This is a genomic window from Microbacterium paulum (assembly GCF_015707995.1).
In the GTDB taxonomy this organism is placed as follows: domain Bacteria; phylum Actinomycetota; class Actinomycetes; order Actinomycetales; family Microbacteriaceae; genus Microbacterium; species Microbacterium paulum.
In genome coordinates this window covers 1-42,122 of the sequence record NZ_JAAGRY010000024.1, presented here as the reverse complement: position 1 = coordinate 42,122, position 42,122 = coordinate 1, and the positions used below count along the sequence as shown (strand labels likewise).

At 70.1% G+C, this 42,122-nt stretch carries 37 protein-coding genes and 1 tRNA gene; 18 read left to right on the top strand and 20 right to left on the bottom strand.

Annotation, left to right across the window (positions count from 1 at the left end; all coding sequences use genetic code 11):
• Positions 1-35: 35 nt before the first annotated feature.
• Positions 36-1,097, bottom strand: a complete 1,062-nt coding sequence (locus tag G3N18_RS07590; protein WP_196383693.1) for a cell division protein PerM — start codon at positions 1,095-1,097, stop codon at positions 36-38.
• A 101-nt stretch (positions 1,098-1,198) separates the two neighbouring features.
• Between G3N18_RS07590 and G3N18_RS07585 the strand changes: the two genes are divergently transcribed.
• Positions 1,199-2,656: an NCS2 family permease gene (locus G3N18_RS07585; protein ID WP_196383692.1), complete on the top strand. Its 1,458-nt coding sequence runs from the start codon at positions 1,199-1,201 to the stop codon at positions 2,654-2,656.
• A 3-nt stretch (positions 2,657-2,659) separates the two neighbouring features.
• Here G3N18_RS07585 and G3N18_RS07580 read toward each other — a convergent pair whose 3' ends face one another.
• Genes G3N18_RS07580 through G3N18_RS07565 form a run of 4 tightly spaced genes read right to left on the bottom strand, consistent with a single transcriptional unit; the run spans position 2,660 to position 6,729 of the window.
• A complete protein-coding gene (locus G3N18_RS07580) occupies positions 2,660-3,634 on the bottom strand; it encodes a glycoside hydrolase family 43 protein (protein WP_196383691.1) in 975 nt (324 codons plus the stop codon).
• Complete coding sequence (locus G3N18_RS07575; protein ID WP_196383690.1) at positions 3,631-4,464, bottom strand: carbohydrate ABC transporter permease; 834 nt, start codon at positions 4,462-4,464, stop codon at positions 3,631-3,633. Before G3N18_RS07575 ends, G3N18_RS07580 begins: the two co-directional genes overlap by 4 nt.
• On the bottom strand, positions 4,461-5,438 hold the full coding sequence (locus G3N18_RS07570; RefSeq protein WP_196383689.1) for a carbohydrate ABC transporter permease: 978 nt from the start codon (positions 5,436-5,438) through the stop codon (positions 4,461-4,463). Before G3N18_RS07570 ends, G3N18_RS07575 begins: the two co-directional genes overlap by 4 nt.
• Positions 5,428-6,729, bottom strand: a complete 1,302-nt coding sequence (locus G3N18_RS07565; RefSeq protein WP_196383688.1) for an ABC transporter substrate-binding protein — start codon at positions 6,727-6,729, stop codon at positions 5,428-5,430. Before G3N18_RS07565 ends, G3N18_RS07570 begins: the two co-directional genes overlap by 11 nt.
• Before the next feature lie 170 nt (positions 6,730-6,899).
• Between G3N18_RS07565 and G3N18_RS07560 the strand changes: the two genes are divergently transcribed.
• Positions 6,900-7,907, top strand: coding sequence for a LacI family DNA-binding transcriptional regulator (locus G3N18_RS07560; protein WP_196383687.1), 1,008 nt, complete (start codon positions 6,900-6,902; stop codon positions 7,905-7,907).
• A gap of 49 nt (positions 7,908-7,956) precedes the next feature.
• Here the strand turns inward: G3N18_RS07560 and G3N18_RS07555 are convergent, their stop codons facing one another.
• Positions 7,957-9,933, bottom strand: a complete 1,977-nt coding sequence (locus G3N18_RS07555) for a family 43 glycosylhydrolase (RefSeq protein ID WP_196383686.1) — start codon at positions 9,931-9,933, stop codon at positions 7,957-7,959.
• A 429-nt stretch (positions 9,934-10,362) separates the two neighbouring features.
• Here G3N18_RS07555 and G3N18_RS07550 point away from each other — a divergent pair, with 429 nt between their 5' ends.
• Positions 10,363-11,946: a glycoside hydrolase family 2 protein gene (locus tag G3N18_RS07550; RefSeq protein WP_476703406.1), complete on the top strand. Its 1,584-nt coding sequence runs from the start codon at positions 10,363-10,365 to the stop codon at positions 11,944-11,946.
• 81 nt (positions 11,947-12,027) lie between these two features.
• Here G3N18_RS07550 and sucD read toward each other — a convergent pair whose 3' ends face one another.
• A complete protein-coding gene (gene sucD / locus G3N18_RS07545) occupies positions 12,028-12,930 on the bottom strand; it encodes a succinate--CoA ligase subunit alpha (protein ID WP_196383685.1) in 903 nt (300 codons plus the stop codon).
• 33 nt (positions 12,931-12,963) lie between these two features.
• Entirely contained in the window at positions 12,964-14,130 is a 1,167-nt protein-coding gene (gene sucC, locus G3N18_RS07540) for an ADP-forming succinate--CoA ligase subunit beta (protein ID WP_196383684.1), read from the bottom strand.
• Positions 14,131-14,293: 163 nt separating this feature from the next.
• On the opposite strand from sucC, the gene G3N18_RS07535 reads away from it, so the two are divergent.
• The 3 genes from G3N18_RS07535 (at position 14,294) to G3N18_RS07525 (ending at position 17,487) form a co-directional block, all read left to right on the top strand.
• Positions 14,294-14,968 (top strand): TetR/AcrR family transcriptional regulator, encoded by a 675-nt coding sequence (locus G3N18_RS07535; protein ID WP_196383683.1) that lies wholly within the window; start codon positions 14,294-14,296, stop codon positions 14,966-14,968.
• 135 nt (positions 14,969-15,103) lie between these two features.
• A complete protein-coding gene (locus tag G3N18_RS07530; protein WP_196383682.1) occupies positions 15,104-16,273 on the top strand; it encodes a phosphotransferase family protein in 1,170 nt (389 codons plus the stop codon).
• Positions 16,273-17,487 carry an acyl-CoA dehydrogenase family protein gene (locus G3N18_RS07525; protein ID WP_196383681.1) on the top strand — a complete coding sequence of 405 codons (1,215 nt, stop codon included), beginning with the start codon at positions 16,273-16,275 and terminating at the stop codon, positions 17,485-17,487. The genes G3N18_RS07530 and G3N18_RS07525 overlap by 1 nt, the downstream gene beginning before the upstream one ends.
• A 31-nt stretch (positions 17,488-17,518) precedes the next feature.
• Here the strand turns inward: G3N18_RS07525 and G3N18_RS07520 are convergent, their stop codons facing one another.
• The 3 genes from G3N18_RS07520 to G3N18_RS07510 form a co-directional block, all read right to left on the bottom strand.
• Positions 17,519-18,106, bottom strand: a complete 588-nt coding sequence (locus G3N18_RS07520) for a TetR/AcrR family transcriptional regulator (RefSeq protein ID WP_196383680.1) — start codon at positions 18,104-18,106, stop codon at positions 17,519-17,521.
• A gap of 38 nt (positions 18,107-18,144) precedes the next feature.
• Entirely contained in the window at positions 18,145-18,900 is a 756-nt protein-coding gene (locus G3N18_RS07515; RefSeq protein WP_196383679.1) for an SDR family oxidoreductase, read from the bottom strand.
• A 160-nt stretch (positions 18,901-19,060) separates the two neighbouring features.
• On the bottom strand, positions 19,061-20,788 hold the full coding sequence (locus G3N18_RS07510; RefSeq protein WP_196383678.1) for an acyl-CoA dehydrogenase family protein: 1,728 nt from the start codon (positions 20,786-20,788) through the stop codon (positions 19,061-19,063).
• 163 nt (positions 20,789-20,951) lie between these two features.
• Here G3N18_RS07510 and G3N18_RS07505 point away from each other — a divergent pair, with 163 nt between their 5' ends.
• The 3 genes from G3N18_RS07505 to G3N18_RS07495 all read left to right on the top strand — a co-directional run bounded on the left by G3N18_RS07505 (position 20,952) and on the right by G3N18_RS07495 (position 25,018).
• Positions 20,952-22,022, top strand: a complete 1,071-nt coding sequence (locus G3N18_RS07505) for an ATP-dependent DNA ligase (protein WP_196383677.1) — start codon at positions 20,952-20,954, stop codon at positions 22,020-22,022.
• A 361-nt stretch (positions 22,023-22,383) separates the two neighbouring features.
• A complete protein-coding gene (locus G3N18_RS07500; RefSeq protein WP_230403982.1) occupies positions 22,384-23,733 on the top strand; it encodes a threonine/serine exporter family protein in 1,350 nt (449 codons plus the stop codon).
• A gap of 70 nt (positions 23,734-23,803) precedes the next feature.
• On the top strand, positions 23,804-25,018 hold the full coding sequence (locus G3N18_RS07495) for an AI-2E family transporter (protein WP_196383676.1): 1,215 nt from the start codon (positions 23,804-23,806) through the stop codon (positions 25,016-25,018).
• Positions 25,019-25,032: 14 nt separating this feature from the next.
• Here G3N18_RS07495 and ligD read toward each other — a convergent pair whose 3' ends face one another.
• From ligD to G3N18_RS07480, 3 genes are all read right to left on the bottom strand, one after another.
• Positions 25,033-26,064, bottom strand: coding sequence for a non-homologous end-joining DNA ligase (gene ligD / locus G3N18_RS07490; RefSeq protein ID WP_196383675.1), 1,032 nt, complete (start codon positions 26,062-26,064; stop codon positions 25,033-25,035).
• Between the two features lie 235 nt (positions 26,065-26,299).
• Positions 26,300-27,451 (bottom strand): SseB family protein, encoded by a 1,152-nt coding sequence (locus G3N18_RS07485; RefSeq protein WP_196383674.1) that lies wholly within the window; start codon positions 27,449-27,451, stop codon positions 26,300-26,302.
• Between the two features lie 29 nt (positions 27,452-27,480).
• Positions 27,481-29,940, bottom strand: coding sequence for an ATP-dependent helicase (locus G3N18_RS07480; protein WP_196383673.1), 2,460 nt, complete (start codon positions 29,938-29,940; stop codon positions 27,481-27,483).
• Between the two features lie 87 nt (positions 29,941-30,027).
• On the opposite strand from G3N18_RS07480, the gene G3N18_RS07475 reads away from it, so the two are divergent.
• A complete protein-coding gene (locus G3N18_RS07475; RefSeq protein WP_196383672.1) occupies positions 30,028-30,426 on the top strand; it encodes a YccF domain-containing protein in 399 nt (132 codons plus the stop codon).
• Positions 30,427-30,584: 158 nt separating this feature from the next.
• Positions 30,585-30,660: transfer RNA gene (locus G3N18_RS07470), tRNA-Met, on the top strand.
• Between the two features lie 124 nt (positions 30,661-30,784).
• Here G3N18_RS07470 and G3N18_RS07465 read toward each other — a convergent pair.
• Positions 30,785-31,897: a glucodextranase DOMON-like domain-containing protein gene (locus G3N18_RS07465; protein WP_196383671.1), complete on the bottom strand. Its 1,113-nt coding sequence runs from the start codon at positions 31,895-31,897 to the stop codon at positions 30,785-30,787.
• On the opposite strand from G3N18_RS07465, the gene G3N18_RS07460 reads away from it, so the two are divergent.
• Positions 31,841-32,005 carry a hypothetical protein gene (locus G3N18_RS07460; RefSeq protein WP_196383695.1) on the top strand — a complete coding sequence of 55 codons (165 nt, stop codon included), beginning with the start codon at positions 31,841-31,843 and terminating at the stop codon, positions 32,003-32,005. The genes G3N18_RS07465 and G3N18_RS07460 overlap by 57 nt on opposite strands.
• Positions 32,006-32,046: 41 nt before the next feature.
• On the opposite strand, the gene G3N18_RS07455 is transcribed toward G3N18_RS07460, so the two are convergent.
• From G3N18_RS07455 to G3N18_RS07445, 3 genes are all read right to left on the bottom strand, one after another.
• Positions 32,047-33,282, bottom strand: coding sequence for an MFS transporter (locus tag G3N18_RS07455; protein ID WP_196383670.1), 1,236 nt, complete (start codon positions 33,280-33,282; stop codon positions 32,047-32,049).
• Positions 33,279-33,962 carry a GntR family transcriptional regulator gene (locus tag G3N18_RS07450; RefSeq protein WP_147049667.1) on the bottom strand — a complete coding sequence of 228 codons (684 nt, stop codon included), beginning with the start codon at positions 33,960-33,962 and terminating at the stop codon, positions 33,279-33,281. Before G3N18_RS07450 ends, G3N18_RS07455 begins: the two co-directional genes overlap by 4 nt.
• Positions 33,963-34,106: 144 nt before the next feature.
• A complete protein-coding gene (locus G3N18_RS07445) occupies positions 34,107-34,307 on the bottom strand; it encodes a hypothetical protein (RefSeq protein WP_196383669.1) in 201 nt (66 codons plus the stop codon).
• A 246-nt stretch (positions 34,308-34,553) separates the two neighbouring features.
• Here G3N18_RS07445 and G3N18_RS07440 point away from each other — a divergent pair, with 246 nt between their 5' ends.
• The gene (locus G3N18_RS07440; protein ID WP_196383668.1) at positions 34,554-35,162 is read left to right on the top strand and encodes a hypothetical protein; all 609 of its coding nucleotides are present in this window, start codon (positions 34,554-34,556) and stop codon (positions 35,160-35,162) included.
• On the top strand, positions 35,159-35,377 hold the full coding sequence (locus tag G3N18_RS07435) for a hypothetical protein (protein ID WP_230403981.1): 219 nt from the start codon (positions 35,159-35,161) through the stop codon (positions 35,375-35,377). Before G3N18_RS07440 ends, G3N18_RS07435 begins: the two co-directional genes overlap by 4 nt.
• A gap of 148 nt (positions 35,378-35,525) precedes the next feature.
• Here the strand turns inward: G3N18_RS07435 and G3N18_RS07430 are convergent, their stop codons facing one another.
• Positions 35,526-35,837, bottom strand: a complete 312-nt coding sequence (locus G3N18_RS07430; protein ID WP_196383667.1) for a DUF2316 family protein — start codon at positions 35,835-35,837, stop codon at positions 35,526-35,528.
• A gap of 74 nt (positions 35,838-35,911) precedes the next feature.
• Between G3N18_RS07430 and G3N18_RS07425 the strand changes: the two genes are divergently transcribed.
• Positions 35,912-36,688, top strand: coding sequence for an alpha/beta fold hydrolase (locus G3N18_RS07425; RefSeq protein ID WP_196383666.1), 777 nt, complete (start codon positions 35,912-35,914; stop codon positions 36,686-36,688).
• 42 nt (positions 36,689-36,730) lie between these two features.
• Here the strand turns inward: G3N18_RS07425 and G3N18_RS07420 are convergent, their stop codons facing one another.
• Positions 36,731-37,621 carry a helix-turn-helix transcriptional regulator gene (locus G3N18_RS07420; protein ID WP_196383665.1) on the bottom strand — a complete coding sequence of 297 codons (891 nt, stop codon included), beginning with the start codon at positions 37,619-37,621 and terminating at the stop codon, positions 36,731-36,733.
• A 180-nt stretch (positions 37,622-37,801) separates the two neighbouring features.
• Between G3N18_RS07420 and G3N18_RS07415 the strand changes: the two genes are divergently transcribed.
• The 3 genes from G3N18_RS07415 to G3N18_RS07405 form a co-directional block, all read left to right on the top strand.
• Positions 37,802-38,806 (top strand): aldo/keto reductase, encoded by a 1,005-nt coding sequence (locus G3N18_RS07415; RefSeq protein WP_196383664.1) that lies wholly within the window; start codon positions 37,802-37,804, stop codon positions 38,804-38,806.
• Positions 38,807-39,031: 225 nt separating this feature from the next.
• The gene (locus G3N18_RS07410; protein WP_196383663.1) at positions 39,032-40,606 is read left to right on the top strand and encodes a carboxyl transferase domain-containing protein; all 1,575 of its coding nucleotides are present in this window, start codon (positions 39,032-39,034) and stop codon (positions 40,604-40,606) included.
• 5 nt (positions 40,607-40,611) lie between these two features.
• Positions 40,612-42,122: acetyl-CoA carboxylase biotin carboxylase subunit (locus tag G3N18_RS07405; RefSeq protein ID WP_196383662.1), on the top strand; the 1,511-nt coding region annotated here is incomplete at its 3' end.

Genomic DNA, 42,122 nt, shown 5'->3' with positions numbered 1-42,122 from the left:
ACGCTCTTCCGATCTCCCACCATCGATCCCGCCCTCTACCGCGACCGCGACCTCGTGCCGATCCGGCGCGCGCTGATCTCGGTCAGCGACAAGACCGACGTGCTGCCGCTCGCGCAGGCGCGGTGCAGGCGGCCGCGCGCGGCGGCGCCGGCGACGAAGCCGACCGCGACGATGAGCAGCACGCTCACGAGCATCCACGGTGTCGCGGTCTCGGGCACGATGCCGAGTGCGGGCACGCCGGGGAGGACCCCGACGTTCGTGCCCGCCGGCGAGACGGCGGTGCCGGTGCCGAGCGCGAAGCCGGGACCGGCCACGAACGCCCCGCCCCAGACAATCAGTGTCGGGAGGTATGCGAGCTGTGCGAGGGCGAGCAGCGCGCCGCCGGCGACGTCGACGTGGGATGCCTCGAACAGCGCGATCACCTGGCCGCCGCGCAGCACCGTCGCCACAGCGACGATCAGCGCGCCCGCGCCCACGAAGCCCGCGACGGCGATGCCGATGCCGCGCGCGGCGGCCTCGGGCACACCGGCCCATCGCGGGTCGCGCTCGGCGCGCAGACGCACCGCGTCGACGAGACCGTCGTCGCCGTTCCGCCACGCCCCGACGAGCGCCCCGGCGAGGGCGGGCACCGCGAACACGGCGGTCGGGAGGAGGAGTGCCTGCCAGCCGTAGACCGCCGCGACGGGGTTGCCCGAGCTGCGCCACAGCAGCCACGCGATCACCGCCATGACGACCGCGCCCGTCACCACCCCGACGACCCACGCGCCGGCGCGCGCCGCGCGCGCCCCCGAACGGGCGGCGAACACGGCGGTGAAGACGGTGAAGGCGAGCGGCGCCAGCGACAGCCAGAAGGTCGCCGCGTCGGCGGGGATGCCGACTGCGTTCAGGTACTCCGGCGGGAGGGTGATGCGCAGCGGCACCAGCTGGCCGAGCTGCCACAGCCGCACCGACGTCGGCCAGAGCGACGCCCAATCGGCCCCGCCGCCGAGCCCGAACACCCACAGCACGGTGAGCGGGGCGAGGGTGGCCGCGACACCGACAGCCGCCGCGACCAGGGCGTCGACGGCGGCCAGGAGAGAGACGAGAAGGCGATTCATGCGCGTTCGACCCTACCCAGCCGAGCAGAGCGCGCCGTGCGGGCGCGCGGCGGGGGACGGAGAGCGCCCCGGCATCCACTAGCGTTTTCGCTGGAGGAATCATGTCTGAATCGCGCCCGCAGGCGACCCGCACCACCGAACCGGCGCCGGTGGGCGCCCTCGACCGCTTCTTCGAGATCACGAGGCGCGGCTCGACCGTGGGCACCGAGGTGCGCGGCGGCCTCGTCACCTTCGTGACGATGGCCTACATCGTGGTGCTGAACCCGATCATCCTGTCGGGCAAGGAGGACATCGCCGGCAACACCCTCGCGTTCGGCGCCGTCGGCGCGGTGACCGCGCTGACCGCGGGCGTCATGACGATCCTGTTCGGACTCGTCACGCGGCTGCCGTTCGGCTTCGCTGCGGGCCTCGGCATCAACGCGTTCCTCGCGTTCAGCGTCATCCACGAGGTCACCTGGCCCGAGGCGATGGCCCTCGTCGTCATCAACGGTGTGATCATCGTGCTGCTCGCGGCGACCGGTCTGCGCAAGATGATCTTCGACGCGGTGCCCGTGCAGCTGAAGCTCGCGATCACCGTCGGCATCGGCCTGTTCATCGCGTTCATCGGGTTCATCAACTCCGGATTCGTCACCGCGACGGGCTCGAACTCGCCGCCCGTCGGCCTCGGCATCGGCGGCTCCGTGGCATCCGTGCCCACCCTGCTGTTCGTCATCACGCTGATCCTCACCTCGGTGCTCGTCGCGCTGAAGGTCAAGGGCGGGATGCTCATCGGCCTGATCGTCGGCACCGTGCTCGCCGTGATCGCCGAGGCGATCTGGCACCTCGGCTCGGCCGTCGACCACCCGGGCGGGTGGGGACTCACGATCCCGGCGCTCACCGGATCGCCGGTGAGCGTGCCCGACCTCAGCCTCGTCGGCGCCGTCGACTTCTCGTTCGATTTCGCCAAGGTCGGCTTCGTCACGCTGCTCATGCTCGTGTTCACCCTCGTCTTCTCGAACTTCTTCGACGCGATGGGCACGATGACCGGTCTCGCCAAGGAGGCGGGGCTCGCCGACGAGAAGGGCGACTTCCCGCGCATCAAGTCCGCGCTGATCGTCGAGGGTGTCGGCGCGATCGCCGGTGGCGCGACCTCGTCGTCGTCGAACACGGTGTTCATCGAGTCGGGCGCCGGCATCGGCGAGGGTGCGCGCACGGGCCTCGCGAACGTCGTCACGGGTCTCGTGTTCCTCCTCGCGATGTTCTTCACCCCGCTCACCTCGATCGTGCCGACCGAGGTCGCCGCGGCGGCGCTCGTGATCGTCGGAGCGATGATGATGGCGCAGATCAAGAACATCGACCTCACCGACTTCCGCGTGCTCATGCCGGTGTTCCTCACGATCACCGTCATGCCCATGACCTACTCGATCGCGAACGGCATCGGCGCGGGCTTCGTCAGCTGGGTGCTGCTGCACGCGTTCTCCGGCCGCGCGAAGACCATCAGCCCGCTGCTGTGGATCGTCGCCGCCGGGTTCGTGATCTTCTTCGCCCGCGGCCCCATCGAAGCGCTGCTGGGCGCCTGAGCGTCACTCCCCCACACGGGGGATGCCGTCGACCCATTCGATCGGACGCGTGACGAGACCCCGGTACATGTACAGCTCGTCCCACGAGTGGAAAACGAGCGTGTCGGCGTCACCGCGGCTCACGACGTCCTGCCCGCCGGGCCCGCGCAGCTCGCCCGCGCTGCGGAGGATCGGTTCGTCGAGCTTCTCGTAGGGTCCCTCGATGCTCTCGGCCGTGGCGGCTCCCACCGCGTAGAAGTCGCCGCCGTAGTCGTTGGCGGAGTAAAGCAGAACGTAGCGGCCGTCGCGGTGCACGAGCGTCGGGGCTTCCACGAGCGCGCCCTCCCAGTCGAGGGTCTGCCGGAGGAGGCGGATCGGCGCGCCGGTCAGTGACAGGCCGTCCGCAGACAGTGCGGCCATCTCGATCCAGGTGTCCTGCGCACAGCAGTTCCCGTCGGTCTTCCAGAGCAGGTAGCGCGTGCCGTCGAGGTCATCGAACGTCGACGCGTCGATCGCGCCGCCCTCCTCGACGGGACAGACGAGTGGCTCGTCGGACGCGGGAACGAAGTCGTCGTCGATCGTGGCGGCCGTTGCGACCCCGATGCACTGCCGGCCCGACGCGGTGTCCTGCGCCGTCACGTACATGACGTACCCCGACCCGGGCTCTGAGGCGGCGACTACCTCCGGTGCCCACGTACGGCCGGGTGAGGCCCAGCCGGGAAGTCGTGGCAGGACATCGCGGTTCTCGACCGTCCACTCCACGAGGTCCGCCGAGTGCGCGACCCGGAGGTTGAGACCGGGTCCGCCCGTCGCGAATGCGGCGAAGCCCTCTCCGTCGAGGGCGACGACATCGGGATCAGGGAAGTCGGCGTCGATCGCGAACACCGACGGTGCGACGGGGGTCGACGGTGCCGGAGGCTCGTCTCCCCCGTCAGCCGCACAGCCGACCAGGAGCAGGACGGCGACGGTCGACGCGAGGGCCGATAGCCGGCGGGTCATCCCTTGACCGCCGCTCCGGCGACGGAGTCGACGATCTGCCGCTGCGCGAACGCGAAGAGCACCAGCACCGGGACCGAGGCGATCACAGCTCCCGCCATCACGATGCCGAAGTGCGTCCGGTAGGCGCCCTGCAGCATGGCGAGGCCCGGCTGGAGGGTCATGTTCTCGGGCGAGAGCAGCACGTACACGGGCCAGAGGAAGTCGTTCCAGTTCCCGAGGAACGACAGCACCGCCAGCGTCGCCAGCGCCGGCTTCGCCAGCGGCAGGGCGACTTGGAGGAAGATCCGGAACTCGCCCGCTCCGTCGATCCGGGCCGCTTCCTCGACTTCCACGGGGAGACCCACGAAGAACTGCCGGAGGAAGAAGACACCGAACGCGCTGGCCGCCCCGGGCACGGTGATCGCAAGGATGCTGTCGAGCCAGCCGAAGTTCTCGACGATGAGGTAGTTGGGAATGAGGAAGACGACGGGCGGCACAAGCAGAGTGGCGATGATCAGACCAAAGATGATGCGCTTGCCGGCGAAGTCGAGACGGGCGAGCGCGTAGGCGGCCATCGAGGCGGTGACGAGGATCAGGACCGTCTGCAGTGTCGCCGCCGCGAAGCTGTTCCACAGCCAGAGGAAGATCGGCTGCTGACCGCTGAGAAGCAGTTGCTGGTATGCCTCGAGGGAGAACGGGTCGGGAAGCGCGTACGGATTGCGCACGGCATCGGCATCCGTCTTGAACGACGTCAACAGCATCCACGCGAGCGGGAAGATGACCACGAGCGCGAGAGCGCCGAGGATGGCGTAGAGCACCGCACGGGATGCCACACGGCGGGAGGCGGTCATGAGGAGACCCTCTCTGCGCGCTCGCGCTGCAGACGGAAGTTGATGACACTCACGATGGCCAGGATGGCGAAGAGGATGTAGCTCATCGCGGCCGCCGGAGCCATGTTGTTCTGCGACAGACCCTGGTCGGCGATGTACATGATGGCGGTGCGGGTGGCCGTGCCGGGCCCGCCGTTGGTGAGCAGGTAGGACTGGCCGAACATGTTCGCGGAGGCCAACACTGTGGTCGTCGTGATGAAGAGCATGACCGGGCGCAGACCCGGCAGGGTGACGCTGAAGAACGCACGGACCGGTCCTGCGCCGTCGAGGGCGGCCGCTTCGTACAGGTCTCCGTTGATCCCCTTCAGACCCGCCAGGAAGATGACCGTGTTCAGGCCCGCGGTCCACCACACGGTGACGCCGACGAGCGAGACCCACACCCACGGCGTGTCGACGACCCAGGGGATGTCGTCGGGCAGGCCGACCAGGCCCAGCAGATGGTTGAGGATGCCGGACTGCGTGTCGAAGATGTACATCCACACCACACCGACGATGGCGACGCCCAGAACGTACGGGGCGAAGAACAGCGTGCGGAAGAAGGTCGCACCACCCAGCTTCTGGTTCAGCAGCAGCGCGATCAGCAGCGGCAGCACCACCAGGAGCGGCACGCTGGCGACGACAAAGATTCCGGTGGCCCTCATCGACTCCCAGAAATCCGCGGAGGTCGTGCTGCCAGGTGTGAACAGGTTGAGGTAGTTCTGCACCCCCACGAAGTTCTGCTCGTCGCGGAAGGGGCTCCAGTCGGTGAGGCTGATCCACGCGCCGAAGATCGCCGGGGCGATGACGAAGGTGCCGAACAGGGCGAGGAACGGCGCGAGGAACACGTAGGCGATGAGAGTGCGGCGCGTGCGACCGGACACACCCCGGCCGCCCGGCCGGGCGCCGCGGGGGCGCTCGACCGGGACGGCCGTCGTGAGAGCGATGTCAGCCGCCATACTTCGACGTGTTCTGCTCGATGATGGCGTCGGCCTTGGCCTTGGCGTCGTCGAGGGCGGCCTGCGGCGACTTCTTGCCGGTCAGCGCCTCGTTGATCGCTGTCGTGATGAGCGCGTTCGCCTCGTTGATGCCGGGCGAGACCGTCTCGTAGCGGGCGTACTCGAGCTCTTCCATGAACGGCTCCAGGTTCGGGTAGCTCGACAGCAGCTCGGGGTCTTCGCGCACCGTGTTGGCGGCGGGTAGTTCGCCCGTCTCCGCCCAGCCGAGCGAGTTGTCGTTCATCCACTTCACGAAAGTCGCCGCGGCGGCGGTCTTGTCGGCATCCTGACCCTTGTTGGACGGGAACACCCAGTGGGTCGAGCTCGACCAGACGGCCTTCTCGGTTCCGATCTGCGGCACCGGTGCCGCCGCCCAATCGAGGTCGCCGAACGCGGAGTTGGTGGTCTGCCACACGCCGTTCCAGTTGAACGCCGTGTCGCCGGCCAGGAGAGCCTTGATGTTGCCATCCTGCGCGACGTTGGCGGGGCTGTAGCCCTTGTCGACGAGGTCGGTCATCCAGGTGAGCGCCTGGACGCCGGCCTCGGAGTTGAACGTGGCTTCGGAGACGTCGTCGTTGTAGAGCTCGCCACCGAATTGCCAGAGCAGGCTCTGGAACTCGAAGGTGCCGGTGAAGACATAGCCGTCGACCCACTCGCCCTTCACGCCCGCGCCTTTGAGCGCCTCGAGGGCGGCGAGGTACCCGTCTTTGTCGGTGGGGATCTCGGTGATGTCCGCCTTGGCGAGCACCTCTTTGTTCACGAACAGTCCGAGTGGGGTGACACTCCACGGGACGGCATACTGCGCGTCGTCGTAGTTGCCCTTGTCGAACACCCCTGCGGGGAAGTCGTCGGCGCTGTAGCCCAGATTGGACACGATGTCGTCGGCGGGGATCAGGAGCTTCTGCGCTGCATAGGTGGCCAGGTCGTCACCGTGGAGCACGGCAACGTCGGGACCCTTACCCGCCTTGATCGCGAGCGGCATCTTGGCGTTGATGTCGGCCCACTCCTGCGGGACGTTCTTCACCGCGATGTTGTCGTGCTCGGCGTTGAACTGGTCGATGAGCTTGGGCACGATCGTCGGCGCCGCGCCACCGGTCCAGCCGTGCCAGAAGGTGATCTCGACCTTCGGCCCGTTGTACTCCCCGCCGGATACCCCCTGCTCGGCCGGGCCCGATCCGGCGCAGCCGGCGAGCGCGAGGGCGACCGAGGCGGCAAGACCCGCCGCGAGTCCGCGCGCGATTGCCTTCTTCATGTGATTGCTCTCCTTTGAGTTGGTGCCCAGTTCGACCAGGGCGCTGTGGATCACGTGAGCCCGAATGTACAGCGCTAGAAAATCGGTGTCAAGGGCCCGAAGCGTCGAAGTCGGACGCTGTACGACCCAGGCGGTAGGGTGGGGGCGCCGGATCGACGGAGGAGCCAAGGATGCGCGGACCCCGATTGCAGGATGTCGCCGAGCGGGCGGGCGTGTCGATGAAGACCGTTTCGAACGTCGTACGCGACTACCCCCACGTCTCGCCGCAGATGCGTGCACGCGTGCAGCAGGCGATCGACGAGCTGGGCTACCGCCCCAACGTCGTCGCCCGGCGACTGGCCACAGGTCGCACGGGGTTCATCGCCCTCGCCTTCGCCGACGTCGCCATCCCCTACTTCGCCGAGCTGTCGCGCGCGACCTCCCGAGCCGCAGCGGTCTTCGAGTATCGGGTTCTGCTGGAGGAGACCGACGCCACGCTCGAGGGCGAGCGCGCACTCATGGCCAGTTCGGAGGCGGGTCTGATCGACGGGATGATCTTCCAGCCGAGCGCGATGTCGTCAGCCGAGATCGCCCGGCATCGCATCGACATCCCGATCGTCTTGCTGGGCGAGACGCCCGCGCCGCTGACGATCGACCGCGTCATGATCGACAACGTCGCCGCAGCGCGAGAGATCACGCAGCATCTGATCGCCAGCGGTCGGCGTCGCATCGGCTTCGTCGGGCATGAGGCGTCGTCTCTCACCGAGACCTCCCGTCAGCGTCTCCTCGGCTATCAGGAGGCCCTGCAGGAAGCCGGAATCGCCGCCGACCCGGCGCGGCTCGTGGCCTCCGGCGCGGTCGCGGCAGCCGAGGCGGTGGATGCCGTCCGCGAGGCCCTGGACGGCGGCCTCGATGTCGACGCACTCGTCTGCCGCGACGACCTCGCCGCGATCGGCACACTGCGCGCTCTCCAAGAGCGCGGCATCCGCGTGCCCGAGGACGTCGCCGTCACCGGATGGGACGACACGCGCCTGAGCGCCGTGACCTTCCCGTCGCTGACGACGGTGAGCCCCGACATCGACACCATCGTCTCGCGGGCGCTCGCGCTGCTTGACGAGCGCATCAGGGGGTACGACGGTGTGGGGCGACACGAGATCGCCCCCCACCGGATCGTCGTCCGCGAGAGCGCCCCCGCCTGACGCGCGCTTTACAGCGCTGCATCCGACGGGGGCGCCCCGCCGTCGGCGCTCAGCGGCTCACCGTGACCTCCACTGGGCGGCTCACCGTGGCCCCTGCCGCGTTGCGGAACTCGACCTCGTAGCGGTGCACCCCGGGCGCGACACCCTCGACCGTCAGCCTCGCGCGTTGCGCCGACTGTGTCGCCGCAGTCAGCGTGCCCTCGCCGAGAACGACTTCTCCTTCGCGGAAGACGTATGACGTCGCGTTCGTCCCCCACCACAGGTCGGCGGTCAGCGTGAACGCGCCGTCGCGATCGTGGTTGTCGTGGCTCAGCACAGGACGGGCGGGAGCGGCATCAGTCACCGACACCCGCAACGGAGAGACGGCGGTGACCCCGCGAGAGTTCACGAGCTCGCCGGTGTACACATACTCACCGTCGACGCGGCCCCGGATGTCGACCGTAGCCCGCTGCGCGGCGGGGCTCGCCGGATCGAGGCGCGTCGACGCAACCAGCACACCGTCCTCGTACAGGCGGAACACGCTCGCATTCTGCCCCCACCACAGGTCCATCGTGATCGTGTAGTCCCCGTCTCGCAGCCCCGTGTCCCATCCGTTGTCAGAGGACAGCACGCCCGTGGCCGGAGCCGCCGTCGCGCCGTCGTCGATCGGGCGCGCGTCGACCCGGATCAGGTCGAGCTCGGCATACCCGACGCCCTTCGACAGACGCACGGTGTTCTCTCCGGCGCGCAGGTCGAGATCGAGACCGGCGAAGATCCAGTTGTCCCAGCCGTTGCTCGGCAGTTCTACGGACCCGGCGGAGGCTCCGTTGACGGACACGCGATGCGTACTCGTCGATCCAGTGCCGCTGGAGTACCGCACGTCGACGCCGTAGAGGCCGTCAGCGGGTGCCGTGACCGTGAACTCCACCCAGCTGTCATCGAAGTCGATGTAGCCCACCTTCCTGTGCCCGGACGCTCCAGGCACCGACACGTCGACGACGCGCGCGCGGTGCACCTCGGCATCCTCCGCCTCGTATGTTCGCTGGGGAACGGTCGTGTCACCCGAGGGCATCGGGACCGTCTCATAGGTGGACACCGGTGACCCGAAAACGGGCGAGCCGCCATCCCAGGTGAAGCGCTGGGCACGGATGGTCCGCCCGTCCCACCCTCGGTCCTTCACGGTGCTCGCGTGGTAGACGATCCAGTCCTCCGTTCCGTCGGGCGACGTCGTGAAGGTGTGATGGCCGGGCCCCCATGCCGTGTCGCGCTTGGCGAACACGCACCCGTCGGACTTCTCCCACGACGCTGGGTCGAGCACGTCGCCGCCGCGCGCCGTCAGCGTGCCGAGGCAGTAGTCCTCGGTCCAGCTGCCGCTGGCCGAGTAGACGAGCGTCGTCACCCCGCCGCGCTCGAGTACCTCGGGACCTTCCTGGATCGGCAGAGCCACCCGCTCCCAGGGCTCGGTGGGCTCGGACAAGCGCACCCGCTCGCCGCTGATCGTGAGGGGGTCGCTCATGGGGGCGATGTAGAGGCTCTGGCCCTCGTCGACCATCCCCTCCCATCCCGACCAGAGGAAGTATAGAGAGCCGTCGTGCTGCATGACGGTCGCGTCGATCGCCCACCGATCGGTGGGAGCTGCGATCTTCACCGGGTCCGACCACTCCCCCTGCGGATCGTCGGTGAGGGCCCGAATGCCGTACATGCGGTGGTTCGCGTTCGCGCCGTCATCGGCGGCGAAGTAGATGTACCACTCGCCGTCGATCAGCAGGATCTCGGGCGCCCAGACGTTGCAGCACAACGGGCCCTCGGCGTCCGGTTCCCACACGCGGGTCACGACGCCGTCGGTCATCGCGGCGAGACTCGTCGACTCTCGTACCCAGACGCCGTCGGCGTCGGAGCTCACGGAGTAGTAGCGGTCGCCCTGACGCACGATCGACGGATCCGCGCCCTTCAGGACCGGATTGTAGAAGTCGGCAGGCGGGACATCGGCGGCGGACGCGACGGTCATTCCGGCCGATGCCGCGCCGACGGCGAGGAGCAGCGCCACCAGGGCTGCTCCGAGTCGAGATCGTAGGGGAGAACGGTTCATGGGTTCCTCTCGTGCCCGCATCGTCGCGGGTCCGCCGAATCTACAGCGCAGCAAAGCAAGCGTCAACGGCTTTCGAACGCTCGTTCCACTCGGTTTACAGCGCTGGACTTTTGGGGCATGCTGGACGACATGATCGACGACGACCGTGAAGCGACGGCGAGCCCGCCGTCCCCCGACGGGACCCACCCTCGCCCTCAGTTGACCCGCCCGCAGTGGACAGACCTCTCGGGATCGTGGCGCTTCACGTTCGATGACGCGGACGAAGGACTCGCCGCCGGCTGGCATCGCCCTCATCCCAATGCGGAATCACCCTTCGACCGCGAGATCCGTGTACCGTTTCCGCCCGAGTCCCCCGCGTCGGGCATCGGGGATACGGCGCATCACCGTGTGAGCTGGTACTCGCGGTCTTTCGGCGGCGCCGACCTCGATGCCGCCGGTTTCGGCACCGGGTGGGGCACCGGGTGGGGCACCGGGCGGCGCTTGCACCTCCACTTCGGTGCCGTCGACTACCGCTGCCACGTGTGGGTCGACGGACAGCAGGTGGGAGACCACGAGGGCGGCCACACTCCGTTCGGCTTCGACATCACTGATGCGCTGGCCGACACCGAACGGCACACGATCGTCGTCCGAGTGGAGGACGATCCGCATGACATCGGACAACCCCGCGGCAAGCAGGACTGGCGCGAGCAGCCCCACGTGATCTGGTACCACCGCACGAGCGGCATCTGGCAGCCCGTCTGGCTCGAGGCCACTCCGACGGTGGCCACGACGGCGGTGCGGTGGAACCCCGACCCGCGCCGCGGTGTCGTGGCCGTCGACCTCGAGCTCTCGCGAGCCCCGGAGAGCCCCACCCGGGTTCGGATCGACCTGTCGTTCGACGGGCGTCCGCTCGGAAGCGTGGAGACCGACGTGGTCCACGACGAGGTCGCCCTGGCCGTGCCCGTCGCCGACCTTCTCAACGGCCAGGCATACGAAGAGCTCCTGTGGTCACCCGAGCATCCGCGTCTGGTCGACGCGACCATCACGGTGGGCGAGGACGTCGCCCGCTCCTACCTCGGCATCCGCACCGCGCACGTCGAGCGGCGACGCTTCTTCCTCAACGACCGGCCGTACTACGTGCGCTCGGTGCTCAATCAGGGGTACTGGCCGGAGACCCACCTTGCGGCGCCGTCGCCGGATGCGCTCCGAGACGAGGTGCAGCTCATCAAGGATCTCGGCTTCAATGCCGCACGGGTGCACCAGAAGTTCGAGGATCCGCGTTTCCTGTACTGGGCCGACCGCCTCGGGCTGCTCGTGTGGGGCGAGGCGCCGGCGAGCTTCACCTTCTCGCCCACCACGGTCGCGCGCACAGTGCGCGAGTGGCTCGATATCGTCCGACGCGACTATTCGCATCCATCGATCGTCACCTGGGTGCCGCTGAACGAGAGCTGGGGCGTGCAGCATATCGCGCATGACTCCCGCATGCGCGCGTTCGCGCGCGCGCTCGTCGCCCTCACGAAAGCGTTGGATGCGACCCGTCCCGTCGTATCCAACGATGGCTGGGAGCAGGTCGACACCGACATCGTCGCCATTCACGACTACGACGCCGATCCCGCGCGCGTCGCCGCGCGGTACGAGACCCACGACGACATCGCGCGACTGCTCGAGGGGGTCGGACCGGCCGGTCGGGTGCTGATCCTCGAGGGCGACGTGTCGCAGGCACCGGTGATGCTCACCGAGTTCGGCGGCATTTCCTTCGACGGCGAGGCAGAGCCGGATGCCTGGGGATACTCGTCGGCCGCGTCCGCTGACGACTTCGACGAGCGGCTGCACGGTCTCATGCGAGCCGTGCACGCCAGCCGGGCTCTTGCAGGGTTCTGCTACACGCAGCTGACCGACACACTGCAGGAGACCAACGGTCTCCTGCGCCCCGATCGCACCCCGAAGCTTCCGTTGGAGCGTCTGCGGGCAATCATGACCGGCACCGCCTGACACCGCCACCGAACGCGAAACCGCCCGTATGTCACGCTGTGGAGGCCCACAGCGTGCATACGGGCGGTTTCGCGTTGTCGGCTAGAGCGCTTCGACGATCTCGCGCATGAGGGCCGCGGTCTCGGACGGCGTCTTGCCGACCTTCACACCGGCCGCCTCGAGCGCTTCCTTCTTGGCCTGCGCGGTGCCCGCAGAGCCCGAGACGATCGCACCGGCGTGGCCCATCGTCTTGCCCTCGGGGGCGGTGAAGCCGGCGACGTAGCCGACGACGGGCTTCGTCACGTGCGCCTTGATGTACTCGGCCGCGCGCTCCTCGGCGTCGCCGCCGATCTCGCCGATCATGACGATCGCCTTCGTGTCGGGGTCGGCCTCGAACGCCTCGAGCGCGTCGATGTGCGTCGTGCCGATGATCGGGTCGCCGCCGATGCCGATCGCGGTCGAGAAGCCGAGGTCGCGCAGCTCGAACATCATCTGGTAGGTCAGCGTGCCCGACTTCGAGACGAGACCGATCGGGCCCTTGCCGGTGATGTTCGCGGGCGTGATGCCCACGAGCGCCTCGCCGGGGGTGATGATGCCGGGGCAGTTCGGGCCGATGATGCGGGTCTTGTTGCCCTTCGAGGTCGCATACGCCCACGCCTCCGCCGTGTCGCCGACGGGAACGCCCTCGGTGATGACGACGAGGAGCGGAATGTCCGTGTCGATGGCCTCGATCATCGCGTCCTTCGTGAACGCCGGCGGCACGAAGGCGATCGACACGTCGGCGCCGGTCGCCTCGATCGCCTCGGCGACCGAGGCGAAGACGGGCAGGTCGACGGCGTTGCCGTCCTTATCGGTGTGCGAGACGGTGGTGCCCGCCTTGCGCGCGTTGACGCCGCCGACGACGTTCGTGCCCGCCTTCAGCATGAGCGCCGTGTGCTTGGTGCCCTCGCCGCCGGTGATGCCCTGGACGATGACCTTGGAGTCCTTGTTGAGATAGATCGACATAGTCCTAGTTCCTTGAAATCCGGATGCCGCAGATCAGGCGTTCGCCAGCTCGGCGGCCTTGTCGGCGCCGGCGTCCATCGTGTCGGCGAGGGTGACGAGGGGGTTGTTCGCCGCGGCGAGGATCGCGCGGCCCTCCTCGACCTGGTTGCCGTCGAGGCGCACGACGAGGGGCTTCGTGGCGGTGTCGCCGAGGATCTCGAGGGCCTTGACGATGCCCTCCGCGACCGCGACGCACGAGGTGATGCCGCCGAAGACGTTGACGAACACGCTCTTGACCTGCTCGTCCCCGAGGATGACGTCGAGGCCCGCGGCCATGACCGTGGCCGAGGCGCCGCCGCCGATGTCGAGGAAGTTGGCGGGCTTGACGCCGCCGTGGTTCTCGCCGGCGTAGGCGACGACATCGAGGGTCGACATGACCAGGCCCGCGCCGTTGCCGATGATGCCGACCTGGCCGTCGAGCTTGACGTAGTTGAGGCCGGATGCCTTCGCCTTCGCCTCGAGCGGGTCGGCGGCGTCCTTGTCATCGAGCAGCTCGTGCTCGGGGTGACGCACCTCGGTGGCGTTGTCGTCGAGGGTGACCTTGCCGTCGAGGGCGATGATGTTGCCCGAGGCATCCTGGATCAGCGGGTTCACCTCGACGAGGGTCGCCCCCTCGCCGGTGTAGACGTTGTAGAGCTTGACGAACACGTCGGCGACCTTGGGCGCCAGCTCGTCGTCGAAGCCACCGGCCTTGGCGATCTCGAGCGCCTTGGCGGCGTCGATGCCGGTGAGCGGGTTCACCTCGATCTTGGCGAGGGCCTCGGGGCGCTCGTCGGCGAGCTCTTCGATCTCCATGCCGCCCTCGACGCTCGCGAGCGAGAGGTACGAGCGGTTCGACCGGTCGAGCAGCACCGAGAAGTAGAACTCCTTCTCGATCTGCGCACCGGCGGCGACCATGACGCGCTTGACGACGTGGCCCTTGATGTCGAGACCGAGGATCGCCTTGGCCGCCTCGTAAGCGTCTTCGGGGGTCTTCGCGACCTTGACGCCGCCGGCCTTGCCGCGGCCACCGGTCTTGACCTGGGCCTTCACGACGACGACACCGCCGAGCTTCTCGGCTGCCGCCTTCGCCTCCTCAGGGGTGTCGGCGATGATGCCGGCGAGCACCGGCACCTCGTACTTCTCGAACAGGTCACGTGCCTGGTATTCGTAGAGATCCACGCGCAATCCTCCGCTGGGCGTCTGTGGGGTGTCGGTGCCGAAAAAAATCTCGATATCGAGATATTCGACCGATCCCCCAGCCTAATACGTGCACCTGTGTGTCTCGGACCGCCTGTGCGTGGCTCGGACGGCTGCGACGCCGGATGACTAAGCTTTCAGCACCATGTCCGAGCCCGCGCCCACCTCCGCCCGCAACGCCGTCGTCTCGGCGGCCCTCGACCTCTTCGTCGCCCAAGGCTTCGAATCGACCTCGGTCGAGCAGATCGCGCAGGCCGCGGGGGTCTCCCGCTCGACCTTCTTCCGCCAGTTCGGCGGCAAAGACGACGTCGTCTTCAGCGACCACGACGTGCTGCTCGCGCAGTTGCGCGACTTCCTCGCCGACGCGCGCCGCGACCCGCAGGAGAACCCGTGGGCGGCCGCCGCCGCGGCATCCGTCGAGGTGTTCCGCCACTTCGCCTCCGACCCCGAACTGGCCCGCCGCCGGTACGCGGTCGTGCGGCAGGTGCCCGCGCTGCGCGAGCGCGAGATCGTCACGGTGTTCCAGTACGAGCGACTCTTCGACGACTACCTGCGCGAGGCGCTGCCCGGTCTCGACCCGATCGACGCCGTCGCCTTCGCGGCGGCCGTGACCGCCGTGCACAACCATGTGCTCCGCCGCCTGCTGCGCGGCGCAGAAGTGCCCGAGCACGTGCTCACCGATGCCTACGACCGCCTCATGCACCGCTTCGGCGTGCACCCGGAGGGCGAGCAGAGCCGGGGCGACGACGTCGTGGTCGCGACCTTCCCGCGGCGCATGCCCATCGCCGAGATGGCGCGTCGCCTCCGCGACGAGCTGTAAACACACGCCGCTCCCGCCCGCCCCGCCGGCCGCGCGCCGCCCCGGCGCGGCGCTCTTTCGCACCCACCCGTTCATACCGACCGTCCGGTATGCTCTGACTCGAGGCGCCATCGTCGGCGCCGGAAAGAGTCGCCGATGACCGCTCCCCGCGCCGAGGCCGCCGCCTCTGCATCCGTCACGACCGCCGCATCCGACAGCGCACCTGACACGAACAGGCTGGGCGCGAACCCGCCCGGCCTGAACGTGCCCGGTCTGCAGCGGTGGCTCGCCGCCGCGCACCCCGAGCTCGTCGTGGCGGGTCAGAGCCTGACCGCGACGGTCATCGCCGGCGGCCGCAGCAACCTCACCTACGCCGTCGACGGGGCGACCCGCCCGCTCATCGTGCGCCGGCCTCCGCTCGGCCACGTGCTCTCGAGCGCCCACGACATGCGGCGCGAGCACCGTGTGATCTCGGCCCTGGCGACGAGCCCCGTGCCGGTGCCGGTCGCCGTCGACCTCGTTGACGACACCGAGGCCGGCGAGGTCACCGGCACGCTCTTCTTCGTCATGGAGCGGTCGCCGGGCCGCGTGCTCTCCCGCCCTGCGCACAACGCGGGCTTCACCCCCGCGGCACTCTCGGGGCTCAGCCTCGACCTCGCCCGGCACCTCGCCGACCTGCACAGCGTCGATCCGCGAGCGGTCGGGCTCGACGACTTCGGCCGGCCCGACGGCTTTCTGGCGCGGCAGCTCACGACGTGGCGACGGCAGTTGGATGCCTCGCGCTCGCGCGAGACCCCCGAGCTCGACCGACTGCAGGCGGCGCTCGAGGCCGACGTGCCCGAGACGGTGCGCACCTCGATCGTGCACGGCGACTACCGGCTCGACAACGCCCTGGTGGTCGGCGCGGGCGACCAGGCGCACGTCTCGGCGATCCTCGACTGGGAGATGGCGACGCTCGGCGACCCCCTCGTCGACGTCGGCATGTTCGCGATGTATTGGGAGATCGCGGACCTTCCCGGCGCACTGTCTGCGGCGGTGCCGAGCGCCGTCGACACCGCGGCGGGGTACCCGGGTCTCGACGAGATGGTCGCCGAGTACGCCCGCCACGCCGGCATCGCGGTGCCCGGGCTGCACTGGTATCGCGCGTTCGCCGCGTACAAGCTCGCCGTGATCCTCGAAGGCATCCATTACCGCTTTCAGCAGGGTGGCACGGTCGGCGACGGCTTCGACCAGATGGGCGGACTCGTCGCCCCGCTCGCGCGCGCCGGCCTCGCGAGCCTCGGCAGCGCCCCGCAGCCGACGACCACCGAAAGCGAGACGCGCTGATGGATTTCTCCTTCGACACCACGACCCAGGCCCTGATCTCTCGGGCACGCCGCTTCGTCGACGAGCATGTGCTGCCCGCCGAGCCGGTGTTCGAGCAGCAGCTCGCCGCGACGCCCGACGAGTGGACCGTGCGCCCGATCGTCCGCGACCTGCAGCAGCGCGCCCGCGCCGAGGGCCTGTGGAACCTGTTCCTGCCCGCCGGGCACGGCGACAATGGCGGGGTCGGGCTGACGAACCTGCAGTATGCGCCGGTCGCCGAGATCACCGGCTGGTCGACGCGGCTCGCTCCCCCCGCGTTAAACTGCGCGGCCCCCGACACGGGCAACATGGAGGTGCTCAACGACTTCGGCACCCCCGAGCAGAAGGCGATGTGGCTGCAGCCGCTGTTGGATGCCGAGATCCGCTCGGCCTTCTGCATGACAGAGCCCGACGTCGCCTCGTCGGACGCGACGAACATCGACACCCGCATCCGCCGCGACGGCGACCACTACGTCATCAACGGCCGCAAGTGGTGGTCGACGGGGGCGATGAACCCCGACGCGGCGATCTTCATCGTCATGGGAAAGACCGACCCCGACGCCGAGCGGCACCGCCAGCAGTCGATGATCCTCGTGCCCCGCGACACCCCCGGCGTCGAGGTCGTGCGCCCCCTGACGGTGTTCGGTTACGACGACCGTGACCACGGCGGCCACGCCGAGGTGGTGTTCCGCGACGTGCGGGTGCCCGCGACGAACCTCCTCGCCGGCGAAGGCGACGGCTTCGCGATCGCTCAGGCGAGGCTCGGCCCGGGGCGCATCCACCACTGCATGCGCGCCATCGGCACCGGCGAGCGCGCGCTCGCGCTGATGAGCGAACGCGCCCGCGAGCGCCGCGCGTTCGGGCGCGCCCTGGCCGACCAGGGCGTCGTGCGCGAGTGGATCGCCGAGTCGCGCATCACCCTCGAGGCGCTGCGCCTGCTCGTGCTCAAGACGGCCTGGCTCATGGACAGCGTGGGCAACAAGAAGGCGATGACCGAGATCCAGGCGATCAAGATCGCCGTGCCGCGCGGAGTGCAGCAGATCGTCGACCGGGCGATCCAGCTGCACGGCGGCGCCGGGGTCTCGGGCGACACTCCGCTCGCCGAGATGTATGCCGGCATCCGTTCACTGCGGCTCGCCGACGGGCCCGACGAGGTGCACCTGAACGGTCTCGGCCGGTCGCTGCTGCGCGGGTGAGGCGGCGCGGCGCCGGTGACGCCGGTTCGCGTCAGGGGCGCAGCCCGGCGAGGAACAGGTCGGTCAGCTGCGCGGCGACGAGCTGCTTGCTCTCGGGACCCGAGGGCGAGTACCACTGCGACAAGTAGTGCACGTCGCTGAAGAAGTGCGCGACGATCACCGCGGCGGGCACGTCGGTGCGGTACCGTCCCTCGGCGCGCCCGCGCTCGACGAGCCCGGCGAAGGTGTCGTGGTAGTCGCGGCGGCGCCGCACCACCTCACGCTGGCGCTCGTCGCTGAGCATGTGCGCGGACTGGAAGAACACCGTGCCCTCGCGCATACGGTCGATCGAGGTCTCGACCACGTCGACGCACACGGCGCGCAGCACCGCGTCGACGTCGTCTCCCCGCTCTTGTCCCTCGGCGATGAGAGCGTCGAGGTGGGCCTTCTGCATCGTCAGCAGCTGGTCGTAGATCCCGAAGAGCAGATCGTCTTTCGACGTGAAGTAGTGGTACATCGCGCCCTTGGTCACGCCCGCCGCCGTGACGATCTGCTGCACGCTCGTCTTCGCGTAGCCCTGCGTGGCGAACAGTTCGACGGCCGCGTTCGTGACGTCGTCGACGACATGCGATTGCCTCATGACCCCATCCTCCCTCCCCCGCGGCGGGCGCCCCGACGTCACAGCAGGGGCTTGATACCCGCGCCGCCGTCGATCGCGAGGGTCTGCCCGGTCACCCAGGCGGCGTCGTCAGAGAGCAGGAACGCGACGGGGCCGGCGACGTCGTCGGGCTCGCCGAGGCGTCGGAGCGGATACGCCTGCGCCGCCTGCTCTTCGTGCCCCTCGTACAGGGCGCGCGCGAAGGCGGTCTTGATGACCGCGGGCGCGACGGCGTTGACACGGATGCCCCGTGTCTCGGCGAGCTCGTAGGCGAGCTGCGCCGTGAGGTTGATGACCGCCGCCTTCGACACCCCGTAGAGACCGATGCCCGGGCTCGCGCCGAGCCCCGCCACCGACGCGATGTTGACGATCGAGCGGCGCAGGCCCGCGGCGACCGCGTCGCGCGACCAGGCGAGGGTCGCGAGCACATTGACGTCGAGGATCTTGCGGGCGGCGTCGACATCGAGGTCGGCGAGCGACCCGTACACGGGGTTGATCCCGGTGTTGTTGACGAGGTGGTCGAGGCGGCCGTGCCGCTCGGCGACGTGGGCGAACACCGCGGCGCGGTGGTCTGCGTCGTCGGCTGCGCCGGCGATGCCCGTGGCCGCCTCGCCGAGATCGGCGACCGCGGCCTCGAGCGGCTCGCGCCGCCGGCCGGTGAGCACGACGTGGCCGCCCTCGGCGACGATGCGGCGGGCGATGGCAAGGCCGATGCCCCGGCTCGACCCCGTGACGATCGTCACCGTGTCGGTGAAGCGTGCCGTGGCATCCGTCATGATGACTCCTCGTCGAGTGCAAACCGTCTGGTCGGTATGCACTCTACCAGGCGCAGTCAGGGGTAGCCCGGCCGCACGTCAGGGCGTCGCCGGCGGCAGGTCGATCCGCCGACGCGTCAGCGCGTCAGCGCATCGGCGTCGACAGGCCGGTCCCCGCGCGTCAGCGCGTCTCGCCCGACGCGACCGTCTCGGCGAGCGCGTGCACGCGGGGCAGGTGGTGCGCGCCGTAGAAGTCGGCGAGCGTGCGGCGCGCCTCGTCACCCTCGTGCGCCTCGGTGTGGGCGGCGACCGCGGTGACGGCGAGTCCGTGCATCCATCCGCCCGCGAGCACCCCCAGCAGCGTCAGGTACGGCACGCTGACGGCGTGCGCGTCGCGCAGCGACCCGGCGAACCCGATCAGGTCGGCGGTGGCCCGGCGGGCCGAGGCGACGGCGCGCTCGAGGCGGTCGGCGGTGCGCGCGGCGACCTCTCCCCCCGCCGCGCGAAGGTCGGCGACGGTGCTCTCGATCTGGGTGAAGAGCGCCTCAGCGGTGGCTCCGCCGTTCCGGATCACCTTGCGCCCGATGAGGTCGTTCGACTGGATCGCGGTCGTGCCCTCGTAGATCGGCATGATGCGCGCGTCGCGATAGTGCTGCGCGGCACCGGTCTCTTCGATGAAACCCATGCCGCCGTGCACCTGGATCGCGTCGCTCGTGAGAGCCACTGCGTCTTCGGTCGCCCAGCCCTTGAGGATCGGCACGAAGAACTCGGCGAGCGCGAGGTCGGCCGGGTCGCCCGATGCCTCGGCGCGGTCGAACAGGTCGCCGACGTAGACACCCAGCGCCCGCATCGCGAACACGTCGCTGCGGATCGACAGCAGCAGGCGACGCACATCGGGGTGCTCGGCGATCGGCGCGTCGGCCCCGCGCTCGAGCACGCGACCCTGCATACGATCGGCGGCATATGCCTCGGCCTGCTGCAGCGCACGGTCGGCGATGCCGGTCGCCTGGAAGCCCATGCCGATGCGCGCGGAGTTCATCATGACGAACATGCCGGCCAGTCCCCCGCCGACCTCACCGACGAGGTAGCCGGTGGCGTCTTCGTACGAGAGCACGCAGGTGGGCGACCCGTGGATGCCCAGCTTGTGCTCGATCGCGACGGTCTCGACCCCGTTGCGCTCGCCGAGCGAGCCGTCGGCGTTCACCAGGTACTTCGGCGCCACGAACAGCGACAGCCCCTTCGCACCCTCGGGAGCGTCCGGCGTGCGCGCGAGCACGAGGTGCACGATGTTCTCGGCGACGTCGTGGTCACCCCACGTGATGAAGATCTTCTGGCCCTTGATCGACCACGAGCCGTCGCCGCGCGGCGTCGCGATCGTGCGGATCGCGCCGAGGTCGGTGCCCGCTCCCGGCTCGGTCAGGTTCATCGTGCCGGTCCACTCGCCGCTCACGAGCTTGGTGAGGTACGTCTCGCGGAGTTCGTCCGACGCCGCGGCATCCAGGGCATGGATCTGCCCGGCGCTCAGCAGCCAGCACAGCGCGAAGGCGGCGTTCGAGGCGTTCCAGATCTCGCCGAGCCCGGCGCGGATCGACCCGGGCAGTCCGTCGCCGCCCGCCGACACGGGAGCTTCGGCGGTGACCCAGCCGGCCTCGACGAACGCCGCGTATGCCTCGGCGAACCCGTCCGGCAGGTGCACCTGGCCGCCTTCGAGGCGGGCACCCTCGCGGTCGCCGACCTGCTCGAGGGGAGCGAGCACCGAGGCGGCGAACTCGCCCGCGCCCGCGATGATGTCGACGCCGTCGTCGGCGGTGAGCTCGCCGCCGGTCGCGCGCGCGACGATGTCGGTGCCGAACGCCTCGCCATAGAGGAAGGCGTAGTCGGCGACGGGCGGCTGGTAGTCGGTGGCCATGGCGGGCTCCTCGGTGAGACGGGCCGGGCAGCGCACCCGGGTGAGACTAAAGCCCAGCCTAAATGAAACTGAGTCTCACCGCATCGGCTTCTCTTCTTCGTCCGCAGTCACCGGTCGACTCACCCTCTCCCCCGCCTCGCACAGTCGGGCCAGGATGGATGCCATGGTCTACGAGATCCCCGCGCCGATGCTGGCCAAGGCCGTGCCGGCCATCCCCGACCCGGCGAAGACCCCCGGCGGACTCTCGTTCGAACCCAAGTGGGACGGCTTTCGCGCCCTCGTCTCGTGGGACGGCAGCGAGGTCGTGATCGGATCGCGCGGCGCCAAGCCGCTCACGCGGTATTTCCCCGAGCTGGTGCAGGCCTTCGCGGCGCTGCTGCCCGAGCCGTGTCTGCTCGACGGCGAGATCGTCGTCGCGACGGCCCCCGCGGGCGGCGGTGCCGCGCGACTGTCGTGGGAGGCCCTGTCGCAGCGCATCCACCCCGCCGACTCTCGCGTGCAGCTGCTCAGCCGCACCGACCCCGCCCAGTTCGTCGCCTTCGACCTGCTCGCCCGCGGCGAGCGCGACCTCACACCCGAGCCGTTCGCCGAGCGCCGCGCCCAGCTCGAGGCGGTGCTGCGCGGCATCCGTCTCGCGCCCGGCACTCCGTCGCCGCTGCACCTCACCCGCACGACCACCGACCCGGCACTCGCCGCGGAGTGGCTCGCGCAGTTCGAGGGCGCGGGGCTCGACGGCGTCGTCGCCAAGCCGCTCGCCCAGCCCTACGCCCCGGGCAAGCGCACCATGCTCAAGATCAAGCACGTGCGCACGGCCGACGTGGTGACCCTCGGCGATCGCGTGCACAAAAGCGGCGCGGGGGTCGGGTCGCTGCTCGTCGGCCTCTACGACTCGGATGGCGTGCTGCGTCAGGTGGGCGGTGTCTCGGCGTTCAGCGACGCACGCCGCCTCGCGCTCGTCGACGAGCTCGCCCCGCTCGTCGTGCACGACGACACGGGCGCGGCGGTGCACGGCGACGGCGAGCGCTCGCGGTTCACTCCGGCGGGCAAAGACACGAGTTTCGTGCGGCTGCGGCCGGAACGCGTGCTCGAGGTGCGCTACGACCAGCTCGAGGGCGATCGCTTTCGGCATACCGTGCAGTTCGAGCGCTGGCGCCCCGACCGCGACGCCCGCTCGTGCACGTTCGACCAGCTCGAGACGGTCGCCGCCTACGACCTCGCCGACGTCCTCGACTGACCCCGCCCCCGGCCCCGCGGCGCCCGGCCCGAGGGCCGCGCGTCGCGAACGCCTGCTGCCCGGGGCGCAAAGCACCTCGCGAGCAACGATGCGGCCACACCCGTCACACCCAGCAGGTTTTCAACACCGCCCGCACGCCCGAGCCGGGCGCCCGAGCCGCCCGCAGACGCAGATCGGGCCCGCATCGGCGCCGGACTCCGGCGGCCGGCCATGCGGGCCCGAGGTGCGAAAGCGGGCGGGGCCCGTTCTTTCTGACTCTGACGCTAAACCCGCGCGCAGGCGCGGGGGCCTGCGCCCAGCCGTGAAAAAGCACGGCCCGGTTCGGGTGCGCAGACGGGCGATGCGGTGTCAGGATCAAGACATGTCCGAGCCCGCCGACCCGCCCGCCCAGGGAGAGCCCGCCGACCCGCCCGCCCCCGACGGCGGAACGGGGGGCGGGGTCGCCGAGTGGGCGTTGACCGACGAACTGCGGCTCGAGCCGGTGCACTTCATCGCGCGCACCGACGCGGTGATGCGCCTGGGCGCGCTCATGCTCGGCGCAGGCGCGTCGTCGGCGCGGGTGCGCGACAGCATGGAGCGCGCCGCGCACGCCGTCGGCATCGAGCACCTGCACACGCGCGTGGGCATGACCGACATCGTCGCGACCACGAGCCGCGGGCAGATGTTCCGCACACGGGTCGCCGAGATCCGCCGCCCCGCGATCGACGCCGACCGGCTCACCGCCCTCAAGCGGCTCACCAGCGAGCTTCGACCGGGCACCCCGGCGACCGAGTTGCAGCGCCAGCTCGACGCGATCGAGTCGCGCCCGCGGCGCTACCCCGAGATCGTGCGCGTGCTCGGTGCGGGCCTCGCGTGCGCCGCGTTCGCCCTGCTGAACAACGGCGGCTGGCAAGAGTTCGTCGCCGTCGGCATCGCCGCCGGCGCCGGACAGTTCGTGCGCATGCGCATCGGCCGGCTCCGCACGAACGAGTTCCTCGTGGTGTTCCTCTCGGCCATGACCGCGCTCCTTCTCTACCTCGCCGCGGCGGGGCTGCTCGCGGCGGCGGGCGTGCCGGGCGGCCAGCACGACGCGGCGGTGACGAGCGCCGTGCTCTACCTCGTGCCCGGGTTCCCGCTCGTCACGGGGGCACTCGACCTCGCCCGCCTCGACCTGAACGCGGGTGTGTCGCGGGTCGTCTACGCGACGCTCGTGCTGCTCGCGACGGGAACCGCGGTCTGGGGCATCGGATCGCTCTTCCACGCGACCGTCACCCAGACGGCCACCCCGCTGTTCGACGAGCCGCTGCTGTCGGTCGTGCGCCTGCTCGCCGGATTCGTCGGCGTGCTCGGCTTCGCGGTGCTGTTCGACACCCCCGGCGCCATCGCCCTCACGGCGGCGGCGCTCGGCGCGATCGCGAACGTCGGCCGGTTGGCGATGGTGGATGCCGGGACCACCCCTCCCCTCGCGGCCTCGGCGGCGGCCCTCGTCGTGGGGTTCGGGGCGTTCCTGGTCGGCGACCGGCTGCGCGCGGCGCGCGTGACCCTGACGGTGCCGGCTGTGCTCATCATGGTGCCCGGGGCCGCGGCCTACCGGGCGATCACGGGGGTCATCTCGGGCGACACGCTCTCAGCGATCCAGAACGGCTTCACGGCGGTGTTCGTGGTGGTGGCGCTCGCGATCGGGCTCACCGTGTCGCGCGTGCTCACCGAGCGGGAGTGGTCGCGGCCCTGATCACGACGCTGATCGCGGCGCGCCTGTCAAGGCTTCGCGGCGAGCGGCCCGCGTCCCCTACCGTCGAGGCATGGGACTGTTCCGAGCCTCCGCCCCCACGTCCGTCCAGGTGTCCGATGCCGGCACGCCGCTGCGGGTGACCGCGGCCGCGACCGGTAAACCGTGGAGCCTGTGGGCCGACGGCCTCGGCACGTTCGCGATCCGCGCGCTGCAGATCCTGCTGGCGGTGCTCCTCATCGCGGCGGTCATGATCGGCATCGGTCAGCTGACCGTCGTGGTGATTCCGTTGCTGCTCGCGCTGATCCTGGCATCCGCCTTCGCGCCCGTCATGCGCTGGCTGCGCCGCAAGGGCATGCCGTCGCTGTGGGCGACGATCCTGACGCTGCTCACGATCGTGGTGCTGCTGACGGCGGTGGGCTGGCTGATCGTGAATGCCGTACGCAATCAGTGGGATGACCTGTACGCGCAGGCGCAGGCGGGGTTCCAAGACCTCATGGCGTGGGTGGCGACGCTGCCGATCAGCATCGATCAGTCGCAGATCGACGAGTGGCTCTCAGCGCTCGGCGACTTCGTCACGAGCGCACAGTTCGGTTCGGGCGCGATCGCCGGGGTGAGCGCGGTGGCGAGCTTCATCACGGGGTTCATCCTGATGGTCGTCATCCTGTTCTTCTTCTTGAAGGACGGCCCGCAGATGTGGGCGTTCCTCCTGCGCCCCTTCGAGGGCACGAGCTACGAGCGCGCGATGCGCGTGGGCGACAAGACGGTGACGACCCTGGGCTCGTACGTGCGCGGCACGGCCGCCGTCGCCGCGGTCGACGCCATCGGCATCCTCATCGGTCTGCTCATTCTGCAGGTGCCGCTCGCGTTCCCGCTGGCGGTGCTGACGTTCCTGCTCGCGTTCATCCCGTTCGTGGGTGCGACGCTCGCCGGCACCCTCGCCGCGCTCGTCGCGCTCGTCACGAACGGGTGGGTCGTGGCGCTTCTCGTGGTCGGTGTCGTGGTGCTCGTCAACCAGCTCGAGGGCAACTTCCTGCAGCCCGTGCTGATGGGCCGCTCGATGAAGCTGCACCCCTTCGTCGTGCTGATCGTGCTGACGGCGGGCACGTTCCTCGGCGGCATCGTCGGCGCGGTGCTCGCCGTGCCGCTGACCGCCGTGGCGTGGGGCATCGTGCAGGTGTGGGACGGTCCGACGACGCCCGCCCGCTGGGCGCGCCCCAAGCACCGGGCCGACGAGAAGGCGATGATCGAAGGGCGCGAGCCCGAGTCGCTGCGCCGTCAGCGCTGACCCTGCCGCGGCGGCTACTGGTCGTCGGCCTTCTTGGCGCGGCTCGGCTGCACGCGGGGCGGCTCGCCGGGCATCTTCGGGAACTCGGGCGGGAACGGCAGCTCACCGAGCCCGGCGTCGAGGTCGCGCTGCCACCACTCCAGCAGGGTGTCGATGCGCCCTGGGCGTGCCTGCAGATCGGCCCACGGGTCACCGATCTCGGCGAGACGCTGCGGCACCGTGCGCACGGTGAACGCGGTCGGGTCGACGCCCGCGGCGAGCTCGTCCCACGTGATCGGGGTCGCGACGGTCGCCGCCGCGAGGGCGCGCGGACTGTACGCACCCGCCATCGTGCGGTCGCGGTTGGCCTGATTGAAGTCGATGAAGATGCGGACGCCGCGCTCCTCTTTCCACCAGTTCGTCGTGACGCGGTCGGGCATGCGCCGTTCGAGCTCGCGCCCCGCCGCGATGACGGCGTGTCGCACGTCGAGGAACTCGTGGGTCGGCTCGATCGGGCAGAACACGTGGATGCCACGGTTTCCGCTCGTCTTCAGCCACGCCTCGAGGCCCGCCTCTCGGAGCACGTCACGCAGCGCCGGGGCGACCGCCGCGGCATCCGCGAAGTCTGTGCCGGGTTGGGGATCGAGGTCGATGCGCAGCTCGACGGGGTTGTCGGTGTCGGCCGCGAGCGAGGCCCACGGGTGGAAGACGACCGTATTCATCTGCACCGCCCAGACGATCGCGGCGGCCTCGTCGAGCACGACCTGTGGATGCCGGCGACCGCTGTTGTACGTGCACATCACCTCGTGCACGTAGTCGGGCGCGCCGCGGGGCGGGTTCTTCGAGAAGAAGCTCTCGCCCTCGACCGTGTCGGGGTAGCGCTCGAGCGACACGGGGCGGTGCCCGTTGGCCCGCAGAAACGGCCCGGCCACGGCGATCACGTACTCGGCGAGCTCGTGCTTCGTGATGCCGAGCTCGGGCCAGATCACGCGGTTCGGGCTCGACAGCGACACCTCGCGGTCTCCGCCCGGCCCCGCCACGGTCAGGGTGATGCGCTCCGACGCCATGGGCTCACCTTAGGCGCGTCGCGGGCGCTGCGACAGGGGCCCGTCGGGCGCGAGCGCGGGATGCCAAGTCCGCAGAATGTCGCGTACTCCGCAGGATTCTGGTGGAGGCGTGCGGAGTACGCGAGATCCTGCGGAGTTCGTGCCGCGCGGCACGCAGCATCCGCCTCACGGGGCGGATGCCGCACGGGGTGGATGCCGCGGGCGCGGCTCCGCGGCGCGGGGTGACCCGGGGCGTTCAGCCGGCGAGGGCGATGACGGGGGCGAGCACGTCGCGGTCGAGTTCGATCCACGGGCCGGCGGGGTCAACCACGATGCCCGTGAGGGCGGGTTCGGATGCCAGGGTCGCGCCCAGCTGCGCCGGCGTGAGCGCCAGCGGGCTGTTGCCGCGACCCATCGCGATGACCTCGAGCGGGTGGCTGTAGACCTCGATGCGGCGCTCGCCGGTCTGCGTGCGCGCCTCGGCGAGTCCGATCGCGCCCGACGGATCTTTGCCGCCCGCGACCCACACCGGCACTCGGGTGAGGGCCTCGGCGACCGCCGCGGCGGTCGCCTCGGTGCGTTCGCCCGAGAGCAGCGCCTTCAGCTCGAACGGGACGGGAGCGCCCTCGTCGAGCGCTTTCTGCACGAGTTCGATCGGCAGCACGAGCCGCGCGCCGACGTTGGCGTGGTCGAGGTAGACCCCGTCGTAGCCCGAGTCGACGGCCGTGCGGAATACGTTGTGCGCCGCCTGGCCGACGACCGACGTGGCCGAGTCGACGACCGCTGCGGCGGCCTCGGCGGCGACGCTCTGCCGCATGGGGTCGCCGCCGCTGAACACCAGCAGAAAGCGCTTGTCCTGGTAGGTCGTGACCGCGAGGTTGAGTCCCTGACCGGCCGCGATCAGCGCCTGTGCGTCGCCCTGCGCGCGCAGGTACAGCTGCCCCTGCAGCGCCTGCCGCATGACGTTCATGATGTCGGCGCTCTGCGGCTCGTCGGGGAGCGCGGCGAGCGCCGCCTGCAGCAGCACGTTGTCGGCGAGCCCGGGGATGGCCTCGGTCGCGGCGGGCGCGGTGGCGGCGGGTCGCGTGGATGCGGGCGCCGCCGGGGCTTCGCTGTCGCCGGATGCCGCGGCGAGGGCGCTGTCGAGCGGGCGGGCCGTCTCGGCGCCGTGGCCGAACGTGTTCACCGAGATCGAGACGTGCGGCACCGGAGCGGCCGGCGCCGCTTCCGCGGGAGCCTCCGTGTCCGGGGCATCGGCGGATACGACGCCAGCGGGTGCAGAGTCGGCGGAAGCCGCGACGGATGCCTCGGCATCCGTCGCATCGACGCCGCCCGTCTCGTCGGCCGCGGGCGCGGCGGGCTCAGGGGTGGGCCGGTCGCTCTTGTCGCGACGCGAGAACAATGCCATGCGTTCGAGCGTAGCCGGGCGGGGCCGGGTCAGAGCTTCGCGATGGGCGCGATCTTGATGAGGAGCTTCTTCGGGCCCGCCGTGTCGAACCGCACGTGCGCGACGCGCTTGGCGCCCTCGCCGGTCACCAGGTCGACCCGGCCTTCGCCGAAGTCGTCGTGGCGGATGCGGTCGCCGGGCGCGAGCTCGAGGTCGCCGTTGTCGCGCACCTTCGCGGGGATGCGGTTGGCGAACTTGGTGATGTCACCCGCCGGCTTCTCGCGGCGCGGCAGGGGCACGAGATCGTCGCCGTAGCGCGAGCCTCCCGATCCGCCGAATCCGCCGCGGCCGCCACCGGGCCGTGCGTTGAGCGCGCGCGACTGCATGCCGCCGCGCGAGTTCACGTCGCCCGGCGATTGGCGCCAGTCGATGAGTTCGTGCGGGATCTCTTGCAGAAAGCGGCTCGGCAGGGCCGCCGAGACTTCGCCGAACTGCGCGCGGGTCATCGCGAGCGAGACATGCAGCTTCTTGCGCGCCCGGGTCAGGGCGACGTAGAAGAGGCGCCGCTCCTCTTGCGGGCCGCCCGGTTCGCCCGCCGAGATCCGGTGAGGGATCAGGTCTTCTTCGACACCCGTGACGAACACGGCGTCGAACTCGAGACCCTTCGCGGTGTGCATCGTCATGAGCGAGACCGACCCCGAGGTGTCGTCGAGGTCGTCGGCGTCTGAGACGAGCGCGACCTCGGTGAGAAAGTCGAGCAGGGTGCCTTCGGGGTTGTTCCGCGCGAACTCGCGCGTGACGGCGACGAGTTCGTCGAGGTTCTCGACGCGCGCCTCGTCTTGCGGGTCTTTCGAGCGGCGAAGCGTGTCGAGGTAGCCCGACTTGTTCAGCAGCACGTTGAGACCCTCGGTGACCGCGGTGGGCGGCGCGACTTCGCCCGAGGCCGGCAGCATGATGGCGGATGCCTCGGCGAGCACCGCATCGAGATGCGCGATGGCCTGCTGGATTTTCGGTCCCACGCCGAGCGCCGACGGGTTCGCGAGCGCGTCGCGGAACGTGATGCCCTCGTCGGCGGCGTAACGCGCGATCGAGGTTTCGGTGACGTCGCCGATGCCGCGGCGGGGGCGGTTGAGGATGCGGCGCACGCTCAGCTCGTCGGCGGGGTTCGCGACGGCGATGAGATACGCCATGGCGTCTTTGATCTCGGCGCGGTCGTAGAACTTGGTGCCGCCCATGATCTTGTAGGGCACCGCCGCGCGGATGAAGATCTCTTCGAGTGCACGCGACTGCGAGTTGGTGCGGTAGAAGACGGCCATCTCGCTGTACGGGATGTCGGCGCGGTGGAGGGCCTCGACCTCGTCGGCGACGAACTGGGCCTCGTCGTGCTGCGAATAGCCGGTGAACCCGATGATGGGGTCGCCCAGGCCGACATCGGTCCAGAGCTTCTTGTCTTTGCGGTCGAAGTTGTTGCCGATGACGGCGTTCGCGGCGTCGAGGATGGTCTGCGTCGACCGGTAGTTCTGCTCGAGCAGCACGACCTTCGCGCCCGGGTAGTCGCGCTCGAACTCGGTGATGTTGCGGATGTCGGCGCCGCGGAACGCGTAGATCGACTGGTCGGAGTCGCCGACCACCGTGAGAGAGGCCGCCTCTTCGGTCGGCGCATCGAAGATCATCATGCCCGTCTCGTGCACCGAGGCGTCGGAGCCGGGCGGGCGGGTGAGTTCGTGGATGAGCGCGTACTGCGCGTGGTTGGTGTCTTGGTACTCGTCGACGAGGATGTGCCGGAACCGTTTGCGGTAGGTGTCGGCGACGTTCGGGAACGCGCGGAAGAGATAGACGGTCTGCCCGATGAGGTCGTCGAAGTCGAAGGCGTTCGCGCGTTGCAGCGCACGCTGATAGTCGGCGAACACCTCGGCGAAGACACGCTCGGCGGGGTCGCTGAGGTTCGCCGTGCGGGCGAACGACTCGGCATCCGCCAACTCGTTCTTGAGCTTCGAAATGCGCCCCTGAACGGATGCCGGGGTGAACCCGAACGCGTCGGCGCCGTGGTCCTTGACGAGGCGTTTGATGAGCGCGCGCGAGTCGCCGGAGTCGTAGATCGTGAAGTTCTTGGTGAAGCCGAAATGCTCGGCCTCGCGGCGGAGGATGCGCACGCACGCGGAGTGGAACGTCGAGATCCACATGCCCTGGGCGACGTCGCCGATGAGGCCGCGCACGCGCTCACGCATCTCTCCCGCGGCCTTGTTGGTGAAGGTGATCGCGAGGATCTGGCTCGGCCAGGCCTCGCGCGAGCGCAGCAGCGACGCGATGCGGCGGGTGAGCACGCTCGTCTTGCCCGAGCCGGCGCCCGCGACGATGAGCAGGGCCGGCCCCCGGTAGGTGACCGCCTCGCGCTGCGGCTCGTTGAGGCCCGCGAGCAGGTCGTCGTCGGCGCGCGGCGCACCCGGGCCGCCGCCCAGGGCGGGGGTTCGCGAGGCGCCGACGATCACGGGTTTGATGGGCTCTGGCATGTCCCGTCAAGTCTAGGTCGGCCCGCCGACACGGCCGCCCCGGCGCCGCGCACAGCGCACCCTCGCCGACCGCGCGAGAATGGAACCATGCGCACCCTGCTCAACATCATCTGGATCGTCTTCGCTGGGTTCTGGCTCTTCCTCGGCTACGTGCTCGCCGGCGTGCTGCTGTGCATCCCGATCATCACGATCCCGTGGGCGATCGCGTCGTTCCGCACGGCGGGTTACGTCATCTGGCCGTTCGGGCGCACGATCGTCTCCAAGCCGACGGCGGGCGTGGGCTCCTTCCTCGGGAACGTCGTGTGGGTGATCTTCGCCGGATGGTGGCTGGCGCTCGGCCACCTCGCGAGCGGCATCGCCCTGTGCATCACGATCATCGGCATCCCGATGGCGATCGCCGACTTCAAGATGATCCCGATCTCGCTCATGCCGCTCGGCAAAGACATCGTCTCGACGAGGCAGGGCGCGTTCGACAGCACCTTCTGACGGCGCCCCGCGCGCAGGCGCGCGATGGATGCCGAGGTGCGTCACAGTGCGTCGCACACCGCAACCCCTCGTCACATCCGAGGCGTATGTCGCAGGCTCGGGTTACGGTGGCTGCACTCCCCGGAGCACTGCTTCGGGGAAAGCCCCGCAATGGGCATCGCGGCGATCCGGGTGGTCCCGGGCACCGGTTCATACCCGGTTGCGTTGCGGGTTCGACTCCCGCCGTCGCGTCCATTCGCGAACGCACGCGATCCCAATGTTTTCAGGGGATCGCGGCCACTTGGCTCCGCCCGACGATAACCGCCTGGACGCCAATTGGACACACTCCGAGCACAGCGATCCGTATTGCGCCGTGGATCTACGGCCGATGGCGTTCCAGACGCGAGCGGACGTGGCGCAGTGCGGCACCGGCCACGAGTGCCAGCAGAGCGAGCGCCGTCAGTAGCAGGATCGGCACGTCGGCGCCGGTGACGGCGAGCGTTCCGGTCGGTGCGGCGGCCGCCGTCACGGTGAGGTTCGCCCATGCCGAGCCGGATGCCGCTCCCCGCACCTCGATGCGGTGCGCGCCCGGTGGCGTGTCGCGAGGGACGGTGACGACGGTCGAGAATGCGCCCCAGGCGTCGGATGCCGCCAGGGCGAGGTCCACGGGATCGGAGTGCAGCGTCACCTGCAACGACTCGGTCGGTGCGAAGCCCGCGCCGGTCACCGTCAACTTGCCGCCGGCTGCGACGGTTCCGCCCGCGATGGCGATCGTCGGGAACGTACCCGGATCGGCCCCCGGGTCCGGGCCCGGATCGGTCCCGGGGTCCGTGCCCGGATCGGTACCGGGGTCGGCGGCACGTTCCAGCGCGAGGTAGGGAGCGATCACCGGACCGCGCGTCCAGTCCATGACCTCGGCCTGCGACCTCGCTCCCGTAAACAGATCGAACGCGTTCGAGTCGGACGTGTCGGTGTCTCGCGAGGGGTCCTGGTCGGTGAAGCTTCCGGCTCCACCGCCGCCGCGGAAGGGACCGACGAAGTCCGGGCACTCGATGCCCTGCGCGCACTGTGCGCTGTAAATGGGGCGCACGTTGCCCACGCCTTCGCCGTCCTCTGCGTCGCTGAACATGGCCACCTGGTACCCGGTCGCGGCCAGGTCGCTCCCCCCGAAGACTGCAGCCGGTACGGTGGCGACGATCGACCCGCTCGGGTCGACGTCGAGGGTGACAGCGCCGACGCGCCGGTGGTCGGCGTCGTAGACACCGCCGCCGAACGCGGCATCCGCGTACCGGCCGTCCGCAACGATCGCGTACGTCCACGCGCCCTCTGTGAAGGTGTTCGTACCGGGCAGCATGGGCGTCACCGCTGCCGATGAGCCGTCGCGCACGTAGATGTTGACCCGCTGCGTGCTCATGCCCGAGCCACCCCAGGGATTGTGGATCTCGCCACCCGTCGCCACGACGAATCGGACGAGGTCGCCGTCCCGATACACATCCAGGCCCGTCAGGTCGAAGCTGCCGGTCGGATAGGTTTACGTACCCGGCCCGTTGTCGTCGCCGACCGGATCCTCGACCGAGCCGGGCAGGATGCCGAGGGTTGATCGCCGAGGCCCGCAGAGACATTGCCCCGCGATCACTGGTGTCAGCCGGTCGGCAGGTGGCGACGCCCGCTCATGGCGACCACGCCGAGGCTGAGGGCTGCGATCAGGGAGCCCGCGAGGAACATCGCAGAATACGTGATCCACGCGCCGAGCGCCGCCAGGATGGCCGGGATGAAGAAGCCCAGATAGGTCAGCGAGTAGTACACGGCGGTGAGCCCCGCGAGGTCGTCGGGTCCTGCGATGCGCTGGATCTCGCGCAGACCGCCGACCAGCAGCATGCCGTAGGCGGTGCCCAGCGCGGCGGCCGCGACGAACGCCCAGGGCAGCGAGTGCAGGCCGACGGCGACGGCGGCCAGGCACATCGCGGGGACGGTCACCGCCAGCGCGGCGACGACGCCGCGCGCGGAGCGCGGCGAGTCGACCCGGGCGGCGAGCTTCTGCACGGCGACGCCGCAGCCGAGAGCGACCACGCACAGCAGGCCCGAGATCCCCACCTCCAGGCCCGGCACCTGCGACATCATCAGCCCCGGCAGGATGGCGTAGGCGCTGGCGGCAGTGCCGAACACCCACGGCGCCATGGGTACGACAACCAGCAGGAACCGCCGGTCCATTGCGGTCGGTATGCGCAGGTCATCGAGCAGCGGCGCGGCGTCCCGGCGGCGCCGGCGGGTCTCGGGCGCCTGCAGCAGCACGAAGAAGGCGGCCAGGGTGATGGCGATGTGCACGACGTAGGGGGATGCCGCCGGCAACGGTCCGAACTGCGCGAGCGCGGCGGCGACGCCGGCGCCGAGCGCGAAGCCCGACGTCAGCGCGAGCGCGGCACGCGACGCGCCGCGGCCGTCGGCGCTGTCGAGTTCGAACGGCGCCTCGGAGAGCTCCTTGACCCAGCTGGTCCCCACAGCCATCACCAGGCCCAGGGCAACGCCCGAGAGCACCCGGCCGGCGAACAGCAGGGGCGCCGAAGCCGCGCCGACCGCCAGCAGAGCGCTGCCGGCCACGGCGATCAGCGGTGCCGGCACGAAGAGCGGGCGCCGGCCGTAGCGGTCCGAGAGCGGACCGCCCAGCAGCAGCGCGGGTACGATGCCGAGCACGTAGGCACCGAGCAGGACGTTGACCGTCAGCGCGCTCATGTGGTCGATCTGGCGGTACATGACCAGCAACGGGGTGAACTCGTTCCCTCCCCACGCGACGGCGAACAGCGCGGCGCCCACGCTCAGCCACGGCGCGGCAGCGCGGGGCGCGGCAGCGACGGTCGGAACCTCGGCGGTTGCGCTCACGACAGCAGATCCCGGTGCGTGTTGCGGATGTGCCGCGCGAGCGCCACCTCGAAGGCATCCGGGTCACGATCGCCGATGAGGCGTGCGAGCAGCTCATGGTCGGCGAGCACCTGTGGGGTGCGATCCTCTCGCCGCCAGAGCGAGCGCGTGACCATCCGTCGTTGACGGTCCCGCAGCGTCGCGAAGAACCCGCCCAGCAGGGCATTCTCACCCGCCTCCACGATGGCGGCGTGGAAGGCGGTGTCGGCTTCGGCGAGTCCGTCGAGATCCTGCTCGACGAAGGCCGCGCGTTGCCGCTCGATGATGGCGGTGAGGATGGCCACGAGGCCCTGCGCCCGCTCGCTGTCGCGACCGACTCGGCGCACGGAATCCGTCTCGATGAGCACGCGGGCGTCGACGACGTCTTCGAGTTCGTGCGGCTGGGCTTCGGCGATGAGGGCCCCGCGTTTGGGATACAGCCGCATCCACCCCTCGGCCTGCAGGCTCAAGAATGCCTCACGCACGGGCGTGCGGCTCATCCCGAGCGACTCGGCGATCGAGCCCTCGCTGACCATCGACCCACCGGGCAGCTCTCCGTCCAGAATCCGCTGCTTGACGACCTGATAAGCAATCTCCGCCGCGGAGCGCGTGTCGACCGCGCGGGTCGAGCTTGCGGCGATGTCGCTTTCCAACGTATTCATGACATAGATACTAGTCGCATCTATGTCATGAATCGGCTGGTCGAGTCCCGCTCGAACGGCCGGGCGGTTCCCGCGCATCGGCGCGCGGCACCGCCCGGCGTCGTCGGGGGCATACCCGGTGAGCTGGTCCCCGCCGGAGCGACGTCAGCGGGCGTACACCTTCGCCTCCCACGGACTCAGGGCGGCATCGGCACGATCCTCGCCGACCACGTTGTTCAAGATCGGACGCTCGTCGCGCCAATAGTCGCGCTCGGCTTCGGGGAGGTGCGGGGTCACCGCCGACGAGGACAGGTTCGCGATCACCAGCAGGCGCTGGGCGCCGAGGGTGCGTCGGAAGGCGAACACGGCCGGCGCGCCGACGTCCAGTCGCGTCTCTTCACGAAAGGCCGCGATCCCAATTGTTTCAAAGGATCGTGGCCGCTTTGCTCCTCTTCGGTGACGACCATCCGGACACCAGATGGACACACCTTGACCACGACGCCCAGTTCGCGTTCTCGTCACGTGGATCACGTCTTCCGATTTTCCTGTAATCGTGCTTACATGTAATCCCGTAACGATGATCGCAGGAATACCTGGAAACCGAGGAGCGCGATGAAGGGCAACGAGCTGGTCTGGCGTGCTCTCGCAGATCGTGCGCTCGAAGGGCAGCGGACCTGGCGGAACGTCGCCGACCTCGCCTACGAAGCGGGCGTGCCGAGCACAACCGCCTACCTTGCTCTTGAGCGCCTGGAGAGCAACGGGACGATCGATCGGTACAGCCGGGGCGGGCTCGCGGTCGTCAGCATCGACAAGCTCCTGACGATGCTGTGCGCGTGGCGCAACCTCGAGCGCGACACCCTCGCCTGGACGACGCGCGAAGGCATCGGTCCGGTTCTCGACTCGAAGCTGGGCCCCTACGCGCTCGGCGGCGCTGATGCGGCGAACGCGATCCTGAAAGGCCGAGCCGTCGCGGACTTCAACGAACACATCGTGTACCTGCCCGCGTCCGTGAATCTCACCTCCCTGCCCGCCGGCAGGGAGGTACGCGTGCTGTCGATGGACAAGCGTGCGGCGAAGACCTGGAGCGGGTTCTCGAGTCTTGCTCAGACGTATGCCGATCTCTTCGCGACTCCGGGGTGGCAGTCATCCGAGTTTCGGAACGCCTTGCGCGACAGCTTCGTGCGGGACCGCGAGTGGGATCAGGAAGGTGACGTGCGATGACGATTCTCGGAGCGGACGATGAGGGCCGCCTTCGTGCTCTGCTGGACTCGCTCGGGTACGACCTCGAGCCCTCGATCCTTATCGGAGGGTGGGCGACGAACGCGCGCGTCGGCGGCGAGATCAGCCACGACATAGACCTGATCATCACCGACCAGAACCTGCGGCAGAGACTCCCGCAACGCCTCACAGAGTACAGCGAGAACCACCCCGCGTGATTCCACGCTTTCCCAGCAGCACCGAAATCCGCGCGACCGCAGTTTCGACTCCCGCCGTCGCGTCCGCTGACGGCGAGAAGCCGCGTTCCGCCGCGCGGCCGGCGCCAGACACCCCGACAGCTTCAGCGCAGATGCCGGGGCGCCCTCGTCACACGCTGAAATCGTGGCGCGGGGCGGCGCGCGGCGCGAACCAGCGTTCGGCCATGCGCCGGCTCTGGGTCGTGAGCACGGTGAACGGCACCGGCTCACCGCCGGCGTCGCGCACGGCGTGCTCGAGACAATCGCGCAGCAGCCACACGTCTGACGGATCACCCGATTCCGTGGCGTTCAGCGCCGCGTCGAGGCGCGCCTCATCGAATGCGAGATCGGCCGCCACCTCGGCGCGGGTGAGGCTCGTGCGGGCGAGATTCGCCGCGAGTTCCGCGCGGGTCCGAGAGAGTTCTTCGGCGTCGAGGCTCATGCCTTCACGCTACGCCGCCGCGGCGGCTCGGCGGGCCTCTTGCCTGTGTCGGATGCCCCTGGTTTCATCACCTCATGCGACAAGTCACCTCTGCCGACGGCACTCCGATCGCGGTCTTCGAGACGGGCGCCGGCGATCCCGTCGTCATCGTCAACGGGGCGTTCTCGACGGCGCACGATGCGGAGGGACTCGCGCACGCCCTCGCCGAAGGGGGCTTCCGCGCCGTCACCTACGACCGCCGCGCGCGCGGCGAGAGCGGCGACACTCCACCCTTCACGCCGCAGCGCGAGGCCGAAGACCTCGCCGCCGTGATCGCCTCGACAGGCGCCGAGTCTGCCGTGCTCGGCCATTCGTCGGGCGCGGTGCTGGCGCTGTTCGCGGCATCGCTCGGCACCCCCGTGCGACACCTCTTCCTCTCCGAGCCGCCGTTCCACTTCGGCGAGGGCGATCCCGCACCCGACTTCGTCGACCGACTGCAGGCCGCCGTCGACGAGGGGCGGGCGGCCGACGCCGTGATGCTCTTCCAACGCGAGGGCGTGGGGCTACCCGACGACGTGATCGCCCAGATCCGGCAGAGTCCGCTGTTCGAGACACTCCTCCCCCTCGCGCGATCGACCGTGTACGACGCCACGCTCACGCGCGATCTGTCGACGCCGACGCCCGACATGCTCGCCATCCCAGCACCGGTGACGATCCTCTGCGGCGAGCAGACCTTCCCGATGCTCTCGGCGGCGGCCGAGCGCCTCGCGAGCGAGCTGGCGGGCGCCGAGTTGCTCGGCATGCCCGAATCGGTCATGCACCGCCTCGACGCCACAGCGGCCGCGCGCGTCGTGAGCGAGCGCCTGACCTAGCGCCGGCTCCGGCAGACCCCGCTGACCCGGCCCGCCCCGCCCCTACGCCCGCTCGGTAGGCGCCGCGGCGCGCGGCGAGGGCAGATCGGTGGTCGCGGCCCAGCTGGCGAGCATGCGCAGCGCGTCGGCCGACGGCGAGCCGGGTTCGGCGGTGTAGGTCGAGAGGGTAAGCCCCGGGTCGGCGGGCAGCTCGAAGGCCTCGTAGGTGAGTTCCATCTCTCCGACGAGCGGGTGGTGCAGCCGTTTGACGCCGCTGCGGTGATAGCGCACGTTGTGCGCCGCCCACAGGGTGCGAAAGCGCTCCGACCGGGTCGACAACTCGCCCACCAGGTCGGTGAGGCGACGGTCGAAGGGGTTCCGCCCCGCCTCGCCACGCATCGTGGCGACGAGGTCTTGCGTGTTCTTGTCCCACTCGGGGTAGAAGTCGCGCGCCGCGGGGTCGAGAAAGGCGAAGCGCGCACTGTTCGGTGCCGGGTCGCCGAACACCGGTGAATAGAGCGCACGGCCGAGCGCGTTCGCGGCGACGTAGTCGAAATAGTTGTTGCGCAAGATCGCCGGGGCATCCGTCATGGCATCCAGAAGACGCTGGATGCTCGGACGCACGGCATCCGTCTTGGCACGGGGCCTGCGGGCGCCGGGCGACGCGTTCGCGGTGCGGGCAAGGTCGAACAGGTGCGCGGTCTCGGCCTCGTCGAGTTGCAGCCCGCGGGCGAGCGCGTCGAGCACGCTGTCGGAGGCTCCGGAGAGATCGCCGCGCTCGAGCCGCGTGTAGTAGTCGACGCTCACGCCTGCCAGCAGCGCCACCTCTTCGCGGCGTAGCCCCGGCACGCGGCGGTGACCGCCGGCCGACCAGGCGGGAAGGCCCGCCCGCTCGGGCGTGAGGCGGGCGCGCCGGGTCGAGAGGAACTCCCGCACTTCGCTGCGATGATCCATGCCTCGACGCTACGCCGCCGCCGGGCGCGGTGGGAGGGCCTGTCATTACCGGGCACGGCGCGCACTGTCGCGGGCGCGCCGCGAGGCGTTGACTGGCGACACGTTCGACGGTCTGACGAAAGGACCTCTCATGACCCACTCCGCTTTGTCCTTCCCTCGCGACACCCCCGGGGAGGCGTGATGCACACGCGCATTCTCGGCGAGGGACTCGGCCCCGGGCGGGGCCTCGCGGTGTCGGCCGTCGGGCTCGGCGCCATGGGCATGTCGATGAGCTATGGCCCGAACCCCGGAGACCGCGCCGACATGATCGGCGTGCTGCGGCACGCGATCGACCGGGGCGTCACCTTCATCGACACGGCCGAGGTCTACGGCCCCTTCGACAACGAGCGGCTCGTCGGCGAAGCGATTGCGCCCGTGCGCGACCATGTCGTCGTCGCGACGAAGTTCGGTTTCCGCATCGAGGGCACCGCGATGGCGGGCACCGATTCGCGACCGTCGCACATTCGCGAAGTGGCGGATGCCTCGCTCCGCCGCCTCGGCATCGAGACGATCGACCTGTTCTACCAGCACCGGGTCGACCCGGCGGTGCCGATCGAAGACGTCGCCGGCACCGTGGGCGAACTGATCGCCGAGGGCAAGGTGCGCCACTTCGGGCTCTCCGAGGCATCCGCGGCGACGATCCGCCGCGCGCACGCGGTGCAGCCGGTCACGGCCGTGCAGAGCGAGTATTCGCTGTGGACGCGCGACCCCGAGCCCGAGGTGCTGCCGACGTGCGCCGCGCTCGGGATCGGGTTCGTGCCGTTCTCGCCCCTCGGCAAGGGGTTTCTCACCGGTACCGTCTCCGCCGATGCGCAGTTCGCCGCCGGAGAGATCCGCGCGCGCGTGCCGCGCTTCACGCCCGAGAACCTCCGCGCCAACCAGGTGCTCGTCGATCGGGTGCGGGCTCTGGCCGACGCACGCGACGCGACTCCTGGTCAGATCGCCCTCGCCTGGCTGCTGGCCCAGCAGCCGTTCATCGTGCCGATTCCGGGCACCCGCCGCCGGGAGCGGGTCGACGAGAACGCCGCCGCGACCGCGGTGCGGCTCTCGGCCCACGACGTCGCCGAGCTCGACGCGCTCGCGGCGACGGTCGGGGTCGCCGGCGACCGCTACGACGCGGCGGGCATGGCCGCGGTGGGGTTGTGATCGCCCGGTGATCACCCGGTGATCGCCCGGTGATCACCCGGTGATCCCGCGGGGGGGTCACCATCCGTCGGACCGGCGGTGCAGGTGGCGTCTGGCGGTGCCCACAGGGCACCACCAGCCCCTCGGCTCCGACGGATGTTGACGCACCTCCGCCATGGACGTTTCGGTTAACGTGCAGTAACCTGAGGTTTCAGTTACCGAGCGATAATCCAACGGAGGATTGTCATGGCGACCGCCCCGCCCCCGCGCACCGACTACCGCGCGCTCGTCGACGACCTGCGTGCCCGGCGCGCACGCGTCGCCGCAGGCGGGCCCGAGTCATCCCGTCTGCGGCACGTGGCGCGGGGAAAGCTGCTCGCCCGTGACCGCATCGACACCCTGCTCGACCGGGGCAGCCCGTTCCTCGAGCTCGCCCCGCTCGCCGCCGACGGCCTCTACGGCGGCGACGCGCCCGCCGCCGGGGTCGTCGCCGGCATCGGACTCGTACACGGGCGGCACGTCATGGTGGTCGCCAACGACGCGACCGTCAAGGGCGGCACCTACTACCCAATGACGGTGAAGAAGCACCTGCGCGCGCAAGAGGTCGCCGCCGAGAACCGTCTGCCCTGCATCTACCTCGTCGACTCGGGCGGCGCGTTCCTGCCGATGCAGGACGAGGTGTTCCCCGATCGCGACCACTTCGGGCGCATCTTCTACAACCAGGCGCGCATGTCGCGCGCCGGCATCGCTCAGATCTCGGCCGTCATGGGCTCGTCCACCGCGGGCGGGGCGTACGTCCCCGCGATGAGCGACGAGACGGTCATCGTGCGGAACCAGGGCACGATCTTCCTCGGCGGGCCGCCGCTCGTGAAGGCGGCGACCGGCGAGGTCGTGACGGCCGAGGAGCTCGGCGGCGGCGTCACGCATTCCCGCATCTCGGGCGTCACCGATCACCTCGCCGAGAACGACGCGCACGCCCTGCAGCTCGTGCGCGACATCGTCGATACCCTCCCCCGCCCCGCGCCGCTCCCCTACGACCTCGACCCCGGTGATGCGCCGCTGCACGACGCCGACACCCTCTACGACGTCGTACCGGTCGAGCTGACCACCCCCTACGACGCCCGCGAGATCATCGCGCGCCTCGTCGACGGCAGCCGGTTCACCGAGTTCAAGCGCGAGTACGGCGACACCCTCGTGACGGGCTTCGCGCACCTCCACGGGCACCCGGTCGGCATCGTCGCCAACAACGGGGTGCTGTTCGCCGAATCGGCGCTGAAGGGCGCGCATTTCATCGAGTTGTGCGACCAGCGCGGCATCCCGCTGCTGTTCCTGCAGAACATCACCGGGTTCATGGTGGGGCGCGAGTACGAGCACGGCGGCATCGCCAAGCAGGGCGCCAAGATGGTGAACGCCGTCGCGTGCGCGCGCGTGCCGAAGCTCACCGTCGTCGTCGGTGGGTCGTTCGGCGCCGGCACCTACTCGATGTGTGGGCGGGCCTATTCGCCGCGGTTCCTGTGGCTGTGGCCGGGTGCCCGCGTGTCGGTGATGGGCGGTCCGCAAGCGGCATCCGTGCTCTCGACGGTACGCGGGGAGCAGTTGGATGCCGCGGGCACCCCCTGGTCCGACGACGACAGAGCGGCCTTCGAAGCGCCCATCCGCGCGCAGTACGAAGAACAGGGAAGCCCCTACTATTCGACGGAGCGCCTGTGGGACGACGGCGTGATCGAACCGGCGCAGACCCGCGACGTGCTCGGCCTCGCGCTCGATGTCGTCTCGCGCGCCCCGATGGAGGGCGTCGGCTACGGCGTCTTCCGGATGTGATCCCCATGACGACCACCGCCTCCCCCCGCATCGAGAAAGTCCTCATCGCCAACCGCGGCGAGATCGCGGTGCGGATCATCCGCACGCTCCGCCGCCTCGGCATCCGCTCGGTCGCCGTCTACAGCGACGCCGACGCCGGAGCCGTGCACGTGCGCCTCGCCGACGAAGCCGTACGCCTCGGGCCCGCCGCCGCGAGCGAGAGCTACCTGTCGATCGAGCGGGTGCTGGATGCCGCGCACCGCACCGGCGCGCAGGCGATCCACCCGGGGTTCGGGTTCCTCGCCGAGAACGCCGAGTTCGCCCGCGCGTGCGCCGACGCCGGCATCGTCTTCATCGGGCCGTCGCCCGAGGCGATCGAGGTGATGGGCGACAAGATCTCGGCCAAGCAGACCGTCGAAGCGCGCGGCGTGCGCACCGTTCCGGGCCTCGCCCGCCCGGGCCTGACCGACGACGAGCTGATCGCGGGGGCGTCGGAGGTCGGCTTCCCCGTGCTGATCAAGCCGTCCGCAGGCGGCGGCGGCAAGGGCATGCACGTCGTCGACGACCCGTCGGGGCTCGCCGCGGCGGTCGCCGCGGCGCGGCGCGAGGCCGCGGCATCCTTCGGCGACGACACCCTCTTCCTCGAACGCTACGTCACCTCGCCGCGGCACATCGAGGTGCAGATCCTTGCCGATCAGCACGGCACCGTCATCCACCTCGGCGAGCGCGAGTGCTCGCTGCAGCGGCGACACCAGAAGGTCGTCGAAGAGGCCCCGTCGCCGCTCCTCGACGACGCGACCCGCGCCCGCATCGGCGAAGCCGCCTGCGAGACCGCGCGCAGCGTCGGCTACGTCGGCGCCGGCACCGTAGAGTTCATCGTGCCCGGCGACAGCCCCGGCGACTTCTTCTTCATGGAGATGAACACGCGCCTGCAGGTCGAGCACCCCGTCACCGAGATGATCACCGGGCTCGACCTCGTGGCCGAGCAGTTGCGGATTGCGGCGGGCGAACCGCTCGGCATCACTCAAGTCGACGTACACCTGAACGGTCACGCGATCGAGGTGCGCGTGTACGCCGAAGATCCCCGGACCGGGTTCCTGCCGACCGGTGGGCACATCGAGCGCGTCGTGCATCCCGCCGGCGACGGCATCCGGGTCGATTCCGCCCTCGAGGACGGACTCGACGTGTCAACCGACTACGACCCGATGCTCGCGAAGATCATCGCGTGGGCACCGACCCGCGATGAGGCACGGCGCCGCCTCATCACCGCCATCGACGACACCGCGATCTTCGGGTTCGAGACCAACCTCACCTTTCTGAAGCTGCTGCTCGAACGCCCCGAGGTCGCTGCCGGCGACCTCGACACCGGGCTCATCGCGCGCGTCTTCGACGACCTGGCCTTCGCCGAGGCATCCGAGCGCACGTTCGCAGAGGCGGCCCTCGTGCTGCACGCGTTCGCGGCGCGCGGCGCGGCCACGCACGGCAGCGCGGACGGCTCGGCGGCGAGCGGCTCACGGGCGACAGGGCCGTGGGCACG

What these genes read in the sequence shown, in the direction of transcription:
- sucD (WP_196383685.1), bottom strand. Translation starts at nt 12,930, where the DNA reads ATGTCGATCTATCTCAACAAGGACTCCAAGGTCATCGTCCAGGGCATC.
- G3N18_RS07565 (WP_196383688.1), bottom strand. Translation starts at nt 6,729, where the DNA reads ATGAAGAAGGCAATCGCGCGCGGACTCGCGGCGGGTCTTGCCGCCTCG.
- G3N18_RS07430 (WP_196383667.1), bottom strand. Translation starts at nt 35,837, where the DNA reads ATGAGCCTCGACGCCGAAGAACTCTCTCGGACCCGCGCGGAACTCGCG.
- G3N18_RS07520 (WP_196383680.1), bottom strand. Translation starts at nt 18,106, where the DNA reads ATGAGGCAATCGCATGTCGTCGACGACGTCACGAACGCGGCCGTCGAA.
- G3N18_RS07415 (WP_196383664.1), top strand. Translation starts at nt 37,802, where the DNA reads ATGCACACGCGCATTCTCGGCGAGGGACTCGGCCCCGGGCGGGGCCTC.
- G3N18_RS07570 (WP_196383689.1), bottom strand. Translation starts at nt 5,438, where the DNA reads ATGGCGGCTGACATCGCTCTCACGACGGCCGTCCCGGTCGAGCGCCCC.
- G3N18_RS07435 (WP_230403981.1), top strand. Translation starts at nt 35,159, where the DNA reads ATGACGATTCTCGGAGCGGACGATGAGGGCCGCCTTCGTGCTCTGCTG.
- G3N18_RS07495 (WP_196383676.1), top strand. Translation starts at nt 23,804, where the DNA reads ATGGGACTGTTCCGAGCCTCCGCCCCCACGTCCGTCCAGGTGTCCGAT.
- G3N18_RS07480 (WP_196383673.1), bottom strand. Translation starts at nt 29,940, where the DNA reads ATGCCAGAGCCCATCAAACCCGTGATCGTCGGCGCCTCGCGAACCCCC.
- G3N18_RS07450 (WP_147049667.1), bottom strand. Translation starts at nt 33,962, where the DNA reads ATGAATACGTTGGAAAGCGACATCGCCGCAAGCTCGACCCGCGCGGTC.
- G3N18_RS07560 (WP_196383687.1), top strand. Translation starts at nt 6,900, where the DNA reads ATGCGCGGACCCCGATTGCAGGATGTCGCCGAGCGGGCGGGCGTGTCG.
- G3N18_RS07525 (WP_196383681.1), top strand. Translation starts at nt 16,273, where the DNA reads ATGGATTTCTCCTTCGACACCACGACCCAGGCCCTGATCTCTCGGGCA.
- G3N18_RS07475 (WP_196383672.1), top strand. Translation starts at nt 30,028, where the DNA reads ATGCGCACCCTGCTCAACATCATCTGGATCGTCTTCGCTGGGTTCTGG.
- G3N18_RS07535 (WP_196383683.1), top strand. Translation starts at nt 14,294, where the DNA reads ATGTCCGAGCCCGCGCCCACCTCCGCCCGCAACGCCGTCGTCTCGGCG.
- G3N18_RS07580 (WP_196383691.1), bottom strand. Translation starts at nt 3,634, where the DNA reads ATGACCCGCCGGCTATCGGCCCTCGCGTCGACCGTCGCCGTCCTGCTC.
- G3N18_RS07510 (WP_196383678.1), bottom strand. Translation starts at nt 20,788, where the DNA reads ATGGCCACCGACTACCAGCCGCCCGTCGCCGACTACGCCTTCCTCTAT.
- G3N18_RS07410 (WP_196383663.1), top strand. Translation starts at nt 39,032, where the DNA reads ATGGCGACCGCCCCGCCCCCGCGCACCGACTACCGCGCGCTCGTCGAC.
- G3N18_RS07515 (WP_196383679.1), bottom strand. Translation starts at nt 18,900, where the DNA reads ATGACGGATGCCACGGCACGCTTCACCGACACGGTGACGATCGTCACG.
- G3N18_RS07485 (WP_196383674.1), bottom strand. Translation starts at nt 27,451, where the DNA reads ATGGCATTGTTCTCGCGTCGCGACAAGAGCGACCGGCCCACCCCTGAG.
- G3N18_RS07500 (WP_230403982.1), top strand. Translation starts at nt 22,384, where the DNA reads ATGTCCGAGCCCGCCGACCCGCCCGCCCAGGGAGAGCCCGCCGACCCG.
- G3N18_RS07590 (WP_196383693.1), bottom strand. Translation starts at nt 1,097, where the DNA reads ATGAATCGCCTTCTCGTCTCTCTCCTGGCCGCCGTCGACGCCCTGGTC.
- ligD (WP_196383675.1), bottom strand. Translation starts at nt 26,064, where the DNA reads ATGGCGTCGGAGCGCATCACCCTGACCGTGGCGGGGCCGGGCGGAGAC.
- G3N18_RS07575 (WP_196383690.1), bottom strand. Translation starts at nt 4,464, where the DNA reads ATGACCGCCTCCCGCCGTGTGGCATCCCGTGCGGTGCTCTACGCCATC.
- G3N18_RS07530 (WP_196383682.1), top strand. Translation starts at nt 15,104, where the DNA reads ATGACCGCTCCCCGCGCCGAGGCCGCCGCCTCTGCATCCGTCACGACC.
- G3N18_RS07425 (WP_196383666.1), top strand. Translation starts at nt 35,912, where the DNA reads ATGCGACAAGTCACCTCTGCCGACGGCACTCCGATCGCGGTCTTCGAG.
- G3N18_RS07440 (WP_196383668.1), top strand. Translation starts at nt 34,554, where the DNA reads ATGAAGGGCAACGAGCTGGTCTGGCGTGCTCTCGCAGATCGTGCGCTC.
- G3N18_RS07585 (WP_196383692.1), top strand. Translation starts at nt 1,199, where the DNA reads ATGTCTGAATCGCGCCCGCAGGCGACCCGCACCACCGAACCGGCGCCG.
- G3N18_RS07505 (WP_196383677.1), top strand. Translation starts at nt 20,952, where the DNA reads ATGGTCTACGAGATCCCCGCGCCGATGCTGGCCAAGGCCGTGCCGGCC.
- G3N18_RS07420 (WP_196383665.1), bottom strand. Translation starts at nt 37,621, where the DNA reads ATGGATCATCGCAGCGAAGTGCGGGAGTTCCTCTCGACCCGGCGCGCC.